The 47,101-nt window shown below is 73.6% G+C and carries 38 protein-coding genes and 2 pseudogenes (1 of these 40 cut by a window edge); 11 read left to right on the top strand and 29 right to left on the bottom strand.

The features are described from left to right. The 5 genes and pseudogenes from ASG36_RS22705 to ASG36_RS14315 form a co-directional block, all read right to left on the bottom strand. A pseudogene (locus tag ASG36_RS22705) lies at window positions 1-234 on the bottom strand (hypothetical protein); the annotation flags it as partial. Window positions 235-417: 183 nt separating this feature from the next. After that, window positions 418-2,229, bottom strand: coding sequence for a reprolysin-like metallopeptidase (locus tag ASG36_RS14330; RefSeq protein WP_157498798.1), 1,812 nt, complete (start codon window positions 2,227-2,229; stop codon window positions 418-420). A gap of 394 nt (window positions 2,230-2,623) precedes the next feature. Beyond that, window positions 2,624-5,224 (bottom strand): reprolysin-like metallopeptidase, encoded by a 2,601-nt coding sequence (locus ASG36_RS14325; RefSeq protein WP_157498797.1) that lies wholly within the window; start codon window positions 5,222-5,224, stop codon window positions 2,624-2,626. A gap of 76 nt (window positions 5,225-5,300) precedes the next feature. After that, entirely contained in the window at window positions 5,301-6,092 is a 792-nt protein-coding gene (locus tag ASG36_RS14320; RefSeq protein ID WP_055764814.1) for a fructosamine kinase family protein, read from the bottom strand. Continuing rightward, on the bottom strand, window positions 6,089-7,492 hold the full coding sequence (locus ASG36_RS14315; RefSeq protein ID WP_055764812.1) for an NAD(P)H-quinone dehydrogenase: 1,404 nt from the start codon (window positions 7,490-7,492) through the stop codon (window positions 6,089-6,091). Before ASG36_RS14315 ends, ASG36_RS14320 begins: the two co-directional genes overlap by 4 nt. A gap of 127 nt (window positions 7,493-7,619) precedes the next feature. On the opposite strand from ASG36_RS14315, the gene ASG36_RS14310 reads away from it, so the two are divergent. Then, window positions 7,620-8,078: a gamma-glutamylcyclotransferase gene (locus ASG36_RS14310; RefSeq protein ID WP_055764810.1), complete on the top strand. Its 459-nt coding sequence runs from the start codon at window positions 7,620-7,622 to the stop codon at window positions 8,076-8,078. Here ASG36_RS14310 and meaB read toward each other — a convergent pair. The 5 genes from meaB to ASG36_RS14285 form a co-directional block, all read right to left on the bottom strand. After that, the gene (meaB, locus tag ASG36_RS14305; protein WP_055764808.1) at window positions 8,075-9,064 is read right to left on the bottom strand and encodes a methylmalonyl Co-A mutase-associated GTPase MeaB; all 990 of its coding nucleotides are present in this window, start codon (window positions 9,062-9,064) and stop codon (window positions 8,075-8,077) included. The genes ASG36_RS14310 and meaB overlap by 4 nt on opposite strands. Further along, on the bottom strand, window positions 9,064-11,271 hold the full coding sequence (gene scpA / locus ASG36_RS14300; RefSeq protein WP_055764806.1) for a methylmalonyl-CoA mutase: 2,208 nt from the start codon (window positions 11,269-11,271) through the stop codon (window positions 9,064-9,066). The genes meaB and scpA overlap by 1 nt, the downstream gene beginning before the upstream one ends. Continuing rightward, entirely contained in the window at window positions 11,268-13,178 is a 1,911-nt protein-coding gene (locus tag ASG36_RS14295; RefSeq protein WP_082523089.1) for a methylmalonyl-CoA mutase subunit beta, read from the bottom strand. Before ASG36_RS14295 ends, scpA begins: the two co-directional genes overlap by 4 nt. Window positions 13,179-13,270: 92 nt before the next feature. After that, a complete protein-coding gene (locus ASG36_RS14290) occupies window positions 13,271-14,467 on the bottom strand; it encodes an amidohydrolase (RefSeq protein ID WP_055764805.1) in 1,197 nt (398 codons plus the stop codon). Beyond that, entirely contained in the window at window positions 14,464-15,603 is a 1,140-nt protein-coding gene (locus ASG36_RS14285) for a glutamate--cysteine ligase (protein ID WP_055764803.1), read from the bottom strand. Before ASG36_RS14285 ends, ASG36_RS14290 begins: the two co-directional genes overlap by 4 nt. A gap of 89 nt (window positions 15,604-15,692) precedes the next feature. Here ASG36_RS14285 and ASG36_RS14280 point away from each other — a divergent pair, with 89 nt between their 5' ends. Genes ASG36_RS14280 through ASG36_RS14270 form a run of 3 tightly spaced genes read left to right on the top strand, consistent with a single transcriptional unit; the run spans window position 15,693 to window position 18,978 of the window. Next, window positions 15,693-16,517, top strand: a complete 825-nt coding sequence (locus ASG36_RS14280) for a purine-nucleoside phosphorylase (RefSeq protein ID WP_082523088.1) — start codon at window positions 15,693-15,695, stop codon at window positions 16,515-16,517. Then, a complete protein-coding gene (locus ASG36_RS14275) occupies window positions 16,514-17,347 on the top strand; it encodes an NAD(P)-dependent oxidoreductase (protein ID WP_055764801.1) in 834 nt (277 codons plus the stop codon). The genes ASG36_RS14280 and ASG36_RS14275 overlap by 4 nt, the downstream gene beginning before the upstream one ends. Next, window positions 17,344-18,978 (top strand): phospho-sugar mutase, encoded by a 1,635-nt coding sequence (locus ASG36_RS14270; RefSeq protein ID WP_235494990.1) that lies wholly within the window; start codon window positions 17,344-17,346, stop codon window positions 18,976-18,978. Before ASG36_RS14275 ends, ASG36_RS14270 begins: the two co-directional genes overlap by 4 nt. A 1-nt stretch (window position 18,979) precedes the next feature. Here ASG36_RS14270 and ASG36_RS14265 read toward each other — a convergent pair whose 3' ends face one another. From ASG36_RS14265 to upp, 3 genes are all read right to left on the bottom strand, one after another. Then, window positions 18,980-19,543: a DUF805 domain-containing protein gene (locus tag ASG36_RS14265; RefSeq protein WP_082523087.1), complete on the bottom strand. Its 564-nt coding sequence runs from the start codon at window positions 19,541-19,543 to the stop codon at window positions 18,980-18,982. A 66-nt stretch (window positions 19,544-19,609) separates the two neighbouring features. After that, window positions 19,610-20,506, bottom strand: a complete 897-nt coding sequence (locus tag ASG36_RS14260) for a Gfo/Idh/MocA family protein (protein ID WP_055764798.1) — start codon at window positions 20,504-20,506, stop codon at window positions 19,610-19,612. After that, a complete protein-coding gene (gene upp / locus ASG36_RS14255) occupies window positions 20,506-21,129 on the bottom strand; it encodes a uracil phosphoribosyltransferase (protein WP_055764796.1) in 624 nt (207 codons plus the stop codon). Before upp ends, ASG36_RS14260 begins: the two co-directional genes overlap by 1 nt. A 57-nt stretch (window positions 21,130-21,186) precedes the next feature. On the opposite strand from upp, the gene deoC reads away from it, so the two are divergent. Genes deoC through ASG36_RS14240 form a run of 3 tightly spaced genes read left to right on the top strand, consistent with a single transcriptional unit; the run spans window position 21,187 to window position 24,483 of the window. Further along, window positions 21,187-22,176 carry a deoxyribose-phosphate aldolase gene (gene deoC, locus ASG36_RS14250; RefSeq protein ID WP_055765216.1) on the top strand — a complete coding sequence of 330 codons (990 nt, stop codon included), beginning with the start codon at window positions 21,187-21,189 and terminating at the stop codon, window positions 22,174-22,176. Between the two features lies 1 nt (window position 22,177). Beyond that, window positions 22,178-23,617 carry an aldehyde dehydrogenase family protein gene (locus ASG36_RS14245; RefSeq protein WP_055764793.1) on the top strand — a complete coding sequence of 480 codons (1,440 nt, stop codon included), beginning with the start codon at window positions 22,178-22,180 and terminating at the stop codon, window positions 23,615-23,617. After that, entirely contained in the window at window positions 23,617-24,483 is an 867-nt protein-coding gene (locus ASG36_RS14240; RefSeq protein ID WP_055764791.1) for an aldehyde dehydrogenase family protein, read from the top strand. Before ASG36_RS14245 ends, ASG36_RS14240 begins: the two co-directional genes overlap by 1 nt. Before the next feature lie 77 nt (window positions 24,484-24,560). Here ASG36_RS14240 and ASG36_RS14235 read toward each other — a convergent pair whose 3' ends face one another. Next, window positions 24,561-25,082: a TetR/AcrR family transcriptional regulator gene (locus ASG36_RS14235; protein ID WP_055764788.1), complete on the bottom strand. Its 522-nt coding sequence runs from the start codon at window positions 25,080-25,082 to the stop codon at window positions 24,561-24,563. A 56-nt stretch (window positions 25,083-25,138) separates the two neighbouring features. Between ASG36_RS14235 and ASG36_RS14230 the strand changes: the two genes are divergently transcribed. Then, complete coding sequence (locus ASG36_RS14230; RefSeq protein WP_055764786.1) at window positions 25,139-26,683, top strand: MFS transporter; 1,545 nt, start codon at window positions 25,139-25,141, stop codon at window positions 26,681-26,683. Between the two features lie 34 nt (window positions 26,684-26,717). Further along, complete coding sequence (locus ASG36_RS14225; RefSeq protein ID WP_055764784.1) at window positions 26,718-28,094, top strand: hypothetical protein; 1,377 nt, start codon at window positions 26,718-26,720, stop codon at window positions 28,092-28,094. Window positions 28,095-28,208: 114 nt separating this feature from the next. Here ASG36_RS14225 and ASG36_RS14220 read toward each other — a convergent pair whose 3' ends face one another. The 10 genes from ASG36_RS14220 to ASG36_RS14175 all read right to left on the bottom strand — a co-directional run bounded on the left by ASG36_RS14220 (window position 28,209) and on the right by ASG36_RS14175 (window position 39,881). Continuing rightward, on the bottom strand, window positions 28,209-29,783 hold the full coding sequence (locus tag ASG36_RS14220) for a DEAD/DEAH box helicase (RefSeq protein WP_055764782.1): 1,575 nt from the start codon (window positions 29,781-29,783) through the stop codon (window positions 28,209-28,211). Window positions 29,784-30,006: 223 nt separating this feature from the next. Beyond that, window positions 30,007-31,065 carry an adenosine deaminase gene (locus ASG36_RS14215; protein ID WP_055765213.1) on the bottom strand — a complete coding sequence of 353 codons (1,059 nt, stop codon included), beginning with the start codon at window positions 31,063-31,065 and terminating at the stop codon, window positions 30,007-30,009. Between the two features lie 10 nt (window positions 31,066-31,075). Then, window positions 31,076-31,888 carry an ABC transporter permease gene (locus tag ASG36_RS14210; RefSeq protein WP_055764780.1) on the bottom strand — a complete coding sequence of 271 codons (813 nt, stop codon included), beginning with the start codon at window positions 31,886-31,888 and terminating at the stop codon, window positions 31,076-31,078. Continuing rightward, the gene (locus ASG36_RS14205) at window positions 31,885-32,805 is read right to left on the bottom strand and encodes an ABC transporter ATP-binding protein (RefSeq protein WP_055764778.1); all 921 of its coding nucleotides are present in this window, start codon (window positions 32,803-32,805) and stop codon (window positions 31,885-31,887) included. The genes ASG36_RS14210 and ASG36_RS14205 overlap by 4 nt, the downstream gene beginning before the upstream one ends. Window positions 32,806-32,876: 71 nt before the next feature. Beyond that, the gene (locus tag ASG36_RS14200) at window positions 32,877-34,157 is read right to left on the bottom strand and encodes a thymidine phosphorylase (RefSeq protein WP_055764776.1); all 1,281 of its coding nucleotides are present in this window, start codon (window positions 34,155-34,157) and stop codon (window positions 32,877-32,879) included. Continuing rightward, window positions 34,154-34,561 carry a cytidine deaminase gene (locus tag ASG36_RS14195; RefSeq protein ID WP_055764774.1) on the bottom strand — a complete coding sequence of 136 codons (408 nt, stop codon included), beginning with the start codon at window positions 34,559-34,561 and terminating at the stop codon, window positions 34,154-34,156. The genes ASG36_RS14200 and ASG36_RS14195 overlap by 4 nt, the downstream gene beginning before the upstream one ends. Next, window positions 34,561-35,844, bottom strand: a complete 1,284-nt coding sequence (locus tag ASG36_RS14190; RefSeq protein WP_055764772.1) for an ABC transporter permease — start codon at window positions 35,842-35,844, stop codon at window positions 34,561-34,563. Before ASG36_RS14190 ends, ASG36_RS14195 begins: the two co-directional genes overlap by 1 nt. Continuing rightward, window positions 35,841-37,103, bottom strand: coding sequence for an ABC transporter permease (locus tag ASG36_RS14185; RefSeq protein ID WP_082523086.1), 1,263 nt, complete (start codon window positions 37,101-37,103; stop codon window positions 35,841-35,843). The genes ASG36_RS14190 and ASG36_RS14185 overlap by 4 nt, the downstream gene beginning before the upstream one ends. Continuing rightward, window positions 37,100-38,629, bottom strand: a complete 1,530-nt coding sequence (locus tag ASG36_RS14180; protein ID WP_055764769.1) for an ABC transporter ATP-binding protein — start codon at window positions 38,627-38,629, stop codon at window positions 37,100-37,102. Before ASG36_RS14180 ends, ASG36_RS14185 begins: the two co-directional genes overlap by 4 nt. A gap of 181 nt (window positions 38,630-38,810) precedes the next feature. Next, window positions 38,811-39,881 carry a BMP family protein gene (locus tag ASG36_RS14175; RefSeq protein WP_055764767.1) on the bottom strand — a complete coding sequence of 357 codons (1,071 nt, stop codon included), beginning with the start codon at window positions 39,879-39,881 and terminating at the stop codon, window positions 38,811-38,813. A 290-nt stretch (window positions 39,882-40,171) separates the two neighbouring features. Here ASG36_RS14175 and ASG36_RS21585 point away from each other — a divergent pair, with 290 nt between their 5' ends. Further along, window positions 40,172-41,686: a D-alanyl-D-alanine carboxypeptidase family protein gene (locus ASG36_RS21585; protein ID WP_082523155.1), complete on the top strand. Its 1,515-nt coding sequence runs from the start codon at window positions 40,172-40,174 to the stop codon at window positions 41,684-41,686. Between the two features lie 34 nt (window positions 41,687-41,720). Here the strand turns inward: ASG36_RS21585 and ASG36_RS22700 are convergent. The 4 genes and pseudogenes from ASG36_RS22700 to hisC form a co-directional block, all read right to left on the bottom strand. Next, window positions 41,721-42,383, bottom strand: a pseudogene (locus tag ASG36_RS22700) (YihY/virulence factor BrkB family protein); the annotation flags it as partial. Window positions 42,384-42,565: 182 nt separating this feature from the next. Further along, complete coding sequence (locus ASG36_RS14155) at window positions 42,566-43,162, bottom strand: 2'-5' RNA ligase family protein (protein WP_055764760.1); 597 nt, start codon at window positions 43,160-43,162, stop codon at window positions 42,566-42,568. 10 nt (window positions 43,163-43,172) lie between these two features. After that, window positions 43,173-44,192 carry a tryptophan--tRNA ligase gene (trpS, locus tag ASG36_RS14150; protein WP_055764758.1) on the bottom strand — a complete coding sequence of 340 codons (1,020 nt, stop codon included), beginning with the start codon at window positions 44,190-44,192 and terminating at the stop codon, window positions 43,173-43,175. A 54-nt stretch (window positions 44,193-44,246) separates the two neighbouring features. Then, window positions 44,247-45,338, bottom strand: a complete 1,092-nt coding sequence (gene hisC, locus ASG36_RS14145) for a histidinol-phosphate transaminase (protein WP_235494986.1) — start codon at window positions 45,336-45,338, stop codon at window positions 44,247-44,249. Between the two features lie 58 nt (window positions 45,339-45,396). Between hisC and galE the strand changes: the two genes are divergently transcribed. Continuing rightward, window positions 45,397-46,344, top strand: a complete 948-nt coding sequence (gene galE, locus ASG36_RS14140; RefSeq protein WP_055765209.1) for a UDP-glucose 4-epimerase GalE — start codon at window positions 45,397-45,399, stop codon at window positions 46,342-46,344. A gap of 97 nt (window positions 46,345-46,441) precedes the next feature. Here the strand turns inward: galE and ASG36_RS14135 are convergent, their stop codons facing one another. After that, window positions 46,442-47,101 carry the 3' end of a hemolysin family protein gene (locus ASG36_RS14135; RefSeq protein WP_055764754.1) on the bottom strand. 672 nt of this gene lie beyond the right edge of the window, so only the last 660 of its 1,332 coding nucleotides appear in the window; its start codon lies beyond the right edge, outside the window; the stop codon is at window positions 46,442-46,444.

Below are 47,101 nucleotides of genomic sequence, written 5' to 3'. Positions count from 1 at the left end.
CGGCGCCCACCGGTAGTTGGCCCACAACACCCGATCACCAGAGCCGTACACCACCAGGTTCCCGTCCGACTGCAACGTCGCCCGAAACCCACCACCCGGCGACACCAAGGCCTKCCCAGCGGTCAGCTGCTGCCCCACACCCAAGCGTGCAGCCGCGTGCGAACCCGAAGACCACACCACCCGACCGTCCGAAGCCACCACTGCCAGCGATCCGTCGTCGAGCAGCTGGGCCACCGCACCCGGGTTGTTCCACGTCCCGGCATGCCATGTCACCGCACCCGAGGGCCCGTAGGACACCNACTGCCAGCGATCCGTCGTCGAGCAGCTGGGCCACCGCACCCGGGTTGTTCCACGTCCCGGCATGCCATGTCACCGCACCCGAGGGCCCGTAGGACACCAAGTTGCCATCCGGCTGCATCACCAGACGACTCCCCGGCGCCCACCGGTAGTTGGCCCACAACACCCGATCACCAGAGCCGTACACCACCAGGTTCCCGTCCGACTGCAACGTCGCCCGAAACCCACCACCCGGCGACACCAAGGCCTKCCCAGCGGTCGGCGGCGAGCAGGGCCGCCGGATCGACCAGGAAGGGGCGGCGCCCACCGGTAGTTGGCCCACAACACCCGATCACCAGAGCCGTACACCACCAGGTTCCCGTCCGACTGCAACGTCGCCCGAAACCCACCACCCGGTGACACCAAGGCCTGCCCAGCGGCTAGTGCCTGGTCAGCCGCCAACGCACTGGGGCCCTGGGCTCGGGTCGCCACCATGATCGTGACCGTTCCCCTCGGCGTTGCATGGGCGCTCACCACGAAGTCACCCCCCGCAAGAGACACCGGAGCGTCGAACGGCACCGCCGACTGACCATCGGAGTCCCACCCCGACCGGCCGGTGGGGGTTGCGTCCAGCAGCAGAGACGTTTCGTCGGCATCCGCCGGACGGTGAACGAGGACGCCGCTGTTCAGACCGAATACGTTCGCTGATGCACTGCCCATCCACCTGTCCTGCCCCACCGCAGACCGCAGTTCCAGCCAGTAGACCTCCCCGGCCGCGCTCGTCAGGCGGAGGGTGCGGACACCTGCCTCCGCACCCATGGGCTGGAGTTCGACGAAAGCTCCTCGATCGACAGCGGACATCGACAGCGCCGAGGACGGAGGAATGACACCGAGACGTGAGGCCTGCGCGGCATTGAGCGAACCGAGCTGAGACCACGACGCACCCATGACGTCGTAGAAGTCCCGGTAAGGCGACACCTGACAGGTCCCGGTCTCGACGCTCCCGTCACACTGGAGCTGGGACGAGTGCCCCAGCCCGAAGTTGTGGCCCAGCTCGTGCGCGATGAGCGACGTCCCGGCCGCACGTACGTACAGGCGTCCACCGGACGTCGCTGATGTGCCCACTTCGGCCAGGCCGTAGGAGCAACCGGGCAGGCTCTGGGGAAGCGAACTCACGTAGACCAGAAGGTGCCGGTTCGGGCCCGCGGTCCAGCCGGCAGCAGCCGCTGCGGAGTTCCAGAGACCTGTCGGGTCCGAACACGACGCGCCTGAGGTGATCCAGCCGGTGGGACCCGAGGTGGTGCCGAGCTGGATCCGACCGCGGCTCTGCGTCCTCCAGAAGTCCGCCACCGGCCCGTTCACCGCGTTGCTGAGGGTGGCGACGGACATCGAGTCGGCCTGGCCACCGGCCGGCACCACCCGCACGATCGTCACGCTGTTGGTCACCGCCGTCCCTGCTGCGGCGATCGCCGGGCTCGCGGGCGCGGGAGCGACCACCGAGGCTTCGAGCACCTCCCGGGCGGCCAGCAGACCGTCCACCTCGGCCGAGGCGTCGACCATCTCGTCGCCGACGGTGACCTCCACGGTTGCACCGACCGGAACGTCCTCGACATCTTCGTTGGGGACTCTCACAGACGAGCCGTCGGTCTGCTCCACGAACGCCAGTGGCCCTTGATCGCTCTGCATGGCCTCGTCGACGGTCGCGTGTTCTGGCCACGCCTGGACGAGCTGGCCCACGATGGTGGAGCCGAGCTCCACCTGTCCCGGTGAGTCCTCGTCGACCACAGGCGGCTGCACGGCAGGAATCGAGCTCGCTTCGCCGACCTCGGGAGTCGACTGTGGTCGTGCCGGAGCGTCGGTGACCGTGAGGTCCGCCGTGGCGGACGTAGGGGCAGCCGACTCTTCCGCCGAAGCGGCGGGGGCGCCGACCAAGGCGATCACCGCGACGCTCACGGCCAACACCGAGCACCTCGAGAAGAGCGAGCGGACATCGGGCACGGGGGGTTCTGAGTGTGTGATGACCGACTCCTGGATTGCGGGCTGTGTTGTGGGCTGGCCGGGCCGTGGCTCAGCTCCGGTGGCTGGTTGGTTGGTTGATCACCGGTGCTCGGCGCCACCGAGGCACCGGAGGCGGCGCGTGCTGGCGCCGCCTCACACCCGCAAGAGTTGGACCTGAAGATCGCCGAAGAACGGATGACGTCGTCAGGATGAAGAGGACCCGAGCAGCGATACGTGCTCCCGTTGCCACAGGCCGAGATGGCTCAACGGAACGGAGCAGGCACTGTTCGACCAGCTGGCCGGGGACGCCCGTCTTGACTGGACGGGGAGCGGTCCTGTCCTGCCCCGATCACCGAGACCAGCGAACAACGCCTTGCGGGCTGTTGACGGAGAAGGAGCCACCGTCCCTGAGCAGAGCAGTGCTCCCGGGTGAGCTGTATGTCCCCGTGTTCCAGACGGCCATGCCTGACGGGCTGTAGGAGACCAGATTGCCGTCCTGCTGCATGACAAGTCGTGCCCCAGGCGCGTAGACGTAGTTCGCCCAGACCACTCGGCCACCCGACGTGTACAACACCAGGTTCCCGTCGGCCTGGATCACGAGCCGGTGTCCGCCGTCGGCGCTCAGGAGTGCCTGTCCGGTGTACAGGGACTGCCCAGGGGCCAGAGCCGCGGCATCAGCGGGAAGAGTGGCCCAGCTCTCAGCGCCGGACGGACTCACGACGACCATGCGGCCGTCGTTGCCCAGCGCCAGACGAGCACCACTCGAGCGCCAGGTTCCGCTGTGCCACAGGACACCGCCGTCAGCCCCGTACAGCACCGCGTTCCCATCCGCCTGCATCCTGAGATTAGCCCCTGGAGAGTACGAGCCAGTCGTCCACATCACCCGTCCTGCGGCCGCATACAGGACCAGGTTGCCGTCGGCTTGCATGGCAAGACGAGAACCGCCGTCCCCGGATACGAGGGCTTGTCCAGGCAGGAGGAGTTGACCCGGATTGAGAACGCTGGGTGTGTCTGCCAGGCTGGACCAGAGCACCTTCCCGGACCGGTCCAGTACTGCTACGGAGCCGTCGTCCCGCACGGCGAGGCCGGCACCGGAGTTGTTCCAGGTGTTGCTGTGCCACAGGACCTGCCCCGTCGGACTCGTGAGAACGACGTTGCCGTCAGGCTGGACCACGAGTGCGGCTCCGGGCGCGTAGGTGGACGTCGCCCAGAGGGCGCGACCGCTGGGTGCATAGGCGACCAGGTTGCCGTCCCCCTGCATCGTCAGCCTGTAGCGGCCGTTGGGCGAGTATGCGGACTGAGCGGGGGCCAGCCGCTGCCCAGACCGCAACTGGGTCGTGGTGGAGATGGGCGCTTGCGGGGCTGTGCCTGGGGCAACCCGGACGGTCACACTGGACGGCGACGAAGTCTGCACCGTGACCTGGAAGTCACCACTGAGCAGTGACACAGGGGTGTTCGGGGGGAAGGCGACCTGCAGGTCAGACGACCAACCGGATGAGCTGGATGGCGTGGCATCCAGCAACAGCGAGGTGTTCGGCAGGCCGGAGGCCCGACGCAGCACCACACCGCTGTCGACCCGGTAGAGGTTGCGCGAGTCGCCCAGCCACGCGTCCTGACCGCTGGCCTGGCGGTACTCCAGCCAGTAGACGGTCCCGGAGCGGTCCGTGAGCTTGACCGCACGGGTGCCCGACCCGGCGGAGACCGGGGCGAGAGTGACGGTGCGTGAGCCGGTGGACGGCGTCAGGGAGACCGTCTCGGAGGCCGGCAGGACGCCCAGGAGCGCGGCCTGGGGGGCGCTCAGCGAACCGACCTGGCCCCAGGAGATGCCCATGACGTCGTACAGGTCGTAGTAGGAGCGGGTCTGGCAGGTGCCTACCTCGACCGCGCCGTCGCACTGGACCTCCGAGGAGTGGCCCAGCCCGAAGTTGTGGCCCAGCTCGTGGGCGATCACCGGGGTGGCGACCTCACGGACGTAGGAGACACCGCCGGAGCCGACCGACGTGCCGACGGTGCCCAGGCCGTAGGAGCAGTCCGGGGCGGCCGGGACGTAGAGCAGGAGGTGCTTGCCCGCGCCGCCGGTCCACCCGATCTGGGCAGCGACGTCGCTCCACAGCGCGTTGGGGTCGGCGCAGCCCCTGCTCGAAGTGACCCAGCCCGATCGGCCGGCCACGGCGGACAGCCGGATCAGGTCGTTGCTCTGGTCGGACCAGAAGGAGGCGACGCCGCCGTTGACCTGGTTGACCAGCGAGGTGATCGAGGTGCCGTCCGCGGACCCACCGGCCGGGACGACGAGGACGGCGGTGACGGTGTTGGTCGGGGCAGCCCCCGCCGCAGCCGTGGTGGGGTCCGGCGTCGCGGCCTGCAGGACCTCGGCGGCGAGCACCTCGCGGGCCGGGGCGACGCCCTGCTCCTCGCTGGCCTCGTCGGCCAGCTCCTCGCCCACGGTCACCTCGATGGTGGACCCGGTGCGCACGGCGGGCAGGTCCTCGGTGGGGACCCGCACGGCGTCGCCCTCGACGGGCTCGATCCAGCTCAGCGGCGCCTCGTCGGCGTGCGCCTCGCCCTCGTGGGCGTGCTCGTCGGCCGAGGGGTCCGGGTAGGCCTGCACGAGCTCGCCGACGACGGTGTCCCCGGCCTCGACCTCGGGCTCCGCCGTCGTCGACGGGGCTGCGGTCGGCTCGGGCGCGGACGTCGTCGGCTCGGCCGTCGGCTCCGACGTGGGCGTCGAGGACGGCGCGGACGCCTCGGACGGCGTCGTCCCGGGCGTGTCGGTCGACTCGGACGGGGCCGCGGTGGCGGGCGCCGAGGTGGTCTGCGGAGCCGACGACGTCGGGGCAGCCGTCGCGTCCTCCGCCATCGCCGCAGGGGCGACGACGAAGGTGGCGAGGACCGCGACGGTCGAGGCGAGCACAGCGGACCGCAGGGTGCGGCGGCGGTGGGCGAGTTGCACGTGGGGCTCCTGAGCAGAAGGGCGTTCGCTCAAGGTGATCGGCTCGACCCCCCACTTCCTGTAGCCCCTCCACCCGCTAGAGGTAGTGCCGCGCCTCCCGGGCGGCCGCAGCCCCGTACCCGCCACCGAACAGCACCGCGTGGAGCAGCAACGGGTGCAGCTGGTGCAGGCCCGTCCGCTCCTCCCAGCCCGGCGCCAGCGGGGTGACCCCGGTGTAGGCCGCCACGATCTCCGTCAGCAGCGGCGCACCGAACAGGTGCAGCAGCGCGAGGTCGGTCTCCCGGTGCCCGCCGTGCGCGGCAGCGGCGTCCACCAGCCATACCCGGGAGCCCGTCCACAGCAGGTTGCCGCTCCACAGGTCGCCGTGCAGCCGGGCCGGCGGCTCGGCCGGGACGTCGGCCAGCCGGGGCAGCACTCGCTCGACCACCGCGGCCTCGTCGGACGTCAGGTGACCGGCGTCCACGGCCGACCGCACGAGGGGCAGGAGCCGCGCCTCGGCGAAGAAGTCGGCCCAGTCGTCGAACGGCTCGGGGTCCAGCGGGATCGTCGCGGCGTACCCGCCGCCCCCGAACGCCGGTGGCCCCGACGCGTGCATCCTGGCCAGCGCCGCTCCGAACTCCCGGGCAGCGCCGACCGACGGCGCGGACGACGCCACCCACGACAGCGTCAGGGACGACGGGGTCACCTCGAGCACCTCGGGCAGCGGCGGCCCGCCGTCCACCCGCAGCCAGTCCAGCCCCCGCGCCTCGGCCTCGAAGAACCCGGCCGGTGCCCCGGTCAGCTCCTTGACGAACACCGGCCCGTCGGCCCGCTCGACGCGGAACGCCGAGCAGATGTCACCGCCGGGGACCGGTACCCGCGAGCTCACTCGTCGTCGGAGTTCATCAACCGTCGGCCGGCCTCGGTGATCGACCCCGAGAGCGACGGGTAGATCGAGAACGTCTGCGCCAGGTCGTCGACGGTCAGGCCCTTGCTGACCGCCAAGGTGATGGGCAGGACCAGCTCGGAGGCACCCGGCGCCACGACCACGCCGCCGACGACGACGCCGGTGGAGCGGCGGGCGAAGATCTTCACGAACCCGTCGCGCAGGTCGCTCATCTTGGCCCGGGCGTTGGTGGCCAGCGGCAGCTGGACGCTCTCGATGTCCGAGCCCTCGGGGATCGTCTTCTCCTGCACCCCGACCGTGGCGATCTCCGGGTGGGTGAAGACGTTGCCGGCGACGGTCTTCAGCCGGATCGGGCTGACCGCCTCCCCCAGCGCGTGCCACATCGCGATCCGCCCCTGCATGGCCGCCACCGAGGCCAGCTGGAAGACCCCGGTCACGTCGCCGGCGGCATAGATGCCGGACACCGACGTGCGACTGACCCGGTCGACGACCACGTGCCCGGACGGCGACGTCGCCACCCCGCACTGCTCCAGGTTGAGCCCCGCGGTGTTGGGCACCGTGCCCACGGTCATCAGCGCGTGCGAACCGGTGACGACGCGGCCGTCGGTGAGCCGCACCTCGACCCCGGTCGCCGTCCGCGTGACCGACTCCGCGCGTCCACGCTCGGCGATCTTGCCGCCGCGGGACTGGAAGACCTTCTCCACGACGGCGGCCGCGTCGGCGTCCTCACCGGGCAGCACCTGGTCGCGGGAGGAGACCAGCGTGACCGGCACCCCGGCCTCCAGGTAGCCCGAGGCGAACTCGGCGCCGGTGACGCCCGAGCCCACGACGACGAGGTGCTCGGGCAGGTCCTCGAGGTCGTAGACGTCGCGCCAGGACAGGATCCGGTCGCCGTCGGGCTCGGAGCCGGGCAACACCCGGGGGTCGGCGCCGGTGGCGATGAGGACGACGTCGGCCTCGAGCTCCTCGCGCACGCCGCCCTCCTCGTCGCAGATCTCGACGCGGTGCGCGGCCAGGCCGCGGATCTCGTCGGACAGCCGGGCCGCCCCGGTGACCGAGCGGACCCCGACGGAGTCCAGCCGGGCGCGGATGTCGGCGGACTGGGCCATCGCCAGCCCGCGGATGCGGCCGTTGACCTTGGCGATGTCGAGTTCGACGGTGGCGAGGTCGGACCCCCGCAGACCCAGGACGGCGGAGTCGCGGACGGCAGTCATCGCCCCCGCGGCGGCGATGAGGGTCTTGGACGGGACGCAGTCGGTGAGCACGCTGGCCCCACCGAGCCCGTCGCGCTCGACCACGGTGACGTCGGCACCCAGCTGGGCGGCGACCAGGGCCGCCTCGTAGCCGGCCGGTCCGCCGCCGATGATCACGATGCGGGTCATGAGTGGTCCAACTCCCGTGCTGTGCGGTGGGTGTGCTCCCCCCATCCTCCCCGGTGGGCGGACCGCCCGGTGCCACCACCCCGGGTCGGGCTCACCACACCGGGGCGGGCGCCCGTAGGGTCGCCGCGTGGGCCTCTACGCGGCGTACGGCTCCAACTCGGACCCGGCGCAGATGCTGCAGCGCTGCCCGTCCTCCCCGCACACCGGCACGGGGTGGGTGCAGGGCTGGCGGCTGACCTTCGGGGCCGAGGAGCTCGGCTGGGAGGGCGCGCTGGCGACCCTGGTCCCGGCCGACGAGTCCGACACCGGCGTCTTCGTCGCCCTCTACGACCTCACCGCCGCCGACGAGGCCGCCCTGGACGCCTGGGAGGGCGCCGACCACGGCCTCTACCGCAAGCTGCACCTGCGGGTGCACACCCTGGCCGGGGACGTCGTGGCGTTCGTCTACGTGCTCGACGCCTTCGAGGGCGGGCTGCCCTCGGCGCGCTACCTGGGCGTGCTCGCCGACGCCGCCGAGGCCGCCGGCGCCCCGGACGACTACGTCGTGGACCTGCGCTCCCGGGAGTGCCGCTCGCTCGGTCGTTAGACCTCGACCGCCGGCGGGTCGGCCAGGAACGTCGCGACCAGCTCGCGGGCGGCCAGCGCCGGGGTCAGCTCGCCGGCCAGCACCCGCCGTTCCAGGTCCTTCGACGACGACCGGACGCCGGGGTGCTCCCGCAGCCGCGCCTCCAGTCCGTCCCGGACCAGCTGCCACGTCCAGCGGACCTGCTGGGCCTGCCGTCGGCGGTCGAACTCCCCCGAGGCGCGCAGCCGCTCGGTGTGCGCGACCACCTGGGCCCACACCTCGGACAGGCCCTCACCGGTGAGCCCGGCACAGGTCAGCACCGGGACGTCCCAGTCGTCCTGTCCGCGCAGCATCCGGATCGCCCCGGCCAGCTCGCGGGCGGCCTTCCGGGCGTCCCCGGCGGACGGGCCGTCGGCCTTGTTCACCGCGATGACGTCGGCGATCTCCAGGATCCCGCGCTTGATGCCCTGCAGCTGGTCGCCGGTGCGGGCCAGGGTGAGGAACAGGAAGGTGTCGACCATCTCGGCGACGGTCACCTCGGACTGCCCGACCCCGACGGTCTCCACCAGCACCACGTCGTAGCCGGCCGCCTCCACGACGACCATCGACTCCCGGGTGGCCTGCGCGACCCCGCCCAGGGTGCCGGCTGTGGGCGAGGGCCGGATGAAGGCGTGCGGGTCGACCGACAGCCGGGACATCCGCGTCTTGTCCCCCAGGATCGACCCACCTGAGCGCGCCGACGACGGGTCGACGGCCAGCACGGCGACCTTCGACCCGGCAGCGGTGAGGTCGACCCCCAGCTGGTCGATGAAGGTGGACTTGCCGACCCCGGGCACCCCGCTGATGCCGACCCGGCGCGCTCCCCCGGCGTGCGGCAGCAGCTCGACGAGCAGCTCCTGGGCCCGCTCCCGGTGGTCGGGCCGGCGCGACTCGACCAGCGTGATCGCCCGGGCCACCGACCGGCGGTCGGCGGCCCGGACCCCCTCGACGAGGGCAAGGACGTCCATCAGTGCCCGAGTCGCCCGGACAGCTCCCGCAGCAGCTCCTGCGCGGCCTCGGCGATCACCGTGCCGGGCGGGAACACCGCGGCCGCCCCCATCTCCTTCAGGGTCGGCACGTCGTCGGGTGGGATGACCCCGCCGACCACGATGAGCACGTCGTCGGCACCGAGCTCGGCCAGGGCGTCCCGCAGCGCCGGCACGAGGGTCAGGTGGCCCGCCGCCAGCGAGGACACCCCGACCACGTGCACGTCGGCCTCCACGGCCTGCCGGGCGACCTCGTCAGGGGTCTGGAACAGCGGGCCCACGTCGACGTCGAAGCCGAGGTCGGCGAACGCCGTGGCAATGACCTTCTGGCCGCGGTCGTGGCCGTCCTGGCCCATCTTGGCGACCAGGATGCGCGGACGGCGCCCCTCGGCCTCGGCGAACTCCTCGGCCATCGCGCGCGTCTCGGCCATCGGCCCGGACTCCCCTGCCTCCTCGCGGTACACCCCGGAGATGGTGCGCACCTGTCCGGCGTGCCGGCCGTAGACGGCCTCCAGCGCGTCGGAGATCTCCCCGACGGTGGCCTTGGCCCGTGCGGCGTCCACCGCCAGGGCGAGCAGGTTGTCCTCCAGCCCCGACCCGCGGGTGCCCTCGGCGGCGGCCCGGGCGGCGTCGGTCAGCTTGGACAGCGCGGTGTCGCAGGCGGCCTGGTCGCGCTCGGCGCGCAGCTCCTCCAGCCGCTGCACCTGCTGGGCGAGCACGTCGGCGTTGTCGACCCGCAGCACCTCGATCGCCTCGTCGGCGTCCACCCGGTACTTGTTCACCCCGATGACCGGCTGGCGGCCGGAGTCGATCCGGGCCTGGGTGCGCGCCGCGGCCTCCTCGATGCGCAGCTTGGGGATGCCGTCGCTGATGGCCTGCGCCATCCCGCCGTGCGCGGCCACCTCCTCGATGTGCGCCCAGGCCCTGCGGGCCAGGTCGTGGGTCAGCTTCTCCACGTAGGCCGACCCGCCCCAGGGGTCGATGACCCGCGTCGTCCCGGACTCCTGCTGCAGCAGCAGCTGGGTGTTGCGCGCGATCCGGGCGGAGAAGTCCGTCGGCAGCGCGAGCGCCTCGTCGAGGGCGTTGGTGTGCAGTGACTGGGTGTGCCCCTGGGTGGCGGCCATCGCCTCCAGGCAGGTGCGGACGACGTTGTTGTAGACGTCCTGCGCGGTGAGCGACCAGCCCGAGGTCTGCGAGTGGGTGCGCAGCGACAGCGACTTGGGGTTCCTCGCGCCCTCCCGCTCCACCAGCTTGGCCCACAGCAGCCGCCCGGCCCGGAGCTTGGCGACCTCCATGAAGAAGTTCATCCCGATGCCCCAGAAGAAGCTCAACCGGGGCGCGAAGGAGTCCACGTCCATCCCGGCGTCCCGGCCGGCCTTCAGGTACTCGACGCCGTCGGCGAGGGTGTAGGCCAGCTCCAGGTCGGCCGTCGCCCCTGCCTCCTGGATGTGGTACCCGGAGATCGAGATCGAGTTGAAGCGCGGCATCTTCTGCGAGGTGTAGGCGAAGATGTCGCTGATCACCTGCATCGAGGGCCCCGGGGGGTAGATGTAGGTGTTGCGGACCATGAACTCCTTGAGGATGTCGTTCTGGATGGTCCCGGACAGCTGCTCAGGGGCCACCCCCTGCTCCTCGGCCGCGACGATGTAGAGCGCGAGCACCGGCAGCACGGCGCCGTTCATGGTCATCGAGACGCTCATCCGGTCCAGCGGGATGCCGTCGAAGAGCTGGCGCATGTCGTAGATGGAGTCGATGGCCACCCCGGCCATGCCGACGTCGCCGGGCACCCGCGGGTGGTCGGAGTCGTAGCCGCGGTGGGTGGGCAGGTCGAAGGCGACCGACAGCCCCTTCTGCCCGGCCGCCAGGTTGCGCCGGTAGAAGGCGTTGGACGCCGCCGCGGTGGAGAACCCGGCGTACTGCCGGACCGTCCACGGCTGGGTGGTGTACATCGTCGGGTAGGGCCCGCGGCCGTAGGGCGGGACGCCCGGGTAGCCGTCCAGGAAGTCCAGGCCCGCGAGGTCGTCCTCGGTCAACAGGGGCGGGACGGCGATCCCCTCGGGGGTCTCCCACACCGCCTCACCGACCGGCCGACCGGTGTGTGCCTCGAAGGCGGCCGCCCAGTCGGCGGCGCTACCGGCGTCCTGGGCGCCGCCCAGCTCGACGGATCCGAAGTCGGGGACCGTGCTCATGCCCGTGCTCCCAGCAGCTCGTCGAGGGTGGTGGTCAGGACGTCGACCGCGTCGCAACCGGCGAAGACGTACCCGTCCACGCCGTCGACGGCCAGCTCCGGCTTGCCGGCCAGCCAGACCCGGGTCGCCCCGGCCGCCCGCAGCTCGGCGACCAGCCCGGCGGCGTCGGCGTAGTCGCGGTCGGACCCGCAGACGCAGGCCACCGTCGTCCCGGCCTCGGCGAAGCCGGACGCTCCGTCACCGCTGGGGGTGGCCAGCCCGCCGGCCTGGAAGAGGTTGGACGCGAAGGACACCCGGGCCGTGTGCGCGGCGGGCTTCCCCAGGGTCGCCAGGTACACCGCCGGCCGGTCGCCGGGCTCGTCGGACCGGTCGCGCAGCTCCTCGAAGGCGCCCGCGGCCCGCACCCGCGGCAGCCCGCCCGGCCCGGGGGGCAGAGCCTCGGCCGCCGGACGACGCCGGGGCAGCTGCTCGTCCAGGTTGGCGAACTCGCTCACCCCGGTGACCGGGTCGCGCCGGGTGGCCAGCCGCTTCGACCGGGCCGCCCACGCCGCGGCGACCCGCTCGTGCACCAGGCCCGAGGAGAGGGCAGCGGCGTACCCGCCGGCCCGCTCGATCTCGGTGAACCACGCCCAGGCGGCGTGGGCCAGGGCGTCGGTCAGCGACTCGACGTACCAGGAGCCACCGGCCGGGTCGAGCACCCGGGCCAGGTGTGCCTCCTCGGTGAGCAGCGCCTGGGTGTTGCGGGCGATCCGCCGGGCGAAGGCGTCGGGCAGCCCGAGCGCGGCGTCGAACGGGGTCACCGTGACGGCGTCGGCCCCGCCCACGCCGGCGGCGAAGCAGGCCACCGTGGTGCGCAGCATGTTGACCCACGGGTCGCGCCGGGTGGTCATCACCGAGGAGGTGACGGCGTGCTGGCGCATGCCCCGCAGCTCGGCGGAGACGCCGGCGACCTCGCCCACCCGGTCCCACAGCCGGCGCGCGGCGCGCAGCATCGCGATGGTCGTGAACTGGTCGGCGGTCGCCGCGAACCGGAACTCCAGCTGTGCGGCCGCCTCGTCGACCGTGAGCCCTCCGTCGGTCAGTGCCCGCAGGTAGGCCACCGCGGCGGACAGGGCGCAGCCCAGCTCCTCCACCGCGGTCGCCCCGGCGTCGTGCACCACGGTCGCGTCGACGACGACCGCGCGCAGGTCGCCGTGCTCGGCCGCCCGGCGGGCCAGGTCGGCCAGTCCGGAGAGGTCCTGCTCCTGACCGGAGGTGGCCTGCACGCCGAGCGGGTCGAGCCCCAACGACCCGCCCGGGGCCAGGTCGGTGCGGCCCTCGACCAGGTCCAGGAACGCCTCGGCCGCCGGGACGCCGCCCTGCAGCGTCACCGGAGCCAGGTCCAGCAGCACGTCGGCCAGCACGTCACCGAGGGAGCCGACCGGGACGGCACCGTCGCCGACGACCAGCCACAGCGAGGTCACCCCGTGCTCGAGGTCGGCGGCGATCGCCTCCTTCGTCGTCCCCACGTCGGGGTCGGCGTGCCGCTGCCGGACGTCCCAGCCGGCCGGGATGCCGCCGCCGGCGGCCTGGTCGTCCGCGGCCGAGGGGGCGGGCCGGACGACCCGGCTGCCCCGGACGAACGGCGGGACGCCGGGCGCCCCGGTGCCGGGCAGGTCGGCCACGTCGGCAGCCGTGTACAGCGGTGCGACGTCGACCCCGGTGGCCACGGTGCGGCGCAGCGCGTCCTCGACCGGGTCGGGCAGCTCCTCCCGGCCGGCCTTGCGGAGCACGGCGGCGACCAGGTCGCGCCACTGCTCGCGGGTGGCGGCCGGGAAGTCCGCGGCGAGCGTCAGCTCGTCCGGAGCGGTCGGCTCGTCGGGTGCCTCGACCGTGTCGGTCGCGACGTCCGGGGAGGGGTGGCTCATCGTCGGGTCACCGTTCTCACTGCTCGGGGCGTGTTCGAGCAGTGTCTACCGCAGCCCTCCGACCACGCCGTCCGGAGCGGCTGTGGTGACCGTCACGAGCGGGCGGGCACTGGCTGCTGCGCGTCGGCGGCGAGCGCCTGCAGCGCCGTCCGCGCCAGCAGCCGGACGCCGACCCCGATGGCCCGCTCGTCGACGTCGAAGGTGCCGCGGTGCAGGTCCAGCGGGGCTCCCCCGCCGTGCGTGCCGAGCCGGGCGAGGGCGATCGGCAGCACCTCGGCGAACCAGCCGAAGTCCTCCCCGCCCATGCTCTGCGGGCTGAGCATCACGTTCTCCGACCCCACCGTCTCCAGCGCCGCCGATCGCAGCAGGGCCACCCCGCGCGGGTCGTTGACCACCGGGGGCACCCCCCGCACGTAGTCGACGTCGACCTCGGCCCCGGAGGCCTCCCCGACCTGGCGGATCAGCCGGCGGACCAGCTCCTCGGCGCCGTCCCAGACGTCCCGGTCGAGCACCCGCACCGTGCCACGCAGCTGCCCGGTCTCGGGGATGGCGTTGGCCGCGACGCCGGCGGTCACCGCGCCCCACACCAGCGACATGGCCGCCCGCGGGTCGACCTGACGGGAGAGCAGCCCGGGCACCTCGGTGACGACCCGGCCCAGGGCGTGCACCAGGTCGACGGTGAGCTGCGGCCGGGCGGTGTGCCCGCCCGGACCGGTGAGGGTGACCTCCAGGCGGTCGCAGGCCGCGGTGATCGACCCGGTGCGCAGGCCCACGCGGCCGACCGGCACCGACGGGTCGCAGTGCAGCGCGAACGCCCGGGTCGCGCCCTCGAGCACGCCGGACCGGACCACCTCGAGACCGCCGCCGGGCACCTGCTCCTCGGCGGGCTGGAACACCGCCCGCACGGTGCCCGGCAGCGCGTCGAGCTCGGCCAGGGCCTGCGCGACGCCCAGCAGCACGGTGGTGTGAACGTCGTGCCCGCAGGCGTGGCACATGCCCTCGCGGGTCGAGCGGTAGGGCACGTCCTTGAGGTCGGGCAGCGGCAGTGCGTCGATGTCGGCACGCAGCACGACGACCGGCCCCCCGGACCCGACGTCGCAGACCAGCCCGGTGCCGTTGGGCAACCGCCTCGGGGTCAGCCCGACCTGCCGCAGCTGCCGCTCCAGGAACGCCGTGGTCTCCCGCTCGACGAAGCCGAGCTCGGGGTGGGCGTGCAGGTGCCGACGGACCCCGACGAGCTCGCCGTGGTGCGCCTCGACCCAGCGGTCGACGGTCTCCGGGGCGCTCACGCCGCCGGGAGCCCGTCACGCATCTCGGCCAGCAGGCTGTCGACGACCGGCTCGAGTCGGCCGTCGTTCGCCTCGGCGACCCGGCGCTGCCGCTCGTAGGAGCCACCGACCTCGATGATCCGCAGCACGTCACCGAGCTCCTCGACGCAGTCCAACCGGCGCGCGGTGGGGGTCAGCTCCTCGACCAGGTCGCGCAGCGCGTCCTTCACCGGCCGGACGGTGCCACGGTCGTCGACGATGATCTCGGCGTCCAGGCCGTAGCGGGCCGCCCGCCACTTGTTCTCCCGGAGGATCCAGCTCGCCGGGGTGGGCAGCGTGTAGCCACGGTCGATCTCCCGGTCGAACTGCTCGACCAGGCACTGGGCCATGGCGGCGACGGCACCGATCTCGTCGAGGGTGGGCAGGCCGTCGCAGATGCGCAGCTCGACGGTGCCGAAGTCCGGGTGCGGGCGGATGTCCCACCACACCTCGCGGACGCTCTCGATCGCGTTGGTCGAGATCAGCGTCTCCATGTAGCGCTCGAAGCCGTCCCAGCCGCTGAGCTGGTAGGGCAGCCCCGCCGTCGGCATGCCCTCGAAGACCTTCGAGCGGGCGCTCGCCAGGCCGGTGTCGGCCCCGACCCAGTACGGCGAGGACGCCGACAGCGCCAGGAAGTGCGGGATGTAGGCGCACAGCGCGTTCACGATCGGGATGATCTTGTCCGGGGAGCGGACGCCGACGTGCACGTGGACGCCGAAGATCTGCAGCCGGCGGGCCAGCCACTGCATCTTCTCCACGAGCTGGGCGTACCGCTCCTTGGGCGAGATCTGCTGGGTCTGCCAGTCGGTCATCGGGTGGGTGCCCGCGCACATCAGCCCCAGGCCGCGCCGGTCGGCGGCCTCGACCACCTCGGCGAGCGTGCCGGCCAGATCGGCCTTGGCCTCGGCGACCGTGCCGCAGATGCCGGTGATGATCTCGATCGTCGACTGCAGCAGCTCGTGCTTGGCCTTGGGGTGCTCGTCGGCGTCGGCCGGCTTGAGCTCGGCGAGGATCTCGTTGGCGCCCGAGGTGAGCTGGCGGGTCTCGCGGTCGATGAGCTGGAGCTCCCACTCGACCCCCAGGCTCGACCGCTCGGAGGAGGAGAAGGGGATCTGCACCGGGCGAGTGTAGGGACGGCGAGGACCACGCGCCGGGTGTGGAAACGGGCCGGTCCGAACTGTCACCCCCCTGGGCTAGCGTCCTGGACGTGAGCCTGCCCCCTCCCGAGACCTCCCCCACCGACCCCGCAGCGCTGGCCACCCGCGCCGCGGCGGACCTGACGGCGGCGCTCGGCGGTGAGCACGACGTCGCCGTCGTCATGGGGTCGGGCTGGGCCCCGGCCGCCGATGCCTTCGGCCCGGCCGAGGCCAGCGTCGCCATCGGCGAGCTGCCCGGCTTCGCCGCCCCGGTCGTCACCGGGCACGGCGGGGAGATCCGCTCGGTGCGGGTCGGGGACACCCGGGTGCTGCTGTTCCTGGGCCGCACGCACCTGTACGAGGGTCGTGGGGTCGACCCGGTCGTGCACGGCATCCGGACGGCGGCTGCCGCCGGGGTGCGCACCGTGGTGCTCACCAACGCCGCCGGTGGCCTCTCCCCCGACCACACCGTCGGGCAGGCCGTGCTGATCAGCGACCACCTCAACCTGACCGCCCGCTCCCCGCTGGTCGGTGCCACGTTCGTCGACCTGACCGACCTCTACTCCCGCCGGCTCCGCGAGATCGCCCAGCGGATCGACCCGACGTTGGTCGAGGGCGTCTACGCAGCCCTGCCCGGCCCGCACTTCGAGACCCCCGCCGAGATCCGGATGCTCACCACGATGGGCGCCGACCTGGTCGGCATGTCCACCGCGCTGGAGGCCATCGCCGCCCGCGCCGCCGGGGTCGAGGTGTTCGGCCTGTCGATGGTCACCAACGCCGCGGCCGGCCTCACCGGGGAGGCCCTGGACCACGTCGAGGTGCTCGAGGCCGGCAAGGCCGCCGCCGGCCGGCTCGGCGAGTTCCTCGTCCGCTTCATCGGGGAGCTGCCGGCATGAGCGGCCCCGTCCTCCTCACCGGGGCCGCCGGGTACATCGGCACGCTGCTGCGCGGCGGGCTGCCCGAGCGCGGCCACGCGCTGCGTTGCCTGGACGTCGTCCCGGTCACCGACACCCGGCCCGGCGAGGAGCACCTGGTCGCCGACGCCACCGACCTGGCTGCGGTCACCGACGCCGCCCAGGGCGCCTCGGCCCTGGTGCACATGGCCGGCATCGCCACCGAGTCCAGTTGGGCCGCGATCAGCCACGCCAACATCGAGGGCACGTACGTGGCCCTGGAGGCCGCCCGCCGCGCCGGCGTGCCCCGCGTCGTCCTGGCCAGCAGCAACCACGCCACCGGCATGTCCCCGCGGGTGGCGAACGCCCAGACCGACGCCCAACCCCGTCCGGACACCTTCTACGGGGTGTCCAAGGTGGCCATGGAGGCACTCGGCTCGCTCTACGTCGACCGCTACGGCCTGGACGTCGTGTGCCTGCGGATCGGTTCGGCCCTCCCCGAGCCGCGGGCGCCCCGGCACCTGTCCACCTGGCTGTCCCCCGACGACACCGTCGCCCTCGTCGACGCCGCGCTCACCGCCCCCAGCCCCGGCTTCGCCGTGGTGTGGGGGGTCTCGGCCAACACCCGTGCCTGGTGGGACCTGACCTCCGCCCGCGCCCTGGGCTACCAGCCGACCGACGACGCCGAGATGTACGCCGAGGCCATCACCAGCGCCCTGGGCGAGCCGACCCCCGGCACCGTCGAGCACGACCGGCTCGGCGGTGAGTACGCCGGCCCGGACTTCTCCATCGACGCGGTGGCCGCCCGGGCGCAGCAGGCCGACCCCTCGTGAGCGCGGCGGTGGACCGGGCCGTGGTCGAGCAGTGGATCGCCGACGACCCGCACCCGGGTGACCGCGCCGAGCTGCAGGCCCTGCTGGACGCCGGTGCCGACACCGAGCTCGCCGACCGGTTCGCCGCCCCCCTGGCCTTCGGCACCGCAGGTCTGCGCGGCCCGCTGCAGGCCGGGCCGGCCGGGATGAACGCCGCCGTGGTCGCCCGGGCCGCCGCGGGTCTGGCCGCCCACCTGGTCGCCGAGGGCCGGGGTGGTCGCGGGGTCGTCATCGGCTACGACGCCCGGCACCGCTCCGACGAGTTCGCCCGGATCAGCGCCGAGGTGCTCACCGGCGCCGGGTTCGCCGTGCAGGTCCTGCCCCGCCCGCTGCCCACCCCGGTGCTGTCGTTCGCCGTGCGGCACCTCGGAGCAGTCGCCGGGGTGATGGTCACCGCCAGCCACAACCCCCCGCAGGACAACGGCTACAAGGTCTACCTCGACGACGGCGCACAGCTCGTCCCGCCCGCCGACCGGCAGATCGAGGCGGCCATCGCCGCCTGCGGCCCGGCTCGCGAGCTCCCCCGCAGCGACGACTGGACCACCCTGGGCGACGACGTCGAGGCCGACTACGTCACCGCCGTGGTCGCGGCCGTCGGCCCGGCCCGGGTGGACCCCGAGGCCCGCCGCCGGCTCGTCGTCGCCTACACGGCCATGCACGGCGTCGGCACGACGACCACCCGCGCGGTGTTCGCCGCCGCCGGGTTCGCCGACCTGCACGCGGTGCCCGAGCAGGAGCACCCCGACCCGGACTTCCCGACGGTGGCCTTCCCCAACCCGGAGGAACCCGGCGCGGTCGACCTGCTCAGCGCCCTGGCCGAGCGGGTGGGCGCCGACGTGGCGATCGCCGAGGACCCCGACGCCGACCGCTGCTCGGTGGTCTGCGGTGGCCGTCAGCTGACCGGCGACGAGGTGGGCGTGCTGCTCGCCGATGCGCTGCTCCGCCGCGGGGTGGCCGGCACGTACGCGCGGTCCCTGGTCAGCGGGTCGCTGCTGGGCCGGGTCGCCGCCGGCCACGGCCAGCCCGCGGCCGAGACCCCGACCGGCTTCAAGTGGATCATCCGCGCCGGGGCCGAGGACGCCCCGCTGGTCTACGGCTACGAGGAGGCGCTGGGGTACGCGGTCAGCCCCCAGGTGGCCCGGGACAAGGACGGTGTCTCCGCGGCGCTGGCGGTCGCGCTGCTCGCGGCCGACCTGGGCACGCAGGGCCGCACCCTGCTCGACCGGCTCGACGAGCTGGCGGCCGAGCACGGGCTGCACGCCACCGGTCAGCTCTCGGTGCGGGTGGAGGACCTCACGCTGATCGCCGACGCCATGGCACGGGTCCGCGCGAGGCCCCCCGTTTCGCTGCTGGACCGGGAGGTGGCGTTCGAGGACCTCCGCGAGCTGGAGCCCCCGGTCGACGGGGTGCGACTGCTCGGCGAGGGCGTGCGGGTCGTCGTGCGGCCCAGCGGTACCGAGCCGAAGCTCAAGGCCTACCTGGAGGTCGTCGTCCCGGTCGTCGACCGCGCCGACGTGCCGGCTGCCCGCACCCGGGCCGACGCCGAGCTCACCCGGCTGCGCGGGGAGATGGCGTCGGCCCTGAGGCTCTGACCTAGCGCCAGTCGGTCGGCGGATAGTCCGGGGCGCGGTCCTGCGGGCCCGGGGTCCACGGACCGGGGGCCGGCGGGCGGTCCTCGGTGCCGGGCTGCGGCGACCAGATCTGCCGACCGCCGGGGGTGGTCTCCGGCGGGGTGGTGCCCGGCGCGAACGGCAGGGCCGACCCGCTGGCGTCCGGTACCGGGCCGTAGCGGTTGGGCGTCTGCTGGGTCGGCACCAACCCGCACATGCCCAGCACCGCGAACTGCCCGAACACCGGCACCAGGTTCAGCAGCACCCACAGACCCGACCGGCCCTGGTCGTGCATCCGGGTCACCTGGGCGGTGATCGAGGGCAGCACGGTCAGGACGCCGGTCACGATGACGAACGGCCCGTACTCGATGACGGCCGGGACGAGCGAGCCGTCCGCGGCGGTGCTGGGCTCCAGCGACGTGTAGCCGAAGGACACGTCGGCGGCCAGCGCCAGTGCCGACAGCAGGAGCAGCGGCGCCACGTAGTGCAGCCAGAACGCGCGGCGGGTGATCCGCCCTCGGCGCACATACCAGGTCCAGAAGTCCACGGGTCTCCCCTGTCGATGTGCCGGTCTCTCGAGTGGAACGTACGGGCGGTCAGCCGGTTCCCGCGGTCAGACCTGCTGGCGGGTGCCGCTCTGCACGGCCTGCTCGGCGGCCGCCAGCACGCGCACCTGGTCCCGGCCGAACGCCGCGTCGCACGGGTGCGCCCCGCCGGTGAGCGCCGCGGCGGTCAGCTCGTCGACGGCCACCGCGTGCGCCTCGTGCGCGGTGGCGCCGTCCTCGGGCAGGAGCACCAGGCGGCCGGTGTCGCCGTGCACCCAGAAGTCCTCCCCCGCGGCCAGCGGGGACGCCGTCGCCGACAGGGTCATCGTGCTGGTCGGCCCACCCTCGTGCTCCAGGAGCACGCTGACCGTGCCGTCCGCGGCGCGGGTGCCCTGCGCGGCCACGACCGGCCCCAGGGTCGGGGTCAGCAGCGACAGCGCGTGCGGGCCGAGGTCCCACAGCGGGGCGCCCGGCCGGGCCCGCCACACCGACTCCCGGAACGGGCTGCCCGGGGCGAAGGTGTCGGCCAGCCAGGTGACCTGTCCGCCGACCAGCGCCGACCGGGAGGCCTGGTCCAGCCAGGCGTGCGTCGACGTCCGGAAGCGGTAGGTCAGGAAGACCACCGACGCGACCCCGGCGGCGGAGGTCGCGGCGACCACGCGCTCGGCGTCGGGCAGCGACATGGCGATCGGCTTCTCCAGCAGCAGGTGACAGCCGGCCTCGGCGGCGCGCACCGCGAGGTCGGGCTGCACGTCCGGCGGCAGCGAGATCGAGACGGCGTCGACGTCGGCCAGCAGCGCATCGAGGTCGTCGGTGCCCGGGACGTCGAACTCCGCGCCCGCGGCCTGCGCCTTCTCCTGCGATCGGCCCCAGATGCCCACCAGCTCGGCGTCGGGGTCCGCGTGCAGCGACGCGGCGTGCACGGTGCGCGCCCAGTAGCCGCTGCCCAGGACGGCGAAGCGCATCAGACGGCGCCGAACTGGCGGTCGCCGGCGTCGCCGAGGCCCGGGACGATGTAGGCGTTGCTGTTGAGCTCCTCGTCGATGCTGGCGGTGAACACCCGCAGCGGCAGGCCGCTCTCCTCCAGTCGGGCGATGCCCTCCGGCGCTGCCAGCGCGCACAGCACCGTGATCGAGGTGCAGCCCCGCGCGGTGAGCAGCGAGCAGCAGTGCACCAGCGAGCCGCCGGTGGCCAGCATCGGGTCCAATACGAAGACCTCGCGGTCGACCAGCGACTCCGGCAGCGAGGCCATGTAGGCCTCGGGCTCGAAGGTGACCTCGTTGCGGGCCAGCCCGACGAACCCCATCTGGGACTCCGGCAGCAGCGAGTGCGCGGTGTCGGCCATGCCCAGCCCGGCGCGCAGCACCGGGACGATGAGCGGCGGGGCGGCCAGCCGGTAGCCCGTCGTCGTGGTCACCGGGGTGGTGATCTCGTACTCCTCGACCGCCAGTTCCCGGGTGGCCTCGAAGACCAGGAGCTCGGTGAGGTCCCGCAGCGCGGCGCGGAACGCGGCGTTGTCGGTGCGCTCGTCCCGCATGCGGGTCAGGCGGGCACGGGCGAGCGGGTGGTCGACCACGGTCAGCTGCACGGGGGAACGGTAACGGCCATGGTCCCGGCGACCCAGCCGTCGGGGATGATGGCCGGCATGACCACCGCGCTCGACCCCTCGGCGCCCGCTGCGGTGCCGCCACGGACGACCCCGGACGCGTTCGCCGACGTGACCCGTTCGGAGTCGGCGTTCCGGTCCTTCCTGCACGGCCTGCCCGGCGTCGACCAGGTCGGCGCCGAGGCCCGCGCCGCCCAGCTGGGCACCCGGTCGATCAAGACGACGGCGAAGGCCTGGGCGATCGACACCGCCATCTCGATGGTCGACCTGACCACGCTGGAGGGCGCCGACACCCCGGGCAAGGTGCGGTCGCTGGCCGCCAAGGCCCGCCGACCCGACCCGACCGACCCGGGCTGCCCCGCCGTCGCCGCGGTCTGCGTCTACGGGGACCTGGCCGGCGTCGCCACCGAGGCCCTCGCCGGCACCGGCATCCACACCGCCGCCGTGGCCACCGCGTTCCCGTCGGGGCGGGCCAGCCGGGCGGTCAAGCTCGCCGACGTGCGGGACGCCGTGGGCAACGGCGCCGACGAGATCGACATGGTCATCGACCGGGGCGCCTTCCTGGCCGGCCGGTACCTCGACGTGTTCGACGAGATCGTCGCGGTCAAGGAGGCCTGCGGGTCCGCCCACCTCAAGGTGATCCTGGAGACCGGGGAGCTGCGCACCTACGACGCCGTCCGCCGGGCCTCGTGGCTGGCGATGCTGGCCGGCGGTGACTTCATCAAGACCTCGACCGGCAAGGTGTCCCCCGCCGCGACCCTGCCCGTCTGCCTGGTGATGCTCGAGGCGGTCCGCGACTACCGCGCCGCGACCGGGATCCAGATCGGCGTCAAGCCCGCCGGCGGCATCAAGACCACCAAGGACGCCGTGAAGCACCTGGTGATGATCAACGAGGTGGCCGGGTCGGACTGGCTCTCCCCCGACTGGTTCCGCTTCGGCGCCTCCAGCCTGCTCAACGACCTGCTCCTGCAGCGCCAGAAGCTCCGCACCGGCCACTACTCCGGCCCCGACCACGTCTCGGTGGACTGACATGACGAGCGTCTTCGAGTACGCCCCCGCCCCCGAGTCCCGCTCGGTCGTCGACGTCCGGTCCAGCTACGGGCTGTTCGTCGACGGCGAGTTCACCGCCGGCCAGGGCACCCCCCTGCAGACCGTGAACCCCGCGACCGAGGAGGTGCTCAGCGAGATCGCGGTGGGCACCGACGCCGACGTCGACCGCGCCGTCCGCGCCGCCCGCCGGGCCTTCACCCGGGTCTGGGGCCCGATGCGCCCGGCCGACCGCGGCAAGTACCTGTTCCGCATCGCCCGGCTGCTGCAGGAGCGGGCCCGGGAGTTCGCGGTCCTGGAGACCCTGGACAACGGCAAGCCGATCACCGAGTCCCGCGACGTCGACGTGCCCCAGGCCGCGGCGCACTTCTTCTACCACGCAGGCTGGGCCGACAAGCTCGAGCACGTGGGCCTGGGCGCCGCCCCCCGCCCGCACGGCGTGGCCGGGCAGGTCATCCCGTGGAACTTCCCGCTGATGATGCTGGCCTGGAAGGTCGCCCCGGCGCTCGCCGCGGGCAACACCGTCGTCCTGAAGCCGGCCGAGACCACCCCGCTGACCGCACTGCTGTTCGCCGAGGTGTGTCAGCAGGCCGACCTCCCGCCGGGCGTGGTCAACATCGTGACCGGCGCCGGGGACACCGGCCGCGCCGTCGTCGAGCACCCCGACGTCGACAAGGTGGCCTTCACCGGCTCGACCGAGGTCGGCAAGCAGATCGCCCGCTCGATCGCCGGCACGCAGAAGGCGCTGACCCTGGAGCTGGGCGGCAAGGCCGCGAACATCGTCTTCGACGACGCCCCGGTCGACCAGGCCGTCGAGGGCATCGTCCGCGGCATCTTCTTCAACCAGGGCCACGTGTGCTGCGCCGGTTCCCGGCTGCTGGTCCAGGAGTCGGTGCACGACGAGGTCGTGGCCGCGCTGCAGCGCCGGATCGGCACGCTGCGGGTGGGCGACCCGCTGGACAAGAACACCGACATCGGGGCGATCAACTCCCCCGAGCAGCTCGCCCGGATCCGGGAGCTGGTGGGCATCGGCGAGGCCGAGGGCGCCCACCTCTGGCAGCCCGCGGGCGAGCTGCCCGAGCGCGGCAACTGGTTCAAGCCGACGGTCTTCACCGACGTGTCGCCGGCGCACCGCATCGCCCGGGACGAGGTGTTCGGCCCGGTGCTCTCGGTGCTGACCTTCCGCACCCCCGACGAGGCCGTCGCGAAGGCGAACAACTCCCTCTACGGGCTCTCGGCCGGCATCTGGTCGGAGAAGGGCTCGCGGATCCTGTCGATCGCGAACCAGCTGCGGGCCGGGGTCGTCTGGGCCAACACGTTCAACCAGTTCGACCCGACGTCGCCGTTCGGTGGCTACAAGCAGTCCGGCCACGGCCGCGAGGGTGGCCGCATCGGCCTGCGCGCGTACCTGAAGGAGTCCTGATGAGCGACCGGTTGGCCGTGCGCAAGACCTACAAGCTGTACGTCGGCGGGAAGTTCCCCCGTTCGGAGTCCGGGCGCACCTACGAGGTCGCCGACAGCCGCGGGCGGTTCGTGGCCAACGCCGCGCGGGCCTCGCGCAAGGACGCCCGGGACGCCGTCGTGGCCGCCCGTGGCGCGTTCGCCGGGTGGTCGACCGCGACCGCCTACAACCGGGGCCAGGTGCTGTACCGGGTCGCCGAGGTGATGGAGGGCCGCGCGGCGCAGTTCGCCGACGAGGTCGCCGCGGGCGAGGGCCTGTCGGCGACGAAGGCCCGGGCCGCCGTGGACGCCGCGATCGACCGGTGGGTCTGGTACGCCGGGTGGACCGACAAGCTCGCCGCCGTCCTCGGGGGCACCAACCCCGTCGCCGGGCCCTACTTCGACTTCTCGATCCCGGAGCCCTCCGGGGTGGTCGCTGTGCTGGCGCCCCAGCGGTCCTCGTTGCTCGGGCTGGTCAGCGTGCTGGCGCCGGTGCTGGCCACCGGGTGCACGGCCGTCGTCGTCAGCTCGCTGGACCGGCCGCTGCCGGCGATCACGCTGTCGGAGGTGCTCGCCACCTCCGACGTGCCCGGCGGGGTGGCCAACCTGCTCACCGGGGACGCCGTCGAGATCGGCCCCTGGCTGGCCGAACACGCCGACGTCGACGGCATCGACCTGGCCGGCACGTCCGGCGCGGTGGCGATGGAGCTCGAGCGCTCGGCGGCCGGCACGCTCAAGCGGGTGCTGCGGACGACGGCCGAGGAGCCCGACTGGACCGCCGACCCCGGCCTGCACCGGATGACCCCGTTCCTGGAGACAAAAACGGTCTGGCATCCGATCGGGCTCTGAGGCCCCGTCGCAGGGGCCCGCCCCGAGGAACGAGGGGTGGGGGGCGACGGGGTCCTTTCATGGCATCCGATCGGTCTCTAGCGGAGCACCTGCTCCAGCAGCTCCACGAGCGCGGGGGTGTCACCCCGCGTCGGCAGCCCGGCCAGCCCCTCCAGGTACAGCCCGTCGCCCACCAGCCGGACCAGTCGGGCCAGCACCGGGTCGGCGATCCGGGCCTCCAGGGCGGCTGACCACGCCCGGTCGGCCTCCAGCAGGGCTGTCCGGGCCGCTGCGTGCCCGGCGCCGGCCAACCGGAGCGTGGCCTGGTAGGTGCGGGTCAGCTCGCCCTGGGCGTCAGCGGTCGACGTGGTGAGCCAGTAGGCGACCGGCCCCTCGGGGGCCGAGCCGAGCGCCTCGACGTCGGCGGCCACGTGCTCACCCAGCCGCTCGGCCACCCCGTCGACCAGGGCGTCCTTGCTCGGGAAGTGGTAGAGCAGCCCGCCCTTGGAGACCCCGGCGGCGGCCGCGACGGCGTCCAGCGTCACGGTCGCGCCGACGCCGCTGACGAGGAGCTCCTCGTAGGCGTCCAGCAGGCGGGCACGGTTCGACGGTCGCGGCACGGTTCGTTACTGTACCGTCTGGACGGTAGAGCGACACCCACAGGACCGAGGACACGATGAGCACCGCCACGGCCGGCACCCCGGTCGAGAACACCACCCCCCGCGCCGGACGACGGGAGTGGCTCGGCCTCGCCGTGCTGATGCTCCCGGTCCTGCTCGTCTCGGTCGACGGGACGGTGCTGACCTTCGCCGTCCCCTCGATCACCCGGGCCCTGGTGCCCAGCGGCACCGAGCTGCTCTGGGCCGTCGACGTCTACCCGCTGGTGCTCGCCGGTCTGCTGATCACCGCCGGCACGCTGGGCGACCGGTTCGGCCGGCGTCGGATGCTGCTGATCGGCGCCGCCGGGTTCGGCATCGCGTCGGTGCTGGCCGCCTACGCCCCCGACATCCGCTGGCTGATCGCCGCCCGGGCCCTGCAGGGTCTCTTCGGCGCGGCCCTGATGCCCTCGACGCTGTCCCTGCTGCGCAACCTGTTCCTGGACCGGCAGCAGCGTCGGCTGGCCATCGCGGTCTGGGCCGCCGGGTTCTCCGGCGGCGCCGCGCTGGGCCCGATCCTGGGCGGCTGGCTGCTCGAGCACTACTGGTGGGGCTCGGTCTTCCTGGTGAACGTGCCGGTGCTGGCCGCCCTGCTGGTGGTCGGACCCCTGCTGCTGCCCGAGTCCCGCGACCCCTCTCCCGGTCGGCTCGACCTGGTCAGCGTCGGCCTCTCGCTGACCACGATGCTGCCGGTGGTCTACGCCATCAAGACCCTGGCCACCGGCGAGGTGTCGGTGGCCAGCGTGGGCGCGGCCGTGCTCGGCGTGGCCAGCGGGATCACCTTCGTCCGCCGCCAGCTCACCGGCCGCGACCCGCTGATGGACCTGCGGCTGTTCCGCTCCCGGGTGGTCACCGCCGCCATCAGCGCCAACCTGCTCAGCATCGCCGCCCTGACCGGCCTGCTGCTGATCACCTCGCAGTACCTGCAACTCGTGCTGGGCGTCGGCCCGCTCGACGCCGGCCTGCTCCTCGTGCCGGGGCTGATCGCCTCGGTGCTCGCGGGCCTGGCTGCGGTCCCGCTGGCGAAGGTCGTCCCGGTGCGCTGGCTGGTCGTCACCGGGCTGCTGCTCGGCGTGGCCGGGTACGTCGTGGCCACCCGACTGGGCCCGGACTCCGACGTCCTCGTCGTCGTGCTGGCGTTCGGTCTGGTCGCCGCCGGCGCCGGGTTGTCGGAGACGCTGACCAACGACGCGATCCTCACCGCCGCACCGGCCGAGCGCGCCGGGCAGGCCAGCGCGGTCAGCGAGACCGCCTACGAGCTGGGCACCGGCCTCGGGGTCGCCGTGCTGGGCAGCGTGCTCGGTGCGGTCTACACCGCCCGCCTCGTGCTGCCCGCCGGCGTGGACGGCGCGGATGCCACCGCTGCCGGCACGCTGGGCGGCGCCGTGGACGTCGCCGGTCGGCTGCCGGCCGACACCGCGACCGCGCTGACCACCAGCGCCCAGGAGGCGTTCAGCGCCGGCATGGACGCCGCTGCGGGCATCGGGGCGGTCGTGATGGTGGGCGCCGTCGTCCTCGTGGCCACGGTCTGGCGGGAGAAGCGGACCCCGCAGGGCGACCGGTAGGGCTGATCACAGCCGGACACGGCAGGATGACCCCGTGGCCAGGCCCAGCATCGTCCCCATCGCCCTCACCCTCGACGACCGCACGGGCTACACGCTGTGGGCTCCTCCGTGGGAGGAGGACGGCGAGGAGTGGCAGGCCTTCCTCGGCAACTCCGAGGGCGAGACGGCCACCGTGCACCTCTTCCCGACCCCGGCCGCGCTCGCCGCGTTCTGCCGCAGCAGCACCGACCACGACCTGTCCGACCACCCGGTCTGGCCGGTCGTCGCCGGCCTGGGTGCCGCCGACCTCACCCCGGACGAGGACCACCGGTTCGACCTGGACGGGGTCTACGACGTCGTCGCCGACAACCCCGACCGCTGGGCGGTGGAGGAGCTCGCCGCGACCTTCGACGTCGTCGGCCGGATCGCCGAGTGCTGCGACACCGCACCCGACGAGGACGACGAGACCGACGACGACTCCGAGGACGACGAGACCGCCTTCGAGTCCGTCGCGGAGCTGATGGCCCAGCCCGAGGTCGCCATGCTCGGCCTGGGCGTCGAGGCGTTCGTCGGCCGCACCGGCGAGGAGTCCTGGATCAAGCTGGGCAGCTCGGTCGACGAGCTCTGGGAGGACGTCGTCGAGGAGGTCGACGAGCACCTGGACTGGACCGGCGCCGGCACCGTGGACGTCGCGGACTACCCGTCGGCCAGCGAGGAGTCGCAGTCCCGCGCGGCCGAGCCCGAGGACGCCGAGGCCGCCGACGTGGACGGGGACGACCACACCGAGGACGAGGACGTCGAGGTGGCCGCTGTCGTCCCCACCCCCACGAGCACCATCAGCGGGAGCCGGCTCACCGCCTCCCCGGCGGCCGTCGCCGCTGCCGCGGGCTTCTGGGAGGGCGTCGGCATCCTGCCCGTCGAGGTCGTCGTCCCCGAGGGCGCGGGTCTGACCCTGCGCTGCTACGTCGACGACGAGGCCCGCTTCCTGGGCCGCGACGGCGAGGTGTTCCTCTTCGGCACCCCCGCCGAGCTGTCGGCCTTCATCGCCGGCGACGAGGCGCACGACCTGACCGAGATCGCCTCCTGGCCCGAGGTCGCCGCCACCGAGACCCAGCCGCTGCCCGCCGACCAGGACCGCTACGACCTCACCGAGCTCGCCGAGCTGCTCAGCGAGGTGGCCGACGGTGCGGCCGGTCTGGTCGACCACGGCGTCCTCACCCAGCCGGTCGAGGGCGCCCGCGACCTGGCCGAGTACGCCGGACTGCCCCGGGTCGAGGAGCTGCTCGCCCCGAGCACCCCGCTCGGGCAGGCCGTGGCCCGCAGCGACCGCGAGCCGCAGGCCGCCCTGCGCGCCGAGGACGCCGCCGCCCTCACCGGCCCGTGGGACGAGCTCGTCCGCGAGGTCAGCACCGCCCTGGTCTTCCGGGACTGACGGGAAGCGCCCTTCTCGTCAGGAGTCCTGACGAGAAGGGCGCTTCTCGTCCTGCACAGCAGAACGGCCGGCCCCCCGTGCGGGGGACCGGCCGTTCAGCCGTTCAGGGGTGGATCAGTACGAGCGGGCCGGGCGGGGCGGGCGTCCGCCCTGGCCGCCACCGGTGGGGCGGGCGCCGGGCGAACGGCGGTCCCCGTAGGTGGGACGGTCACCGGCGGGACGGGCCGGACGGTCGCCGTAGGACGGGCGGTCACCGGCCGGGCGGGCCGGACGGTCGCCGTAGGAGGGACGCTCGCCGGCCGGACGGGCCGGGCGGTCGCCGAAGCCCTCGCGACGGGGACGACGGTCGCCGCCACCCTCACGACGCGGGCGACCCGAGGACGAGCCACCCCGCGAGGGACGGACCGGACGCTCGACGGGCTCGACGTGCACACCGGCCGCCACGAGCTCGGCGATCGGGGCGTCGCCCGGACGGATCCGGGACACGTCGGTGTTCACCGCGGCCTGGCGGAAGCGGCGCTTGGCCTGGCCCACCTGGTCGGGCAGCAGCAGCGAGACGACGACACCCGCGGCACCGGCGCGCGCGGTGCGGCCGGAGCGGTGCAGGTAGGTCTTGTGGTCTGCCGGCGGGTCGTAGTGCAGGACCAGCGACACGTCGTCGACGTGGATGCCGCGGGCGGCGACGTCGGTGGCGACCAGGACCGGCGAGCGGGCGTCGGTGAACGCCTCGAGCGCGCGGCGACGGGCCGACTGCGGCAGACCGCCGTGGATCGGCTCGGCCTTGATGCCGACCTGCTGCAAGTTGTCGGCGAGCCGGTCGGCGCCGTGCTGGGTGCGCACGAAGATGATCGTGCGGCCCGGGCGGGCGGCGAGCTGCTCGGTGACCCGCAGGCGGTCCGGGAAGGACACGCTGTAGGCGCGGTGCTCGGCCGGCGGCGCGGCGTCGGCGGCGGTGACCACCGAGTGACGGGCCGGGTCCTTGAGGTAACGACGGACGAGGCTGTCGACCTCACCGTCCAGGGTGGCCGAGAAGAGCAGGCGCTGACCGTCGGTGCGGGTCTGGTCGAGCAGCTCCTTCACCACGGGCAGGAAGCCCAGGTCGGACATGAAGTCCGCCTCGTCGATGACCGAGATCTCGACGTCGGTGAGCGAGCACTCGCCCTGGTTGATCAGGTCCTGCAGGCGGCCCGGCGTCGCGATGACGACGTCGACGCCGCGGCGCAGCTGCTGGATCTGGCGGTACATCGAGGCACCGCCGTAGACCGCGGCGAGCTGCACGCCGTTGGACTGGCCCAGCGGGGCCAGCGCGTCGTGCACCTGCTGCGCGAGCTCACGGGTGGGGACGAGCACGAGGCCACGCGGGGCGCGGCGACCGTGCTGGACGTCCTGGCCGAGGCGGTGCAGGAGGGGCAGACCGAAGGCCAGGGTCTTGCCCGAGCCGGTGGCTGCCTTGCCGAGCACGTCGCGGCCGGCCATGGCGTCCGGCAGGGCGGAGGTCTGGATGGCGAACGGGTGCCGGATGCCCTTGCGCTCGAGCGCGGTGACCAGCTGCTGCTGGAGACCGAGCTGGGCGAACGAGGGGCCGGTGGGCTCGGCGGCGGTCTCGACCTCGGGGGTCTCGACAGCGGCCTCAGGAGCCTCGGTGGTGGGAACGGTGGTGCTGGTGTCGACAGAGTCGAACGAGGACAAGCGGGAACTCCGATACAGATCGGGGCGCGTCCCGTGGGTGGTGCAGAGCTGCCGGGTGACCCGGCGCCTTCACTGGTGATCGCGTGCGTCGACGTTGACGCTGGATCTGCACGGATGCGCTCTTCCCCGGACAGGACCGTCCGGGAGGATGGCCGGCACTCGCCGGCACGTCCAGGTTAGCAGCGATCGCCGGGGATTGATTCCCACGGACGGGTGTGCGCGCTCACCCCCGCAGGGCGGCGTACCCCGACCGGACGTCGGCGAGCAGCTGCGCGCGGTCGCCGTCGGCCAGGAAGGCGGCGGCCACGGCCCGCTCGGTCACGGTCTGGACGTCGTCCCACCCCCAGCCGTGCGCGGCCACGACGGCGGCGAACTCGGAGCTGGTGGACACCCCGCTCATCAGCCGGTTGTCGGTGTTGAGGGTGACGGCGAAGCCGAGGGCGTGCAGCCGGCCGACCGGGTGGCGGGCCAGCGAGCTGTAGGCGCCGGTCTGCACGTTCGACGACGGGGCGACCTCCAGGGGCACCTGCTCGTCGAGCACCCGCTGCGCCGTCGGGCCCAGCGGTCCGCCGTCCTCGGGCACCTCGTCGGCGATCCGCACCCCGTGGCCCAGCCGCTCGGCGCGGGCGCCGTCGAGGGCCACCCGGATGCTCTCGACGCCGTGCGCCTCGCCGGCGTGGATCGTGCGGTGCGCCTGCGCCCGGTCCAGCAGCGCGATGGCGGAGGGGTGCCGGTCGGCGGGGAAGCCGATCTCCGGGCCGGCGAGATCGAACCCGACGACGCCGGCGTCCCGGTAGCGGACGACGAGACCGGCCACCTCGTCCCACCGGTCGGCCTGGCGCATCGCGCACAGCAGCGTGCCGACCCGGATCGTCCCGGCTTCCCGTGCACCGGTGGCGTAGCCGTCGAGCATCGCCTCGACCGCGGCCTCGATCGGCATCGCGGTCAGCAGCTCCGGGGCCATCCGCACCTCGGCGTGCACGACGCCGTCGGCGGCGAGGTCGAGGGCGGCCTCCCGGGCGACCCGGTGCACCGCCTCGGGGGTCTGCATGACCCCGACGGTGTGCGCGAAGGTCTCCAGGTAGCGCACCAGGGAGCCGGAGTCGGCGGCCTGCCGGAACCAGGCCCCCAGGGACCCGGCGTCGTCGGCGGGCAGCTCGCGGTAACCGATCTGGTCGGCCAGCTCGAGGACCGTCTGCGGCCGGAGCCCGCCGTCCAGGTGGTCGTGCAGGAGCACCTTGGGGGCGCGGGCGAGGGTCTCCGGGGTCGGTGCGGCGGACATCCGCGGCACGCTACCCGTCCGCGCGGTCCCGCCAGCGGAAGGTCAGCACGCACAGCCCCAGCCCGACCGCGACCCACACCAGGAGCACCAGCGCGACCCGGCCCAGCTCCCACGACCCGGCAGGCTCCTGCGCGGCGAGGACGTCGGGCAGGAACACCGAGCGCAGGCCCTGGGCCATCCACTTCAGCGGGAAGACCGAGGCGATGGTCTGCATCCAGGTGGGGATCTGGTCGAACCGGAAGAACACCCCGGAGATGAACTGCAGGATCAGCGCGAACGGGGTGACCGTCGCCGACGCCGACCGGCCGTTCTTGGCCAGGCTGGAGACGGCGATGCCCAGCAGGGTGCAGGCCGCCGAGCCGAGGAACGCGACCCACAGGAAGGTCAGCCAGTCGGCCCCGCTGGGCAGGTCGATGCCGTAGAGCACCAGCCCGACGACCAGCAGGATCACGATCGTCGCGACGGTCACGGCGAAGACCTGGACGATCTTGCCGACGAAGTAGGCGCTCTTGGGCATGGGCGTGCCGGCCAGGTGCTTGAGCGAGCCGTCGCTGCGCTCGGTGGCGATGTTGATCGCCATGTTCTGCAGGCTCGCGCCCAGGATCCCGGCCGCGATCACCCCGGCCATGAAGTACTGGGTGAAGCTGACGCCGCCACCGATGTCGTAGTCCAGCACCGCGCCGAAGACGACGAGCAGGATCACCGGGAACATCAGCGTGAAGACGACGGACTCGCGCTGCCGGAAGAACTCCTTGAGCTCCACCCCGGCGCGCACCCGGTAGACCCGTGCCAGGGACGGGAGCTTCACCGTGGGGGCGCTCACGAGGCCACCGCCACGGTCTCGGCGGGGTCGGACTGGCCGATCATCTGCAGGTACACGTCCTCGAGCGTGGGCCGGGCGACGGCGAGGTCGGGGACCTCGCCGGGGAACCGGGCGGCCAGGGTGGCGACGAAGGCCGTGGGGGTGGCGGTCGCCTCGGTGCGTCGGGCGCCGTCCTCGGTCCAGCTGACGACGGCGGGGGCCTGCCCGCGGCCACCCAGGGCCGAGGGGACGGCGACCTCGACCAGCCGGCCGCCGGTGATGACCCCGACCCGGTCGGCCAGCTCCTCGGCCTCGTCCAGGTAGTGGGTGGTGAGCAGCATCGTCGTCCCCAGGTCGCGCAGGGAGCGGATGAGCGACCAGAACTGGCGCCGGGCCTCCGGGTCGAACCCGGTGGTGGGCTCGTCGAGGAACAGCAGCGCGGGCCGGCCGACGATGCCCAGCGCGACGTCGAGCCGGCGCCGCTGGCCGCCGGACAGCGACCGGCCGCGGGCCTTCGCCTTCTCGGTGAGGCCGACGAGCTCCAGCACCTCGGCCGGCTCGCGGGCGTCGGGGTAGTAGGCGGCCTGGGCGGTCAGCAGCTCGAGGCAGGTCAGCTGGCTGTCCCCGCCACCGGACTGCAGCACGATGCCGATGTCGGACTTCCAGCGCCGACCGCCGTGCGCCGGGTCGACGCCGAGCACCTGCACCTCGCCGCCGTCCCGGGAGCGGTAGCCCTCGAGCACCTCGACGGTGGTGGTCTTGCCCGCCCCGTTCGGGCCGAGCAGCGCGAACACCTCACCGCGGCGGATGTCGAGGTCCAGGCCGTCGACGGCGTTGCGGTCGCCGTAGCGCTTCACCAGCCCGCGGACGCTGATGGCCGCATCGGGGTCGAGCGGGCCGGTGCTGCTGGGTGCTGCCGTCGCGGCGGAACTGCTCACGGGGACCGAGTCTCCCCCATGTGTCTGTGCGGAGTGCCCGGGTGCGGGTCTCCTGCGCCCGGGCACTCCGGTCAGGCGGTGATGCGGTCCACGACCAGCGGCAGGGGGACGTCGTCGGTGTCCACGCCGACGGCGCCGTCCAGGGCCGCCAGGGCGCGCTCGATGCGGGTCGCGTCGTCGGTCTGCAGCTCCAGCAGCGGCTGGCCGGCGGTGACCTGCTCCCCCACCCCGGCGTGCCAGACGACGCCGGCGGCGGCGGACACCGGGTCCTCCTTGCGGGCCCGGCCGGCACCGAGCCGCCAGGCGGCCACGCCGAGGGCGTAGGCGTCGAGCCGGGTGAGCGTGCCGGTGGCCGGGGCGGTCACCACGTGCCGCTCGGTGGGCTGCGGCAGCGGGGCGGTGGGGTCGCCGCCCTGGGCCCGGATCATCGCGTTCCAGCTGTCCATCGCCCGGCCGTCGGCCAGCGCGGCAGCGGGGTCGACGTCGGTGCGGCCGGCCCCGGCCAGCATCTCCCGGGCCAGGGCCAGGGTGAGCTCGACCAGGTCGGCCGGCCCGCCCCCGGCGAGCACCTCCAGGGACTCCGCGACCTCGACGGCGTTGCCCGCGGCCCGGCCCAGCGGACGGTCCATGGCGGTCACCAGCGCCACGGTGTGCACGCCGGCGGCCTCGCCCAGCCCGACCATGGTGCGGGCCAGCTCGCGGGAGCTCTCGACGTCCTTCATGAACGCCCCGGACCCGGTCTTGACGTCGAGCACCAGCGCGTCGGCGCCCTCGGCGATCTTCTTGCTCATGATCGAGCTGGCGATCAGCGGGATCGACTCGACGGTGCCGGTGACGTCGCGCAGCGCGTAGAGCAGCTTGTCCGCCGGGGCCAGGTCGTTCCCGGCCGCGCAGACCACCGCGCCGACGTCGCGCAGCTGGGCGAGGTACTCGTCCTCGCTCAGGTCGGCCCGCCACCCCGGGATCGCCTCGAGCTTGTCCAGCGTGCCGCCGGTGTGGCCCAGCCCGCGGCCGGACAGCTGCGGGACGGCGACCCCGCAGGCCGCGACGAGCGGGGCCAGCGGCAGGGTGGTCTTGTCCCCCACGCCGCCGGTGGAGTGCTTGTCCGCGGTCGGTCGGCCCAGCGACGAGAGGTCCTTGCGGACGCCGGAGTCGATCATCGCCTGGGTCCAGGCGGCGAGCTCGGCCGGTGTCATGCCGCGGAAGAAGACGCTCATCAGCAGCGCGCTCATCTGCTCGTCGGGCACCCGGCCCGCCGTGTAGGCGCCGATCACCCAGCGGATCTGGTCGCCGGTGAGTTCGACGCCGTCCCGCTTGGCCCGGATGACGTCGATCGCGTCGTGCGCGCTCACCGGGCGGCCGCCGCGACCAGGTCGTCGGGGCCGAACGCGTCGGGCAGCACCTCGCGCATGGGCACGATGCCCAGCGACACGGTCTCGATCATCATCTCCGCACCGCCGAACTCCCAGAGCAGCTGCCGGCACCGCCCGCACGGCATCAACGGCTGACCGTCCCCGCCCACGCAGGCCACCGCGACCAGCCGGCCGCCGCCGGAGCGGGCCAGCTCGCTGACCATCCCGCACTCGGCGCACAGCCCGATGCCGTAGGAGGCGTTCTCCACGTTGCACCCGGTGACCACCCGGCCGTCGTCCACCAGGCCGGCGACACCCACCGGGAAGTGCGAGTACGGGGCGTAGGCGTGCGTCATCGCCTCGCGGGCAGCGGTGCGCAGGGCGTCCCAGTCGATCGCGGGCATCAGTGTTCGCCTCTCCGGTACACGAGTCCGTCCGCCTTGGGCATCCGCAGCCGTTGCGAGGCCAGGGACAGCACCAGCAGCGTGGTGATGTGCGGGGTGAAGGACACGATGCCCTCGGGCAGCACGTCGATGGTCAGGTACCCCGACAGCGAAGCGGCGGCGAAGGCCGCGGCGATGATCGCCTGGGTGGCCTTGCGCCGGGTGGCCTGGTAGACCGCGACCCCGGCCAGCAGCACCGCGACCAGCAGCAGCAGCGCGACCACGCCGGTGCGGCTGCGCAGCTGCAGGGCGTCGGCGAAGCCGAACAGCCCGGCGCCGGCGGCCAGCCCACCGGGCCGCCAGTTGCCGAAGATCAGCGCGGCCAGGCCGATGAACCCGCGGCCGTTGGTCTGTCCCTCGCGGTAGATGTTGGCGATGAAGACCAGGAACACCCCGCCCAGGCCGGCCAGGGCACCGGACACGACGACCGCGATGTACTTGAGCCGGTAGACCGGGACGCCGAGGGAGTCCGCGGCCGCCGGGTTCTCCCCGCACGAGCGCAGCCGCAGCCCGAACGCCGTCCGCCAGAGCAGCAGGTAGGCCGCCGGCACCAGCAGGACGGCGACGACGGTGAGCACACCGACCCCGTTGGTCAGCCCACGGAGCAGACCGGCGACGTCGGACAGCAGGAACCACTGCTTGCTCTCCAGGTCACCGAGCAGGTCGGGACCCGAGGACAGCACCGGCAGCGAGAAGCTCGGTGGCCGGGACGACAGCGCCGGGGACTGGGTGACACCGCCGCCGGCCGGGTTGTCGGTGTAGAGCAGCTCGGAGAGGAAGCGGACGATGCCGCCGGCGAGGATGTTGATCGCCACACCGGAGACCACGTGGTCGACCCCGAAGGTCACCGTGGCGATCGCGTGCAGCAGGCCGCCGATCGCACCGGCGACGATCCCGCCGACGACGGCCCCGACCCAGCCCCACTGGTAGCCGGCGAACCCGGCCCCCCAGGTGCCCAGGATCATCATCCCGTCCAGGCCGATGTTCACCACGCCGGCCCGCTCGGCGAACAGCCCGCCCAGAGCGACCAGGAGCAGCGGCACGGCCAGCAGCAGCGCGGCCGAGAACGTCGAGGACGACGTCAGGGCCGCCTCGCCGCTGATCACCCGGACCGCGGAGAACAGCACGATCAACCCGACCAGGAGCCAGGTGATCCGGCGGGACCGGCCGCCGCCGAGGAACAGCTCGGTCACCGGCCCGCGGGAGGGCGCGGAGCGCTCCGTCGTCGTCACCGCGGTGCTCATGCCCGGCCGCCCGTCGTGTCGCTGCGGCCGGCGGACCCGGTCGCGGAGGTGAGTGCGGGGCCCTGCCCGCCGTCGGGTCCGGCACCGCCGGGACCGTCGTCCGGCGGCAGGCCGCCGTCGGGCCCGAGGCCGCCGCCGGTGCTGCCGTCACCGGTGGACGGGGCGCTCACGGCGGCACCGCCCTCGGCCCGGCGCCGGACGAGCCGGCGGGCGATCTCGTTGGCGACGACGACGGCGAGCACGATCGTGCCCTGGATGATCGTGACCACCGAGGCGGGGATGTCGGCGAACTGCAGCGGGATGGCCGCGCGGTCCAGGAAGCCGAACAGCAGCGCACCGAAGGCGATGCCGAGGGGGTTGTTGCGGCCCAGCAGGGCGACCGCGATGCCCAGGAAGCCCAGCCCGGCGGTGAACTCGGTGCCGTAGCTGTGCGTGGAGCCCAGCAGGTCGGGCAGCCCGATCAGCCCGGCGACGGCGCCGGAGATGAGCATCGTCTTCACGACCATGCCGCGGGCGTCGACGCCGCTGGCGCTGGCCGCCGAGGGCGACAGGCCGCTGGCGCGCAGGTCGAAGCCGAACCGGGTGCGCTTGATCAGCACCGAGATGACGATGCCGGCCAGGCCCGCGACCACCAGGAAGCCGAAGAGCTCGGTGCGCGGCTGGGCCAGGCCCAGCACGGTGAACAGCCCGTTCAGGTCGGGGAACCAGGCGGACTCGGGGAGCTCGCGGGTGGTGATGATCGAGGCGCCCTCACCGCTGCCGCGCAGCGGGCCGGTGAGCAGCGTGGACGCCAGCCCGGCCGCGATGAAGTTCAGCATGATCGAGCTGATCACCTCGCTGACCCCGCGGGTGACCTTGAGGACGCCGACGATGCCGGCCCACAGGGCCCCGACCAGCATGGCCACGACGATGATGAAGACCAGGTGCAGCGGGCCCGGGAGGGCGACCGCGGCGCCCGCGCCGGCGGCCACGATCGTGGCGAGCCGGTACTGGCCCTCGACGCCGATGTTGAACAGGCCCATCCGGAACGCGACGGAGACCGCCAGCCCGGCCAGGAACAGCGGCACCGCCCGGTTGAGCACGGTGACGATGGCCTGGGTCTGCTGGCTGGGGGTGTCGCCGAAGTCGAACATGACCTTGACGGCGGTCAGCGGGTCCTGCCCGATCACCAGGATGACCAGCGCGGAGATCACCAGCGCGACGCCGATGGCCAGCGCCGGGGCGATCAGCGAGGTGCCGAACCCACGCACCCGGTTCACGCCGGGCTCCCGGCGGCCTGCACGGCGCCGGTCATGTGCCCACCGAGCTCCTCGGGGGTCAGCGACGACGGGTCCAGGGTGGCGACGAGGCGGCCGCGCAGCATCACGTGAAGCGTGTCCGACAACCCGATCAGCTCGTCCAGGTCGGCCGAGATCAGCACGATCCCCATCCCCTCCGCGCGGGCGTCCTTGAGCAGCTCCCAGATGACCGACTGCGCGCCGACGTCGACGCCACGGGTCGGGTGGGCCGCGATGAGCAGCCGCGGTGCGGCGCTCATCTCGCGGCCGACGATCAACTTCTGCTGGTTGCCGCCGGAGAGCGCGACGGCCAGGGTGTCCGGGCCGGGGGCGCGGACGTCGTACTCGCTCATGATCCGGGCGGTGTCGGCGCGGGCGCCGCGGCGGTCGATGAAGGGGCCCTTCACCGACGGCGGGCGGGTCTGGTGGCCCAGCACGCGGTTCTCCCACAGCGGGGCGTCCAGCAGCATGCCCTGGCGGTGCCGGTCCTCCGGGATGAAGCCGATGCCGCCCTCGCGGCGGGCCCGCGTGGTCCACCGGGTGATGTCGTCGGTGCCCAGCTCGACGGTGCCGGCGGCCAGCGGGCGCAGGCCCATGATCGCGTCGACGAGCTCGGCCTGGCCGTTGCCCTCGACCCCGGCGATGCCCACGACCTCGCCCTCGCGCACCCGCAGGGTCACGTCGTCGACCGCCGGTCGCCCGCCCGGGGCCGCGACGGTGACCCCGCTCATCAGGAGCACCGAGGCGTCCCGGACGGTGGAGGTGCGGGTCTGCGGCGTCGGCAGCTGCGCGCCGACCATCAGCTCGGCCAGCTGCTTGGCCGACGTCGTCGCCGGGTCGGCGGTGCCCACGGTCGTGCCGCGGCGGATGACGGTGATCGAGTCGGCGACCTTGCGCACCTCGTCGAGCTTGTGGGAGATGAAGATGACGGTGAGGCCCTCGCGCTTGAGCTCGGCGAGGTTGCCGAAGAGCTCGTCGACCTCCTGGGGCACCAGCACGGCAGTGGGCTCGTCCAGGATCAGCGTGGTGGCACCGCGGTAGAGCACCTTGGCGATCTCCACCCGCTGCCGGTCGCCCACGCCGAGGTCCTCGACCAGGGTGTCGGGGTCCAGGCCCAGGGCGTAGGAGTCGGAGATCTCGGTGATCCGGCGGCGGGCCTTCTCCCCGATGCCGTGCGACTTCTCCGCACCCAGGACGACGTTCTCCAGCACGGTCAGGTTGTCGGCCAGCATGAAGTGCTGGTGGACCATGCCGACCCCGGCGGCGATGGCGTCCGAGGGGCTCTTGAAGACCACCTCGCGGCCGTCGAGCAGGATCTGGCCCTCGTCGGGGCGGTGCATGCCGTAGAGGGTCTTCATCAGCGTCGACTTGCCGGCGCCGTTCTCCCCCACGATCGCGTGCACCTCACCGCGGGCGACCCGCAGCTCGATGTCCCGGTTCGCCACGACCCCGGGGAAGCGCTTGGTGATCCCCCGCAGCTCCACCGCGAGCGGTGCTGACTCCGTCACTGGGTGCCTCTCTCGACGTCTCGACCTGTTGGTGGGCCGCAGGATCTGCGGCGGCCGGGGATCGCACCCCGGGGTCGTCCCGACGGGGGGACGGTACACAGCAGAAACGACGGGCCCGGGCGTGTGCCGCCCGGGCCCGTCGTCGTCCTGCCGTGCTGATGAGCTGCCGGTCAGCAGGGCATCAGGGGGTCGTCGGGACCTCGATGGTCCCGTCGATGATCTGCTGCTTGTAGTCCTCGATCACGTCGGCGATGTCGTCGATCTGGCCGCCGGAGACGGACAGGCCGACACCGTCGGTCGACAGGTCGTTGACGACGTCCGTGCCGCCCTCGACGTTGCCCTCGCTGTAGTCGGTGATGAACGCCTCGACGGCGTTGTCGACCCGCTTGAGCATCGAGGTCATGATCACGGCCTGCAGGGCCGGGTCGCCGACGGTCTCGTACTGGTCGGAGTCGACGCCGATGGCGCGGTTGCCCGAGGCCGCAGCGGCCTCGAAGACGCCCTGGCCGGAGCCGCCGGCAGCGTGGAAGACGATGTCGGCACCGGCCTCGAACTGACCCTGGGCCACGATCTGGCCACGGGCCGGGTCGCTGAACCCGGAGAAGTCACCGGCGGGCGAGATGTACTGCACCTGGACGGTGATGGCCGGGTTCACGGCCTGCGCGCCCGCGGTGTAGCCGGCCTCGAACTTCTCGATCAGCGGCGACTGGACGCCACCGACGAAGCCGATGTTGTCGGTCTCGGTCTTGGTGGCGGCGGCGACGCCGGCCAGGAACGAGCCCTGCTCCTCGGCGAAGAGCAGCCCGGTGACGTTGTCGCCCTTGCTGCTGCCGTCGAAGAGGGTGTTGGAACCGTCGACCTGGGCGAACGTGGTGTCCGGGTAGTCGGCGGCGACGTCGGCGATGACCTCGTCGTAGTTGAACCCGACGGCGATGACCGGGTCGTAACCGGCCTCGGCCAGCTGGGCCAGGCCCTCGGCGCGGTCGGAACCGTCGTCGTTCGGGCTGAACTCCTCGACCTCGCCACCGAGGGCCTCGGCCGCGGCCGAGGCGCCGGCGTACGCCGAGTCGTTGAAGGAGCGGTCGCCACGGCCGCCGGTGTCGTAGGCCAGGCCGATCTGCAGGTCGCCCGAGGCGGCACTGCCGCCGCTGGCGCTGCCGCCACCGGTCTCCTCGTCACTGGCACAGGCCGCCAGGGCCAAGCTGCCGGCCAGCAGCAGCGCTGCGGCCTTCATCCCACGCGCACGGCGCACGAAGGGTCTCCTCTCGTATGGGGCTGGTCCCGGGCCGGTGGCCCGGGAGACGCCCCGGGGTGTGCACTCCGGTGATCGGCTGCCCTGGCCCCGGGAGTCCCGGACGCCTGGCAGCGACGTCGGCACGCTATCCGCGCCGGACCGGCCAGCGGTGAGGTCGGGTGGACACCGAGACCCGATCGTTAGCGGGTGGACACACCGGACACACACGGGCGCCCGCTCGTCACGTGACGCAGCTGCACCGCGTGCCGGGGCCCCGTGCCGGCCACCCGCGGTTAGCGTTCCCCACCATGCGATCCCTGCTGCCCGGAGTGCGGGCGGCGGCGGTGGCACTGGTCGCCGGGCTCACCGTGCTGACCACCGCCCCCGCCGCGCTGGCCGAGTCCGACGCAGCTCCCCGCCCGAGCGTGGACCCCGCTGCCCCCACCCCCACCGCCCCGATGGACGGCGGTCCCCCGCAGGGCACCGCCCCCGACGGCAGCACGGTGGGCGGCGCGGGTCTGGACACCCGCGGGCTGGTCACCGTCGACGGCGCCCCCGCGCTCCCCGAGGGCATCGACGCCCGGGGCTGGCTGGTCGCCGACATGGACACCGGCGAGGTGCTCGGCGCCCAGGACCCGCACGGCCGCTACTACCCGGCCAGCACGCTGAAGACGCTGACCCTGCTGACCCTGGTCGGGCAGCTGGACCCCACGCTGGTCGTGGAGGGCACCCGCGAGGACGAGTCGGTCGAGGGCAGCCGGGTGGGCCTGGTCGCCGGCGGCCAGTACCCGGTGTCGCTGCTGTTCGACGGGCTGGTCATGCAGTCGGGCAACGACGCCGCCAACGCCCTCGCCCGGGCCGCCGGCGGCGTGCCGGCGACGCTGGAGGCGATGAACGCCACGGCCGAGCGGATCGGCGCGCTGGACACCGTCGCCGGCACGCCGTCCGGGCTGGACGTCGCCGGGCAGAGCTCCTCGCCCTACGACCTCGCGCTGATCATGCGGCAGCTGATCGCCGACCCCACCGCCGCGGCGATCCTGCAGACGCAGACCGCGCAGATGCCGGCCGTCGCCGGGCTCACCGAGGGCTACCAGATCCAGTCGCAGAACACCCTGCTCACCGAGTACCCGGGCACCCTGGGCGGCAAGACCGGGTTCACCGACGCCGCCCGGCACACCTTCGTGGCCGCCGCCGAGCGCGACGGCCGGCGCCTGGTGGTCAGCCTCATGCAGACCGAGCGCTACCCGGTCTCCACCACCGAGCAGGCCGAGCGGCTGCTGGACTGGGGCTTCGCCGCGCCCACCGGCAGCGGCGTCGGCACCCTGGTCGACCCCGGCGACACCGAGCCGGTCGCGCTGCCCAGCGCGGTCGCCCCCGACGACGGGTCGCTGTCGCCGGAGGACGCGGTGGCCGCTGCGCAGGCGGAGCCCGCCGCCGCGGCCGCCTCCTCGGGCGGGGAGTCCTCCGTGCTGGTCCCGCTGGCCCTCGGGGTCGGCGCGGTCGGCATCGTCGGAGCCACGCTGGTCGGCCGACGACGGGCGATGACGGCGGGTGCGCCCGCCGGCCGGGTCAGTCGGTCGGCGCCTGGGCCGTGGTCCGGGCGCGGGTCCGACGCACCCACCGTGGCGCCCAGCGGGCGGCGACCGCCCCCGCCGCCGCTCCCACCCCGAGCAGACCCCCCGCCAGCGCGAGGGGAGCAGGACGGGGACCGCGTTCGTCGACCAGCACCACGTCGGGCAGCCGGGTCGGCGCCTCGGGGCCCAGCGGCACCTGGCCGACCGCGTGCTCGACCGCCGGGAGGGTCGAGGTCCACGCGGCCGTGAAGAAGGCGAACCGGGCGACCACGTTGATCCAGATGATCAGCCCGACGAACCCGCCGAAGGCCGAGATCGTGGCGTTGCCGCCGATCAGGTTGAGGTAGTAGGCGCCGACGAACTTGAGCACCTCGAACCCGACGGCGCCGAACACCGCCCCGGGCAGCAGCTCGCGGGCCCGGTAGGGGGTGTTGGGCACGCCCTTGAGCAGCCAGAGGAAGACCAGGGTGTCCCCGACCAGGACCAGCCCGATGCCGAGTGCGGAGACCAGCAGGAAGTAGCCGGGCACCTCGTCGACGCCCAGCAGGTCGAGCAGGCCCGTCGCGGCCGTCGTCGTCCCGGCGGTGATGCCGATCGACAGCACGCCGGCCCCGGCGAACCCCAGCAGCACGAGCAGGTCCTTGACCCGGTCGCCCAGGAAGTCGGGTTGGTCTGGCTTGCCGCGCCAGATGATGTCCATGCCCACGCGCAGCTTGTCGACCGCGCCCAGGCCGACGAACAGGAAACCGACCAGGCCGATCAGGCCGGTCGTGCTGCGGGCGTCGATCGCGTCGGTGACCGCCGAGGCCAACTGCTGTCCGGTGCCGCCAGGCACGGCCTCGCGGATCGCCGCGATCAGCTGCAGCTGCAGCAGCGGGCTGCCGGCCAGCACGAACCCGGCGATCGAGGCGACGAGCAGCACGACCGGGAACAGCGCCAGGAACACGTAGTAGGTGACCCCCGACGCCAGCAGGTCGCCCTGGGAGCGGTTGTACTGCCCACCGGCGTGCACCAGGTGGTCCAGCCAGGGGTGCCGGACCCGCTCGCGGTGCAGCAGGTCCCGCAGCCGGTCGATGGTCCGGGTCAGCACGTTGCCCCCGCCCTCGGCGGGCGGGGCGGTCGGTGCGCTCAGCTGCGTGCCGGTCCGGTCAGCGGGTGCTGGCGGGCCACGGCCCAGGCACCCGAGGGCAGCTGCTCGAACTCGGTGAAGTGCTCGACCCGGAAGCGGGCGTCGACGTCGGCCAGCTCGGACTGGGCCATGTCGAGCATGTCGGTGGGCACGTCGTGCGCCACGGTCACGTGCGGGTGGTACGGGAAGGACAGCGGTCGCTGCAGCGGTCCGGTGCGCACGTCCCCGGCGACCGACGTGCAGTCGGTGACGCCGTCGGCGACGGCGACGAACACGACCTCGGAGACCGGGCGGAAGGTGCCCGTGCCCCGCAGGTGGACGTCGAAGGGCGGGTGCGCACGGGCGACGTCGGCCAGGTGGGCGCTGATCGAGGGCCGGTCGACGACGGCGACCTCGGTGGGCGGCAGCAGCGTCACGTGCGGCGGGACCAGGCTGGCCTGCGGGTCACCGCACTTGGTGCGCCAGTCCACCAGCAGCTGCGCCCACGGCTCCGGGACGTCGACGACGACGCCCAGGACGGCGGTGTCGGCGGTGCTGCGGCGGCTGGACCGGCGGGGGACGAACGTGTCGTCGTGCCGGCGCTCGGGGCGGCTCACGCCGAGCCCCTCACGGGGTGGGCCCCGGACGCAGGAAGCCGATCCGGTCGTAGACCGTGGCCAGGGTCGGGGCGGCGACCTCGCGGGCCCGGGCGGCGCCGGCGGCCAGCACGGCCTCGAGCTCCGCGGTGTCGGCGAGCAGCTCCGCCGTCCGGGTCTGGACCGGGGCCAGGGCGTCGCCGACCACCTCGGCGACCTCCTTCTTGAGGTCGCCGTAGCCGCGGCCGGCGAAGTGCTCCTCCAGCTCGGCGACGGTGCGCCCGGAGAACGCCGCGTGGATGGTCAGCAGGTTGGAGACCCCGGGCTTGTCGGCCGGGTCGAACACGACCTCGCGGCCGGTGTCGGTGACCGCGCTGCGGATCCGCTTGGCGGTGGTCTTCAGGTCGTCGAGCAGGTTGATGCAGCCGGCCTCCGGGAGGCTCTTGCTCATCTTCTTGTCCGGCTGCTGCAGGTCGAGCACCTTGGCCGCGCCCGGGGGGATGAACGCCTCGGGCAGGACGAAGGTGTCGCCGTACCGGCTGTTGAACCGGGTGGCCAGGTCGCGGGTGAGCTCCAGGTGCTGGCGCTGGTCCTCACCGACCGGCACCCGCTCGGCCTGGTACAGCAGGATGTCGGCGGCCTGCAGGATCGGGTAGGTGAACAGCCCGACGCTGGTGCTGGACTGGCCCTGGCGGGCCGACTTGTCCTTGAACTGGGTCATCCGGCCGGCCTCGCCGAACCCGGTGAGGCACTGCAGCACCCAGCCCAGCTGGGCGTGCTCGGGCACGTGGCTCTGCACGAACAGCGCGCTGCGGTCGGGGTCGACGCCCAGCGCGATCAGCTGCGCGGCCGACACCAGCGTGCGCCGGCGGAGGACGGCGGGGTCCTGCTCGACGGTGATCGCGTGCAGGTCCACCACGCAGTAGAAGGCCTCGTGGTCGGCCTGCATGCTGACCCACTGGCGCAGCGCCCCGAGGTGGTTCCCGAGGTGGAAGGAGTCCGCCGTCGGCTGGATGCCGGACAGCACGCGAGGGGCAGGCACGTCCCTCATCGAACCACGCGCCACAGCGGCACCGACCCAGACCCGCGGGATCGATCCTGCGGGTCAGGCCGCGGAGGTGGCGGCGGTCACCGCGTCCAACGCCGCGAGGAAGACGTCGTCCTCCTCGGGAGTGCCGACGGTGACCCGCACGCCCTCCCCGGCGAAGGGCCGGGTGATGACCGCCCGGGCCTCCAGCGCGGCGGCCAGCCCGGCGGCCTGCTCCCCCACCGGCAGCCACACGAAGTTGGCCTGGCTGTCGGCGACGGCGTGGCCCCGGCGGCGCAGCTCCCCGGACAGCCGGGTGCGCTCGGCGGTCACCTCGGCGACCCGGGCGACCACCTCGTCCTCGCTGGCCAGCGCGGCCACCGCCGCGGCCTGGGCGAGCATCGACACGCTGAAGGGCACGTGGGTCTTGCGCACGGCCTCGGCCACGGCCGGGTCCTCCGCGATGAGGTAACCCACCCGCAGGCCGGCCAGGCCCCAGGCCTTGGAGAACGTGCGGAGCACCGCGACGTTCGGGCGCCCGCGCATCAGCTCGATGCCGTCGGGCACCTCGGGGTCGGTGACGAACTCCCGGTAGGCCTCGTCGAGCACGACCAGCGTGCTGGCCGGGACCGCGTCCAGGAACCGCTCGAGCTCCGCCCGCCGGACCGCCGTCCCGGTCGGGTTGTTGGGGTTGCAGACGAAGACCACGCGGGTGGTGTCGTCGATCGCGGCCAGCAGCGCGCCCAGGTCGTGGGTGTCGGCCGGACCGCCCTGGACACCGGGCACCAGCGGCACCTGCACCGCGCGGGCCCCGGCGACCTGGGCCAGCAGCGGGTACATCTCGAACGAGCGCCACGCGAAGGCCATGCTCGTACCCGGGTCGGCGTAGGCCTGGGCCAGCTGCTGGCACAACATCACCGCGCCGCACCCGGTCGCGATCTGTGCCGGGTCGACGTCGTACCGGGCGGCCAGCGCCGCGGTCAGCACCCCGGCCCCGTTGTCGGGGTAGCGGTTGGTCTCCCCCGCGGTGTCGGCGATCGCCCGGACGACGGCGGGCAGCGGCGGGAAGGCCACCTCGTTGCTGGCCAGCTTCACCGCGCGCGGCACCCCGATCTCCCGGGCCAGGTCGGCCGGGTTGCGCCCGGGCTTGTAGACCGGCAGGGCGGACACGGCAGGACGGGGGCTGACCACGGGAGGGTCCTCCTGAGCTGGGTGGGAGGCTGTGCGCATGCGAGTTCTGGTCGCCGGTGGAGCCGGCTACATCGGCAGCGTAGTCACGGCCTCCCTCCTGGAGGGGGGCCACGAGGTGACCGTGCTGGACGACCTGTCGACCGGTCACGCCGACGCCGTCCCGGCCGGCGCGACGTTCGTGCAGGCCTCCCTGCACGACTCGGGCCCGGTGCTGGCCGACGTCCGGCCCGAGGCGGTGCTGCACTTCGCGGCCAAGAGCCTCGTCGGCGCGAGCCAGGTCTCCCCCGAGGACTACTGGCACACCAACGTCGGCGGGTCGCTGGCGCTGCTGGAGGCCATGCGCGCCGCCGACTGCCGGCGCATCGTCTTCTCCTCCACCGCGGCCACCTACGGCGAGCCCGAGTCGGTGCCGATCACCGAGGACGCCCCCACCCGGCCGACCAACACCTACGGTGCCTCGAAGCTGGCCGTGGACCACATGCTGACCTCCTACGCGGTGGCCCACTCCTTCGCCGCGGTGAGCCTGCGCTACTTCAACGTGGCCGGCGCCGGGCACGGCCTGGGCGAGCGGCACGCCACCGAGACCCACCTCATCCCGATCGCGCTGCAGGTCGCCGCCGGCACCCGCGAGGCGATCACCGTCTACGGCGACGACTACCCCACACCCGACGGCACCTGCGTGCGCGACTACGTGCACGTGCTCGACCTCGCCGACGCCCACCTGCTGGCCCTGCCGGCCCCGGCCGCGGGCGAGCACCGGGTCTACAACCTGGGCAACGGCACCGGGTTCAGCGTCCAGCAGGTCGTCGACGCCGTCCGCGAGGTCACCGAACACCCGGTCCCCGTCGTCGTCGGCGACCGCCGGGCCGGCGACCCGGCCCAGCTGGTCGCCTCCTCCGCCCGGATCCGGGCCGACCTCGGCTGGACCCCGCAGCACGCCGACCTGACCACGATGGTCCGCGACGCCTGGTCCCTCCTCACCTGACGAGAAGCGCCCTCCTCGTCCCAGGTCCTGACGACGGCCCCGTCCCAGGGGCCCGCGGCGTGCGGAGCGCGTCGTGGGGTGGGACGGGGTCCTTCCCTCAGGTCGCGGCGGCGCCGGTGCGGAGGGTGTCGCCGTCGATCTCGGCGGGCGGGGCCGGGGCGACGCTCAGTCGGGCGATCCGGCGCCCGTCGAGCTCGGTGACGGTGATCGCGCGCCCCTCGTGCTCCACCGCGTCCCCCACGGCGGGGATCCGGCCGAGCTCGGCGAGCACCCAGCCGGCGACGGTCTCGTAGGGCCCCTCGGGGAGCTCCAGGCCGGTGGCCTCGGAGAAGTCGTCCAGGTTGAGCAGGCCGTCGACGTCGTGCGGGCCGTCGGTGGGCTCGTCGGTCTCCGGGACGGCGTCGTCGTCGTACTCGTCGTAGATCTCCCCGATGACCTCCTCGATGAGGTCCTCCAGGGTCACGATGCCGTCGGTGCCGCCGTACTCGTCGACGACGATCGCCAGGTGCTGGCTCTCCTTGCGCATCTCCGACAGCGCGGTCAGCACGCCGGCGGTGCCGGGCAGCTGCTTGACCTCGCGGGCCAGGTCCCCGACGGTCGCCGCGCGGCCGGCCGGGTGGTTCGGGAGGAACAGGTCGCGCACGTGCACGAACCCGACGACGTCGTCCTGGCTCTTGCCGACCACCGGGTACCGGGAGCGACTGGACTCCGCGACCAGCTTGGCCGCCCGGGACGCCGTCATCGAGGCCTCCAGGAA

Origin of the sequence: Geodermatophilus sp. Leaf369 (assembly GCF_001424455.1) — a bacterium.
Taxonomy (GTDB): Bacteria; Actinomycetota; Actinomycetes; order Mycobacteriales; family Geodermatophilaceae; genus Klenkia.
The sequence above is the reverse complement of the archived record's forward strand: the minus strand, read 5'-3'. Positions and strand labels throughout refer to the sequence as shown.

Coding starts and splice junctions, on each gene's coding strand:
- ASG36_RS14260 (WP_055764798.1), bottom strand. CDS start 20,506: ATGCGCTTCGCCGTCCTGGGCAGCGGCTACTGGGCGCGCACCGTGCAC.
- trpS (WP_055764758.1), bottom strand. CDS start 44,192: ATGAGGGACGTGCCTGCCCCTCGCGTGCTGTCCGGCATCCAGCCGACG.
- ASG36_RS14245 (WP_055764793.1), top strand. CDS start 22,178: ATGACGAGCGTCTTCGAGTACGCCCCCGCCCCCGAGTCCCGCTCGGTC.
- ASG36_RS14215 (WP_055765213.1), bottom strand. CDS start 31,065: ATGTCCGCCGCACCGACCCCGGAGACCCTCGCCCGCGCCCCCAAGGTG.
- ASG36_RS14275 (WP_055764801.1), top strand. CDS start 16,514: ATGAGCGGCCCCGTCCTCCTCACCGGGGCCGCCGGGTACATCGGCACG.
- ASG36_RS14230 (WP_055764786.1), top strand. CDS start 25,139: ATGAGCACCGCCACGGCCGGCACCCCGGTCGAGAACACCACCCCCCGC.
- deoC (WP_055765216.1), top strand. CDS start 21,187: ATGACCACCGCGCTCGACCCCTCGGCGCCCGCTGCGGTGCCGCCACGG.
- ASG36_RS14315 (WP_055764812.1), bottom strand. CDS start 7,492: ATGACCCGCATCGTGATCATCGGCGGCGGACCGGCCGGCTACGAGGCG.
- meaB (WP_055764808.1), bottom strand. CDS start 9,064: ATGGACGTCCTTGCCCTCGTCGAGGGGGTCCGGGCCGCCGACCGCCGG.
- scpA (WP_055764806.1), bottom strand. CDS start 11,271: ATGAGCACGGTCCCCGACTTCGGATCCGTCGAGCTGGGCGGCGCCCAG.
- ASG36_RS14195 (WP_055764774.1), bottom strand. CDS start 34,561: ATGCCCGCGATCGACTGGGACGCCCTGCGCACCGCTGCCCGCGAGGCG.
- ASG36_RS21585 (WP_082523155.1), top strand. CDS start 40,172: ATGCGATCCCTGCTGCCCGGAGTGCGGGCGGCGGCGGTGGCACTGGTC.
- ASG36_RS14295 (WP_082523089.1), bottom strand. CDS start 13,178: ATGAGCCACCCCTCCCCGGACGTCGCGACCGACACGGTCGAGGCACCC.
- ASG36_RS14240 (WP_055764791.1), top strand. CDS start 23,617: ATGAGCGACCGGTTGGCCGTGCGCAAGACCTACAAGCTGTACGTCGGC.
- ASG36_RS14190 (WP_055764772.1), bottom strand. CDS start 35,844: ATGAGCACCGCGGTGACGACGACGGAGCGCTCCGCGCCCTCCCGCGGG.
- galE (WP_055765209.1), top strand. CDS start 45,397: ATGCGAGTTCTGGTCGCCGGTGGAGCCGGCTACATCGGCAGCGTAGTC.